Consider the following 57,012-nt stretch of genomic DNA (forward strand, 5'->3'; position numbering starts at 1 on the left):
ACTCGCGGACGAACGGCCCGAACTCCTTGCCCACGATCTCGGTGCTGATAGCCATGGCTCCCTCTCCTTCACATTCGAATACGGTCACTGGTTCTGCGGGTGGGACAGGGGGGGGGGTGAGACAGGGGGACGGTTCTCTTGTCCCACTGAATTCGCGGGACAAGAGAACCGTCCCCCTGTCTCACCCCCCCCCCTGTCCCACCCGCGATCCCCGCCCCACCCGCGTCCCTACTTCAACAGCTTCTTCTCGATCTTCATGCTGCACGTGCGGGGGAAGTCCTCCACGAACTCCACGAGGGAGGGCACCTTGAACGGGGCCAGGTGCTCCTCGCAGTGCGCCCGCACCTCCTCCTCGGTCAGGCGCGCGCCGGCCTCGAGCCGCACGAACGCCTTCACGGCCTGGTCGCGGATGGGGTCGGGCACGCCGATCACCGCCGACTCGGCGATGGCCGGGTGACACTCGAGCACGTTCTCCACCTCGCCGGCCGAGATGTTCTCGCCCGCGCGCTTGATCATGTTGGCCTTGCGGTCCACGAAGAAGAACCAGCCGCTCTCGTCCATGTAGCCCTTGTCGCCCGTGCGCAGCCAGCCGTCCTCGGTGAACGCGGCCGCCGTGGCCTCGGGGTTGCGGAAGTACCCCTTCATCACCGTGCGGCCGGGCACGCCCTTGACCTGGATCTCCCCCACCTCGCCGGGGGCCGCCTCCGCGCCGTCGTCGCCCATGACGCGCACCTCGTAGCCCAGGCCCGCGCGCCCCACGCTCGGCCAGTTGCGCGGGCCGGAGGGCGGGTCGGTGAGCACCCAGCCGACGGTCTCGGTGGAGCCGTAGGTGTTCATGAGGCGCGCGCCGAAGCGGCGCTCGAACGCCTCCTTCTCCCCCGTGGTCACCGGCAGGAAGTAGAGGATCTCGCGCAGCTCGTGGTCGCGGTCCTCCGGCGATGCGGGCTGCAGCATGAGCGTGCGCAGCATCATGGCGACGCACTGCGTGACCGTGGCGCGGAACTCGCGGATCTGCGACCAGAAGCGGCTCGCGCTGTACTTCTCGATCACGATGAGCTCGGCGCCGGCCGTGAGCACGGGCATGAGCGCCGCCAGCTGGAAGTTGGAATGGCAGGCCGGCATGGTGGTGAGCAGGCGGTCATCGCGCGTGAGCGACACCTCCCAGTCGGCGTACAGGCCGCTGAACAGGATGTTCGCATGCGTCAGCACGACGCCCTTGGGGCGCGAGGTGGTACCCGAGGTGAAGATGATCTCGGCCGGGTCGTCAGAGGACAGCTCGCAACGCGCGGAAAGCCCCACGGGCGCCCCCGCCCGCAGGGCCGTGAAGTCGCGCAGCAGCGGGTCGGCCGCGAGCTCCGCGCGGGCCTCGGCCGCGCCCTCCACGTCGTCCTCGTCCATGCGCGCGACCAAGAGCCCTTTGGGAAGCCGCCCGCCTGCATCGCGCAGCTCGGCGTAGAGCCCCAAGAACTTCGGCTCTATGACCGCGCACGTGGCCTCCGTGCCCTCCAGCACGTAGGCGGCCTCCTCGGCGCGGTACTGGTCGTTCATGGGCACCATGACCGCACCGATCTTGGCCAGGCCGAACAGCGCGACCATGAACTCGGGGCACGTGCACAGCTGCACCGCCACGCGCTCGCCGCGCTCCACACCGAGCGACAGGAACACGTTGGCCGCACGGTTGATCTCCTCGTCGAAGGCGCGGTACGTGTAGGAGCGCGTCTCGTCGGCGCGGTTGCGGAACCGCAGAAACGTGCGCTCGCCGCAGGCGGCCACGAGGCCGTCCCACAGGCTGCGCACCGTTTCGTTCCCCACGATGTCCGTCACTCGCCTCACCTCTTCCTTCTCCGATTCCCCGGCTATCCGCTCGATGCCGCCATGCACGGGGCCCCTCCCGACGAGGGCAGCATCGAGCGGATGCGCGGCGTCGATGCGGGCCGCGCATCCGCAGAGCCCGCCGCCCCGGGATGCAGCTCCCGGAACGGCGGACGGCGAACGCCCTAGCCGACCTTCACGACGCCGGCCGCGGCAAGCTCGTCGATCTGCTCGGGCGTGTAGCCCAGCTTCGTCATGACGTCGACGGTGTCGCCGCCCTGCGGAGGCATCGGGCGCCAGATCGCCCCGGGGTTGTTCTTGAATTTCGGGAACACGCCCAAGCCGTGGAACGTCTCGCCGTCGGCCGTCTCCCAGTCCACCCACGTGTCGCGGAGCTTCAGGTGCTCCTCCTCCACGAGGTCCTCCATGTCGTTGACCACCTGGGCCGCTATGCGGTGCGCCGCGAAGTCCTCCTCGATGTCGTACTTGGAGTTCGCCAGGCAGTAGTCTTCGAACGCCTTCTGGATCTCGTCGGCGTGCGGGTTGGACAGCCACAGCCCGCTCGTGTCCTCGGGGATGGCCTCGGTGCCCCAGAGGTGCCCCAGCCCGATGGTCTCGAGGAAGTACTTGTTCTGGTCGACGCCGTAGAGGCACACGCCCAAAAAGCCGTCCTTGCACTTGAACTCGCCGATGCCGCAGAGGTTCTGGTTGCGCGCGCCCGGACGGGGCCACTTGATGCCCTCGTTCAGGTAGTCCACCAGGTAGTACTGGCCGATGGCCAGCAGCGTCTCGTACATGGCCAGGTCGATGGACTCGCCCTTGCCGGACTTCTCGGCCTTGTAGAGGGCCGCGAGCGCGGAGGAGGCGATCATGAGCGTGTTGAAGTAGTCGCCGGCGTAGGGCCCGGGCAGCATGGGCTGCTCCTCGGTGCCGTTCTGCATGATGATGCCGGAGTACGCCATGACCGTGAGGTCGTAGGCGGCGCGCTTGACCATCTTGGGGTCGCCCTCCTGGCCGAAGCCGGAGACGTGCACGATGACCAGCTTCGGGTTGAGCTCCCAGAGCACCTCGTCGGTGATGCCCTTGCGCGCCCAGGTGCCGCCCTTGGAGGCCTCCATGAAGATGTCGGCGTCCTTGACGAGGTCGAAGAAGACCTTCTTGCCCTCCTCGGAAAAGTAGTTCAGGGCCACGGAGCGCTGGTTGCGGCGCTCGGCCTGCTTGATGTAGGGGGTGTCGCGGATGGTGTCGCCCGCGCCCGTGTTCTCGAGCCAGACGACGTCGGCGCCCCAGTCGGCCATGAGGTCGGCGGCCTTCGGGCACGCGAGCTCGACCGCCGCGTAGACGACCTTGACGCCGTCGAGGGGGCCGTAGGACGGCTTTTCGGTGGGAAGTGCCATGGTGTTCCTCCTTGTTCGCATGGGTTTCAAGAAGCGGGGGCGCAGCGGCCCCCGCGGACGGGTCCGAGGAGCTACTTCTGCTTGTACTTGATGGAGGCTCCCTTGGAGGTGGCGAGGACCATCATCTCGTCGGTGCCGCCGGAGACGCGGTCCACGCGCAGGTCGCGCCAGATGCGGTTGATGCGATGCTCGCTTGCCACCGCGATGCCGCCCATGATCTGCATGGCGTCGTCGGTCACCTCGAACGCGGCGTTGGCGCAGTAGTACTTGCACATGGCGGCCGCGGCCGGATCGAAGTTGCCGTCGTTGTTGTCGGCGTTCCAGGCGGCTTCGTACAGCATGTTCTTCATGTTCGTGAGCTTGATGCACATCTCGGCGATCTTGAGCTGGTTGAGCTGGAAGCGGCTAAGCGGCTTGCCGAAGGCGATGCGGCTGTTCGCGTGCGCCATGGCATCCTCGAACGCACTGATGGCGGTGCCGTAGTCGCAGGCGCCCACGAGCCAGCGCTCGAAGTTGAAGTCGGACACGCCGCGCATGAAGCCGTTGCCCTCCTTGCCGAAGATGTCCTTCTCCTCCAGCTCCACGTTGTCCAGGTACACCTCGCAGCAGCTGTCCATGCGCAGGCCCAGCTTGGTCAGCGGGGACAGCTTCACGCCCGGCTTGGACATGTCGAGGAAGAACTCGGTGAACATGGACTCGTCATCGGCATTCTTGGCCATGATGACCAGGTACTTCACGCCGGCCGAGGAGGTGATGAAGGTCTTGGTGCCGTTGAGGTAGATCTTGCCGTTCTCGCGCTTGTACGTGGTGGCCAGCGCGCCCACGTCGGAGCCGGCGCCCGGCTCGGTGCAGGCGGAGTTCCAGATCTGCTCGCCGGTGCCGAGCGTGGCCAGCACGGCGTCGATCTGCTCCTGGGTGCCCTCGCGGATGACGGTCTCGAAGCCGGGCAGCTGGTAGAGCACGTAGGTGGGCGCGCCGTACTTGCCAAGGATCTCGTACACGGCCATCAGCGTCACGCAGGGCTGCTCGAGGCCCAGGCCGCCGTGGCTCTCCGGCAGCATGATCTGGTCGAAGCCGAGCTCGCAGAGGCCGCGCACCCAGCGCAGCGGGTACTCGTGCCTCTCGTCGCATTCGTGGAAGTAGGTCTCCCAGTTCTCGCTCTCCATGTACTCGCGGTAGCTGTCGACGATCAGCTCCTGCTCGTCAGTCAACTTGAAATCCATGACGATCCTCCTTTTTCAGTGTGTCCAGCGGGGCTTCCCCCCGCCGTAAAACCTTGTTTGTCGAGATCCCTCGGCTACGGCCTACAGCCTGCGCCTAGGATGGCAGGGGGCCAAGCCCCAGCTGTTGGCGGTAGAAGGTCGCGGCATGCTCGAGGGCGTCGTTCGCCTCGTCGAGCATGCGCGTGTAGTGCAGAAACGCGTGGATGACGCCCTTGAACACCTCGTAGCGCACGGGCGTGCCGTACTGCTCGCAGATGGCCGCCAGCGTGGCCGAGTCGTCTCGCAGCGGGTCGAACTCCGCGGCGGCGATGTAGCAGGCCGGCATGTCGCGCGTCATGTCGTTCAGGAACAGGTTCGCGTAGGGCTCGCGGGCGAGCGCGGCGGCATCCTCGGCGTAAAGGCCCAGGTACCACTGCCAGTCCTCCTCCGTCAGGCCGTCCCACGGGCCGCCGAGCAGGCGCATGGACGACGAGTCGGCCAGGCCGAACCAGCCGTAGAACAAGAGGCAGCACCTCACGAAACCGCTGCCGCCCAGCTCCTCGCGCAGGTGCAGCGTGGCGGCGAGGCCCAGGTGCGCGCCGCCCGAGTCGCCGGCGAACGCCAGGCGCTCCCCGTCGACGCCGAACGCGGCGCCCTGCCCGTGCAGGTAGGAGGCCACGGCGGCCACCTCCCGCACGGCCGAGGGGTACTTCGCCTCGGGCGACAGCCGGTAGTCCACGGTCACCACCACGGAGCCGGTCTTATCGGCCAGGATACGGCAGATGCGGTCGTGCGTGTCCAGGTTGCCCAGCACGAACCCGCCGCCATGCGCGTATACGATGCCCGGCGTGGCGCCCTCGCCCGCCGCGCGGCCCGCGGCGGCAGCCTCGGTCGGATAGTAGCAGCGCACCGGGATGGCGCCGTGGGGGCCGGGCACCTCGCCGTCGGCCTTCTCGGCCATGGCGGGGCCGCCCTCGGCCCACCATGCGCGCCCGGCCACGTAGTTCTCGCGCATCCTCTCGAAGCCCGCGGACGTGTCGTTCGCGTCGCCCGCCAGCTCGTCTTCGCGGGCCAGCACGGCTCTCATCTGCGGATTGATCTTCGCGAGCACGTCGATCTTGTTCATGGCGGCGTCCTTTCCAGCGTCGGTCGGATGAATGCGGGGCGGTTCGGACCTGCTAGGCGGCGACGGCGTCCTCGCCCGGGGCGGCGTCGGCCTTGGCGGCCTCGAGCGCCTCGTTCTTCTTCATGGCGCGGCGCGTCATGACCAGGCAGAAGCAGCCCACGACGGCGAACGCGATGAGGATGATGAAGATGGAGTTGAAGGCGTCGGCGCCCTGGGCGTCGATCATGCCGCCGAACCAGGTGTGCACGAACACGTCGGGCATGAAGCCGATGACCGACAGGATGCCGGAGGCCGTGCCGAAGATGGCCATGGGCACCTTGGCCTCGGTGAGGGGCGACGAGCCGATGGAGAACGCGCCGTAGGTCACGAAGCCCAGCACCACGATGAGGGCGGCCACGGCCACGACCATGCCCGCATCGCGCGGCAGCACGAGGAAGCAGGCCAGCACGACAGCTGCGGCGGCGAAGAACAGCAGGATGGACTTCGAGGGGCTCTTCAGCAGCTTGTCGGCGAACAGGCCCGCCACCGGACCCGCGATGAGGCCGATGCCGTAGGTGCGGATGAGGCCGACGACCGACACGATGAACACGGGGGCGGCGAAGCACGTCGTCATGAACGGCGTGGTGTAGGTGACGCCCTGGTACACCGTGTACACGCAGAAGTACGCCAGGCACGCCCAGATGACGCCGGGATGCCTGATGGCCTGTACGACCTCGCCCAGGCTGAACAGCTTCGCGTTCGGGTCGATCTCGCCCTTGAAGTTGGGGATGAAGACGAACGACAACACGGCCAGGATGGCAATGAGCACGCCCAGGAACACGAGCAGCACCTGGATGCCCTCGCTCGGCACCGGGATGGCCGACACGATGGCGGCGTTGATGAGGCCGATGACGAGGCCGGCGGCGCCGTAGATGGAGTAGCTCGTGCCGATCTTGGAGGCGTACTCGTCCTCTGCGCAGCACAGGCGCACGATCTTGAAGCGCGTGCCCCACCAGATGAGAATGGACGTGATGCCGAAGCCCACGAACAGCACGTACAGAAGGCCGAGCGAGGGCAGCAGCGCGTAGACGAACGTGAGCACCGCCGTGCCGCCGAAGCCGACCCACGACAGCGTGCGCATGCGGATCTTGTCCGCGAGGATGCCCGAGGGCAGGTAGCAGACCACGGCCGCCACGGCGTAGCACGACAGCAGCGCGCCGAGGTCCGCGTTCGTGCAGCCGAGACCCTGCATGAGGGGCTCGTAGAACACGTTCTTCAGGTAGACGGGCGTGTAGATGATGGAGGAGCCCATCGACACGAGGATGATGAGGAACCATTTGTGGAAGCCCGAGAGCTCCTTGTAGGTCACCTCGCCCTTGCTCTTGGCAAGCAGTGACATTGCGCTTTCCTTTCTCCTTGCGGTTGTCCGGGAACCTGGCGCCCAACGGCTTGGGTGAGGCGGCGAGCGGCAGGTTCCGAGCCGATGGGCGCATTCTGTTCGCGAGCCGTGGTTTTGCCATCGCAAAATGGCCATGAACACCCGAATACTTACTTTTTTGCGAGGCGTTACCGTAGAATTGGTGATAGGTTCTCACCAATGAGTAGCGCATGCGCCCGCCGTCGCGCACCGACGGTTCGGGCAGGTAGGCAGCATCGTCATCCATCGCATGACCGAGAACGAAGGGGTGGGCGCGTCCATGGGAAGCCAATCGGAGGATCGCAGGGAGCAGGGGAAGGTTGCAGAAGGATCGCTGGCGCGGCTCGCGAAGGGGCCGGCGGCGAAGTATGTCGGTTTCGCGCTGCTTCTGGCATGGCACTACGCGCTGTGGTTCGTGCCGCACGCGTTCGTGCAGACCGAGCTGCTCGACGAGCGCGTGACCGTGTCATGGCTCTTGAACCTGGGCGCCACCGTGCTGTTCCTGTTCCTCATCGCGCTGCTGCTGGGACGCAAACGGCACCTTTCGTCATACCGTTGGCTCGCATGGGCGGCGCCTGCGCTCACCACGGCGGCCACCCTCGCGCTGTGCCTGGCACCCTTCTCGTTCACGGCACCCGGCGTGGCCTACGCGCTGTCGTTCTTCCTGGGCGCCACGGAGGCCGTGATGTGGATACTTTGGGGCGAACGCTACGCTTGCGTGAAGGCGAACTTCTCCATCAAGCACATCGGCACGGTGTTCGGCTTCACGCTGCTCGCGTGCGTGGGCACGACCCTGCTCCTGCCGCCTGTGGCGGCCACGGCGTTCGTGGCGCTCTTACCGCTGGCCTCGGGCGGGCTGCTGGTGCTGGCTCGACGCGACGGCACGTGCTCGTTCCCGGCGCTCCTACCGAAGCACGCCGCGGGCGGCGGCTTCAAGAGCATGGCAGTAGTGTGCGCCATCTCGTTCGTGGCGTCGTTCGCCTCGTACTTCCTGGCGGCCGTCATCCCCTGGGAGGTGCTGCCCACCGAGGTGTCCAGCTTCACGTTCGGCATCCTGGGCGGCGCCGTGCTCATGCTGGCCATCGCCGGCATCTGCATCGCGTCCAAGGACAAGGTGAACATCTTCAAGCTCTACCCATGGCTGCTCGTGTTCGAGATCGTAGCCTTCTCGTTGTTCCTGGCCGACAAGGCGCTGTACTTCCCCTCCTTCGTGGCCGCGGTGGGCATCTCGTCCATCTTCGAGATACTCCTCATCATGTACTTCGGCATCCTCATGTCGAAGGGCTACAGCACGCCGGCCATGGCGTTCAGCTTCTCGGGAGGCTGCGTGCGCGCGGGCATCGCCTTCGGCAACACGCTGGCCGTGGCCTACGAGCATGCGCCCGCCATGGCGCTGGCCGTGGCGCCCGAGACGTGCCTCGCACTCATCTGCGTGCTCGCGGCGCTGCTCATCCCCCTCGTGCGCCAGGAGTTCAGCATCGTGGCCCTGACGGCGGCACCGCCCTCGAAGGCCGAGGTGGACGAGATCTGCGCCGAGGTGGCCGAGGAGTTCTCGCTGTCGGCACGCGAGCGCGAGATCCTCGGGCTCATCGCCCGCGGCTACACCACCAGCACCATCTCCACGAAGCTGGTCATATCACCCTACACGGTGAACACCCACATCCGCCATATCTACGAGAAGATGCAGATCCACAAGCGCAGCGAGCTGCTGAACTACATCAACCTGCAGAGGAGCGACTTCTAGGGAACGTGCCCGCCGACACCCCCTCGTCGTTCAGCGGCTCGGGCGCCCCTGCACGCAGCAGAACGCATAATAGGAGCTGCATCGCGCGGCCCCTCTCCCGCGGGGCCCCAACGCAAAAAGCGGGCGGCATCGCTGCCGCCCGCTTGCCTGCCGAGTTATCGGTCAGCCGCTACTTCTCGGGGTAGAAGCCGCTCGGCTCCTCGCCGAGGTTGATCATGATGTTCTTCGTCTGGGTGTAGTGCTCGAGCATGACCTTGTGCGTCTCGCGGCCGATGCCGGACTCCTTGTAGCCGCCGAACGGCGCGCCGGAGGGGATCTGGTTGTAGGTGTTCACCCACATACGGCCCGTACGCACGCCCTGCGCCACGCGGAACGCGCGGTTGATGTCGCGGGTCCACACGGCGCCGCCCAGGCCGTAGACCGAGTCGTTCGCCAGGTCGATGACCTCCTGCTCGTCCTTGAACTTGATGACCACGGCCACGGGGCCGAAGATCTCCTCCTGAGCCACGCGGCACGAGTTGTTCGGCACCTCGATGAGCGTCGGCTTGAGGAACGCGCCACGGGCCAGCTCGCCCTCGGTGGCGCGCTCGCCGCCGCAGAGGACGCGGCCGCCCTCCTGCTTGGCGATCTCCACGTATTCGAGGATCTTGTTCATCTGACCCTGGTCGATCTGGCTGCCCATCTGGGTGTCGTCCTCCCACGGCATGCCGATCTTCACGTTGCCGAACGCGCGGCACGCGTCCTCGACGAACTTGTCGTAGATGTCCTCGTGCACGAAGATGCGGCTGCCGGCGCAGCACACCTGGCCCTGGTTGAACAGGATGCCCAGCTGCACGCCGTCCAGCATCATGTCCCACTTGCAGTCGGGGAAGATGATGTTGGCGGACTTGCCGCCCAGCTCCAGCGTGGCGGGGATCAGGCGCTCGGCGGCCGCGCGGGCCACGTCGCGGCCCACCTCGGTCGATCCGGTGAACGCGAGCTTGCTGATCTTGGGATTGTCGAGGATGTACTGGCCCGACTTGCTACCGCGGCCCGTGACCACGTTGAACACGCCGGCCGGGATGACGTCTTGCGTGAGCTTCGCCAGCTCCAGCACCGTGAGCGACGTGGTGGACGAGGGCTTGAACACCGTGCAGTCGCCGGCGGCCAGCACCGGGGCCAGCTTCCAGGCGGCCATGAGGAACGGGAAGTTCCACGGCACGATCTGCCCCACCACGCCGATGGGCTCGTGCAGCACGAGGGACATCATGTTGCCGGGAAGCATATCGGCCTCGCCCGTGTCGGCCAGAAGGACGCCGGCGAAGTAGCGGAAGTGGTCGACGGAGTACGCCACGTCGATGGCGCGCGTCTCGCGGATGGGCTTGCCGTTGTCGAGCGACTCCAAGAGCGCCAGCTTCTCGGCGTTGGCCTCGATGATGTCGGCGACCTTGTTCAGGATGATGGCGCGCTCTGCCTTGTCGGTCTTGCCCCAGGTCTCGAACGCCTTCCATGCCGCGTCGACCGCGCGGTCGACGTCTTCCTTGGTGGCGTCGGCGATGGTGGACAGCTGCTCGCCGTTGGCCGGGCAGAACACGTCGAGCGTGCCGCCGTCCGAGGCGTCGACCCACTGGCCGTCGATGTAGAGCTGGTAGGATTTCTGTGCGGGGTTCTCCATTGCGCGCATCCTTTCGTCCGGCGGCTTCGCGCCGCTGCTCCCAACCTCGCGGCCAGCTTGGCCGCCGATCCCAGCATAGCGCGCGCCTCGAAGGCGTGTCAGTCGGGGTTTTGTGGAAACCCGTCAACGGTCAAGAAACGCTGCTGATGAAGTAGCATTAGGGTGCGCAAAGGAGAAACCGGGCCGATGCGCGAACGGGGAGCCCGGGCCGTCGTACGGCCCGGGCTCCCCGTCATGAGGCGGTGCGCGCGCATCCCATGAGGGCGCGGCGCCTCCGCAGCGCTTCGGCCAGGTCTAGGCGCGCTTGCCCTGCTTGTCGTTGAGCAGGCGGTTGAGGGCGTTCAGGTACGCCTTCGTGGACGATACCACGATATCGCCGTCGGCGCCGCGGCCCGTGTAGATGTCGCCCGTCGGGTCGGTCACGCGGATGGTCACCTCGCCGAGCGCGTCGATGCCGCGCGTGACGGATTGCACGGCGAACTCGGTGAGATCGTTGTCCACCTGCACGATCTTGTTCACGGCCTTGCACATGGCGTCGATGGGGCCTGTGCCGTATTCGCATGCCGTCACCACCTGGTCGGCGGCGTTCTTCAGCGTGACCGTGGCCGTGGGCGTGAGCGGGAAGCCGCAGCTGATCTGCACGCCTTCCAACGTGTAGAGCGCACTCTCGTTGCGGTCGCGCTCGTTCACGAGGCTCTCCAGATCCTCGTCGTAGACTTCCTTCTTCTTGTCGGCCAGGTTGAGGAAGGCCTCGTACATCTGGTCGAGCGCCTCGCCCTCAAGCTCGTAGCCCAGCTCCTCCAGGCGGTGCTTGAGGGCCGCGTGGCCCGAGCGCGCCGTGAGCACGATCTGGCTCGAGCCCGCGCCCACATCGGCCGGGTCGATGATCTCGTAGGTGTCGCGCTTCTTCAGCACGCCGTCCTGGTGGATTCCCGAGGAGTGCGCGAAGGCGTTCGCGCCTACGATGGCCTTGTTGGCCTGTACGTTCATGCCCGTGATGGACGACACGAGGCGGCTCGCCTTGCAGAACTCGCGCGTGTTGATGTCTGTGTGCGCGTCCAGCTCGTCCTCGTGCATGCGGATGGCCATGACCACTTCCTCCATGGCCGTGTTGCCCGCGCGCTCGCCCAGGCCGTTGATGGTGCACTCCACCTGGCGCGCGCCGTTCTTCACGCCGGCCATGGCGAGTGCTGTGGCCATGCCGAGGTCGTTGTGGCAGTGCACGGCGATCTTCACGTTCTCGATGCCGTTCACGCCCTCCACCAGGTACTTGATGCGCCGGCCGAACTCCTCGGGCAGCGAGTAGCCCGTGGTGTCGGGGATGTTCACCACGGTGGCGCCCGCGTCCACGACGGCCTGGATAACGCGCACGAGGAAGTCGTAGTCGCTTCTGCCCGCGTCCTCGGCGTAGAACTGCACGTCCTCCACGAACTGCTTGGCGTACTTCACGCACTTCACGGCGCGCTCCACGCACTCGTCCTCGGTGATGCGCAGCTTGTCGCGCAGGTGGCTCGGGCTCACGCCGATGCCCGTGTGGATGCGGGGGCGCTTGGCGTACTTGAGCGCGTCGGCCGCCGCGTCGATGTCCTTCTCCACCGCGCGCGTGAGGCCGCAGACCACGGCCGCATCGCCCGCCAGCTCGGCAATGCGGCGCACGCTCTCGAAGTCGCCGGGGCTCGAGATGGGGAAGCCCGCCTCGATGACGTCGACGTTCAGGCGCAGCAGCTGACGCGCGACCACCAGTTTCTCCTCGGTGTTCATGGAAGCGCCCGGCGACTGCTCGCCGTCGCGCAGCGTGGTGTCGAAGATGTCGATCTTGCGCGTCATGTCATGCGTCCTTTCCTTCTAAACGACCGCTGCACCCTCGCAGGGGCGGCGGGTTATTCACGATTGCTTCGACTATCTTAGCAAATATCCCAAGTGCGTCACTTGGGATTGCCTGGCGACGTGGAAAAGAAACGCGTCGCTCAAACCAAAGGCACTAACACGCCCGTAAGCGCTTTCTCGCGCGGAAACGGCGCGCCGTTGTAGTACTGCTCGATACACTGACCTGACGAAACGAGCCCGCGCTGTGCCAGCCATGTCTCCATCTCCTGATAGACTGGCTCCATGTCCTCGTTCGGCCCCAGAAACATGAACGTGACGTAGCGCCCAGCCGGAATACTGCCGGCCACGACGTCACCTGCATCCGGCAGCGGGCGGGCAAGCGGAAAGCCCACTTCCACGAGCAGGTTATCCATGTCGCCCATATCGAGAAAGCGTACGTACGGAATGTCGGCAGGCTCGAGGCCCTCCCCAGCGACATAGGCGCCCAACTTCGGGAACGCGGAACCAATGAGCGCAGGTAGCTGCGCGACTGGCGTACGCTCCTTCACCGCAACGCAAGGCTGCTCGGCGCGATCGATCAGGGCAAATTCTGTAATACGGGGCATAATGCCTCCTTTGCTGGGTGAAGGAGCTCGCTACAGCTTCACGTACCAGAGGTTCTTCAGTTCGGGTATCTCGGCGCGCAGGCGGGACAGCACGGCGTCGTCCACCTCGCCCTCCACGTTCATGTACACGAGCGCGCAGCGGTCGGCCGGCTTCGCGCCGATCTGCATGGTGGTGATGTTGATGCCCGCCTCGCCCAGGATGGTGCCGATGGTGCCCATGCGGCCCGGGGCGTCCACGTATTCGAAGATGAGCGACTGGCGTCCCGGCGCGATGTCTATCTTGTAGCCCAAGAGCGATACGAGGCGCGCGGTCTGCGCGGCATCGCCGCGGGTGCAGGCCACCTCGGTGCCGTCGGCCATGACGGCCACCGTGGAGGCGTAGCCGTCGGCATCGGGTCGCGCCTGCGTCTCCACCTTGATGCCGTGGCGCTGGGCCACCGCATCGGCGTTCACGGGCGTGACCGTGGCGCGGCCCTGGTAGGACAGGAGCCCCTTGACGGTGCCGGCCACCAGGATGGACAGGTCGGCATCGGCGAGCGACCCTGCGGCCGTGAGCTTCAGGTACTGCGGCACCTCGCCGTGGATCTGCGCGAGCATGCTGCCCATCATCTGGCAGGCGGGCACGTACGGCCCCACCGCGTCCATGACCTCGGGCGGCACCGGCGCCATGTTCACGGCGGTGGGCACGATGGAACCCGCCAGGCCCGCGGCCACGTACTCGGCCGTCTGCACGCCGGCACGCAGCTGCGCCTCCTTCGTGGACGCGCCCAGGTGCGGGGTGAGGATGGCGTTGGGGAACTCGTGCAGCGGGCTTCCGGTGCACGGCTCGTTCTCCCACACGTCAAGCCCCACGGCGCCTATCTTGCCGGCGGCCAGGAAGTCGGCGAGCGAGTCCACGTTGTAGATGCCGCCGCGCGCGGCGTTCACCAGGATCACGCCGTCCTTCATGCGCGCATACTGGTCGGGCCCGAACATGCCGATGGTCTGCTTGGTCTTCGGCAGGTGCACGGTGATGAAGTCCGCAAGCGGCACGATGGCGTCCACGTCGTCGTAGAGCGTCACGCCCAGCTGCTCGGCGCGCTCGGGGCTGCAGTACGGGTCGTAGCCCACGAGCCTCATGCCGAAGGCACGGGCGCGCTCGGCCACGAGGCCGCCGATGCGGCCAAGGCCGAAGATGGCGAGCGTCTTCTCGTACAGCTCGACGCCGGTGAACCTCGTCCGCTCCCACAGGCCCTCGTGCATGGAGGCGTTGGCCTGGGCAACGTTGCGGGCGCAGGCCAGCATGAGGGCCATGGTGTGCTCGGCGGCGCTCACGATGTTCGACGTGGGGGCGTTGCACACGATGACGCCGCGCTCGGTGGCGGCCTCCACGTCCACGTTGTCCACGCCCACGCCGGCCCGGCCGATGATGCGCAGGTTCTTCCCCGCCTCGATGACCTCGCGCGTCACCTTCGTGGCCGACCGCACGATGAGGGCATCGTAAGCCGGGATGGCCGCGATCAGCTCCTCGGGGGGCATCTTCAGCTTGACGTCCACCTCGTAGCCCTTGTCGCGGAGCACCGCGAGGCCGGCGTCGGCCAGCCTTTCGGCAACCAGCACTTTCTTCGTCATAGAACTACCACCTCTGCAAGAGTCTTCCTGGTATGTTTCGCTTGCGCCGCGCGGGAACCCGTCGGGACGCGTCCGGGCGGCTGCCCCATGATAAGGCGAAACCGCCCGCCGCGCCGGGTCGGGCGGGAAATTATCGACGAAATGCGAAAAGCCGCCCAAGCAATCGGTCGCCGGCGCCGCTCAACCCGGCAGCTGCGCGGCGCCGCGCGACCTTCCTAGCGCCGGGCGAAGCTGAACATAGAGCGGATGCCCTCGCCCACCTGCTCGATGGGGGCCTCGGCGTGCTCGGCACGCTGTTCGAGCAGCCACTTCTGGCCGTTTTGCGAGTCCTCCATGAACTCGCGGGCGAAGCTGCCATCCTGGATGCGCGCGAGGATGATCTTCATCGCGGCCTTCGCCTCGTCGGTGATCACCTGGGGGCCGGCGTAGTAGTCGCCGTACTCGGCGGTGTTGGAGATGGAGTTGCGCATCTTGGCCATGCCGCCCTCGTACATGAGGTCCACGATGAGCTTCATCTCGTGGAAGCACTCGAAGTAGGCCATCTCGGGCGGGTAGCCCGCCTCCACGAGCGTCTCGAAGCCGGCGTTGATGAGCGCCGTCACGCCGCCGCAGAGCACCGCCTGCTCGCCGAAGAGGTCGGTTTCCGTCTCGTTCTTGAACGTGGTCTCGATGACGCCGGCGCGGGCGCCGCCGATGCCCCAGGCATAGGACAGCGCCACGTCCTTGGCCTGCCCCGACGCGTCCTGGTGCACGCAGATGAGGCAGGGCACGCCCGCCCCTTCGGTGAACACGCGGCGCACCATGTGGCCCGGGCCCTTCGGCGCGATCATGACCACGTCCACGTCCGCGGGCGGGGTGATGCAGCCGTAATGGATGTTGAAGCCGTGCGCGAACGCGAGGGTGTCGCCGGGCTTGAGGTGCGGGGCGATCTCGGCCTCGTAGGTGGCGGCCTGGGTCTCGTCGGGCGTGAGGATCATGATGAGGTCGGCTTCCTCGGCGGCCTCGGCCACGCCCATGACCTTGAGGCCGGCCTCCTCGGCGGCCTCGCGCGACTTCGAGCCCTCGCGCAGGCCCACGCGCACGTCGGCGCCCGAGTCCTTCAAGTTGAGCGCATGGGCGTGGCCCTGGCTCCCGTAGCCGATGACGGCCACCTTCTTGCCCTGGATGAGCTCGGGGTTCGCATCGTTCTCGTGGTAGATCGTGACAGCCATGGTGTTGGTTTCCTTTCTGTTGGCTGGTTTTAAACGTCTTTGCTGTTGCGAGACATCGCTATCTTGCCGGTGCGGGTGATCTCCTTGATGCCGTAGGCGCGGAAGAGGTCCTCCATGCCCTTGAGCTTGCTCTCGTCGCCGGTGGCCTCGATGGTGAGCGAGCTCTTCCCCACGTCGACGATCTTCGCGCGGAAGACGTTGGCGATCTCGATGATCTCGCTTCTGCGCTCGGGCGTGGCGTTCACCTTGAACAGCACGAGCTCGCGCTCGATGGCGCCCTCGTCGGTGAGGTCGTTGATCTTGTGCACGCTGATCAGCTTGTGCAGCTGCTTGGTGATCTGCTCGTAGGCCACCTCGTCGGCCTTCACGATGGCCGTGACGCGCGACATGGTGGGGTCCTCGGTGGGGCCCACCGACAGCGACTCGATGTTGAAGCCGCGCCGCGAGATGAGCCCCGTCACGCGCGACAGCACGCCCGGCTTGTTCTCAACCAGGACGGACAGGATGTGCCTCATCGCATGCCTCCCTTCCCGCCCGCGGCGCCGTCCGCCTCGGGCACGTCCGTGCGCACGGCCCCCACGGCCACGTCGATGGCGCCTATCACGTCGTCGAGCGCGCGCCCGGGCGCCACCATGGGGAACACGTTCTGGTCGCGCGAGATGGCCACGTCCAGCAGGTAGGGGCCCTCGGCGGCCAGCATGGCGGCCAGCGCGGCGTCGAGCTCGTCGGGGCTCTCCACGCGCGCGGCCTGCCAGCCGTACGCGTCGGCCAGCTTCACGAAGTCGGGGTTGGCGTCGAGCAGCGTGGAGGAGTAGCGCTCGCCGTAGAACAGATGCTGCCACTGGTGCACCATCCCGAGGCACCGGTTGTCCATCACGAGCACCTTCACCGGCACGCCGTGGATGCCCGCCGTGGCCATCTCCTGGCTGTTCATCTGGAACGACCCGTCGCCGGCCACGCACACCACCGTCTTGTCGGGGCACCCGATGGCGGCCCCGATGGCGGCTGGGAAGCCGAAGCCCATCGTGCCCAAGCCGCCCGACGAGATGAACGAGCGCGGGCGCTCGCGCGCGATGTGCTGCGCGGCCCACATCTGGTGCTGCCCCACCTCGGTCACGACGATGCTCTTCTCGGGATCGAGCGCGTCGGAGAGCTTCTCCATGACCACCTCGGGCACGATCTCCTCGGGCGCGTCGCCCACGTTCGGATGGTAGAACGGGTGGCGACGGCGCCACTCGGCGATCTGCCCGAGCCACGCCTTCGTCTCGGGGCTCGCGCCCTCCTTGGAAAGCTGGGCCACGATGCCCCCGAGCACGCCCTTCAGGTCGCCCACGATGGGGATCTGCGCCTCGCGCACCTTGCCGATCTCGGCGGGGTCGATGTCGATGTGGATGACCTCGGCGTGCGGCGCGAACTCGTCGAGCCGGCCCGTGACGCGGTCGGAGAAGCGCGCGCCCGCCGCGATGATGAGGTCGCTCTCCGTCATGGCCAGGTTCGCGTACTTCGAGCCGTGCATCCCCACGGGCCCCAGGTTCAGCGGGTGGGACGCGGGGAACGCGCCCTTGCCCATGAGCGTGGTGACCACCGGCACCTGCATGAGCTCGGCCAGCGCGCGCAGCTCCTCGGACGCGCCGGAGGACACCACGCCGCCGCCCACGTAGAGCACGGGCCGCTCGGCGCGGCGGATGCGGGCCACCGCCTGCTTGACCTGCTTGGCGTTGCCGCGGTAGGTGGGCTTGTAGGAGGGCAGGTTCACCTCGTCGGGGTACGCGAACGCCAGCTCCTCGCTGGCGAGGTCGCTCGGCACGTCGATGAGCACGGGGCCGGGGCGGCCGGTCTTGGCGATGTGGAACGCCTCGCGGAACGTAGTCGTCAGCTCGTCGGTGGATTGCAGCAGGTAGCTGTGCTTGACCACCGGCATGGTGATGCCCACGATGTCGGACTCCTGGAACGAGTCGGTGCCGATGACGCCGCGCGGCACCTGGCCTGTGATGACCACGAGCGGCACGCTGTCCATGTAGGCCGTCGCGATGCCGGTGACCGTGTTCGTGGCGCCCGGACCGCTCGTGACGATGGCCACGCCCACGTTGCCCGTGGCGCGCGCGTAGCCGTCGGCCTCGTGCACGGCTCCCTGCTCGTGGCGCGAGAGCACGTGCTTGATCTGCGTGGAGTCGTAGAGCGCGTCGTAGATCTTGATGGCCTGGCCGCCCGGATAGCCGAACACGAGGTCGACGCCCTCGGCCTCGAGCGAGGCGACGACCGCCTGCGCGCCCGTCATGGTGCGGCCTTGCTTCTCCGTGCGGCTGCCGAGACCGCGCGGCGCGCCCTTGACGGCCGCCGTCGCGCCGGGACGCGGCTGCTGCTGGTTCTGGTTCGCCTCGGTCATGAAACATACGCCCCCTTGTCTGCGGAAGAGACGAGCTTCGCGTACTTCGCGAGCACGCCGTGGTCGTGCTTCGGCGCCGGCGGCGTCCAGGCCGCGCGGCGGCGTTCGAGCTCGGCATCGTCCACGCCCAGCGTGAGCGCGCCGCCCTCGATGTCCACCGTCACCTGGTCGCCCTCCTCGATGAGCGCGATGGGGCCGCCAGCTGCGGCCTCGGGGCTCACGTGCCCCACGGCAGGGCCCTTCGTCGCGCCCGAGAAGCGCCCGTCGGTGATGAGCGCCACGCTCGTGGACAGGCCCATCCCCACGATGGACGAGGTGGGCGTCAGCATCTCGCGCATGCCCGGGCCGCCCTTCGGCCCCTCGTAGCGGATGACCACCACATCGCCCGCCACGATCTTCCCGGCGTTGATGGCGGCGCAGGCCTCCTCCTCGCTGTCGAAGCAGCGCGCGGGGCCGGTATGCATCATCATCGAGGGATCGACGGCCGACTTCTTCACGATGGCGCCGTCGGGCGCGATGTTGCCGTGCAGCACCTTGAGCGCGCCCGACGGGCTGAACGGGTTGTCGTGCGTGCGGCATACCTCGCCGTCCGCGCCGGCGCAGGCCGCGTGCATGTAGTCGAGGTAGTCCCCCATCGGGCCCATGCAGGTGAGCGCGCTGCGGTCGATGAGCCCTAAGCGGTCGAGCTCCGTCATGACCACGGGCACGCCTCCCACCTCGTACAGGTCGGTGAGCGGGCGCGGGCCCGAGGGCGCGAGCTTCACGAGGTGCGGCGTGCGCGCGCTCGCCGCGTCCCAGTCGTCCATCGTGATGGGATGGCCCGCCTCGCGGGCGACGGCCGTGAGGTGCAGCACCGTGTTGGTGGAGCCGCCGAAGGCCATGTCGCACTCCATGGCGTTGTGGATGGCGGCCTCGCTCACGATGTCGCGCGCGCAGATCCCCTGCTCCAAGAGCTCCATCACCTTCATGCCCGCGTGCTTCGCCAGGCGGATGCGCTCGGAGTACACCGCGGGGATGGTGCCGTTGCCGGGAAGCGCGATGCCGAGGGCCTCGGTGAGGCAGTTCATGGAGTTCGCCGTGAACATGCCGGAGCAGCTGCCGCAGGTGGGGCACGCCGTGTCCTCGTAGAACTTGAGCTCTTCTTCGGTCATCGTGCCGCTTCTCACGCGCGCCGCGCCGTCGAACAGCGTGTTGAGGTCGGTGGAGGGTCCGCATCCGCCCGGCTGCTTGCCGGCGAGCATCGGGCCGCCCGACACGAACACCGTGGGGATGTTCACGCGCAGCGCGCCCAGCAGCATGCCCGGCACGATCTTGTCGCAGTTCGGGATGCACACGAGCGCGTCGAAGGCGTGGCCCTGCACCGCGCACTCCAGCGAGTCGGCGATGGCCTCGCGCGACACGAGCGAGTAGTGCATGCCGTCGTGGTTCATGGCGATGCCGTCGCACACGCCGATGGTCGAGATCTCGAACGGCACGCCGCCGGCCAGGTAGATGCCGGCCTTCACGGCCTCGGCGATCTTGTCGAGGTTGTTGTGCCCCGGGATGATGTCGTTTCGGGAGTTGAAGACGGCGACGAGCGGCCGCTCCAGCTCCTCGTCGGTGATCCCGTCGGCCTTGAGCAGGCTGCGGTGCGGCGCGCGCGCCACGCCCTCGGTGACGGCCGAGCTTCTTCGTTTCATGCCGTTCCTTCCTCCTTCGTCCGTGCTGGCTGTCGACCTCGCTCGCCGGCAAGGGCAGGGCCCCTGCCCTGCGGTCAACCAGCCATAAAAAAATCCCGCTGCAGGCAAGTCGCTGCACCAGGACCACGGTTAGGAGAAAGAATGCACCGCGGCCTTAAGCCGCACTGCACGCTTCGACGGGTAACGGTTGTCGCCGGTCCAGCCCTACTTGCCCCGCGCGCCGGGCCGGAGATCGTCCGTCCGCGCGCGAAACGTTCATGCCGAACTGCTCGGAGGGGGCTTTCGGACCGTCCACCGCCGGCTCGCAGCTTTCCGCCGGCTCTCTGGAAGATGGATTCGTCCCTACTGGTCCTCGTCATCGCATTTCGATCTATGAGGTTGTTGGACGCCAGTATACTCCCCGATCCGCCCTGCGCAAGAAAAACTTTGAATATCGAAGGTTTCCCGTAGGAAATTCACATGGACGAGGTCGGGAATGAGGGAGAAGCTGGCATTCATCTCCAAAACCGCACGCAGCCCTAGCGAGCGGCGCGCTGATGTACGAGCGCCTCCACCCGCACAAGATCTTGCTCGGTGTAGAGCGTGTACACGAGATCAAAAGGGTTCACTGCCACTTTGCGAACGCCTTCGCCGAACTCTTCCTTGATCGAAGCGGGAACCATCGAAGATCCAAATTCGCCGAAACGTTCGATGTTGTCCAGATTCTCAAGGATACGACTCTCCACTTTCGGGGAGGTTACCAAAGCAAGATCTTCGGCGAAGCGCTCCGCGTACTCCATTCTAGGCATGCGAGGCCCGCTTGTCATGCACCGCAGCCATAAGGTCGTCGCGGGAAGAATAATAGCGTCCGTTCTCGAAATCATCGCGGGATTGCCGGAGGGCCTGCGCCATACGCTGCTCGTAAAGCGCCTGCTCAACAGCATCGTCGATCTTTTTCTGGAATACGTTCTCCGACATGAAGGCATACTTTCCGCGGCCGTTCTCGGTGATGTAGACAACTTCGGTGTCTGCAATTTCTTTGATCTCACGCTGCTGGTTTTTCAGCGCAGTAGAGGGGTAAATAGCCGGCATAGCTTTTCTCCTTAATAAGGTTCTTAATTGCGGTCTTTATTAAGAACCTTATTTTACCCCTTTTCAAGTCCCGAATGCAAGGACGCCGAAATGCTATGCCCTCCGACTAGGTGTTCGCTCTGCGGGCCAAGGGCCGCAGAGCCTTTTTGCCAATTTTTCTAAGGATTTTTATCCTTGAAGCACCTCAAACAGATGCCCTCTTTAGCAAACGCCTCTAGAAAAAGCGGCGCACCGTTTTCCGATGCGCCGCCCGCGACTCTTCTTCAAAGAGGAAAGCGCCTACGCATGATCTCGTTCGAACTTGTCCATGAAGGCCACGAGGGCCTCGACGCCGGCGCGGGGCATGGCGTTGTAGATGCTCGCGCGCATGCCGCCGACGCTGCGGTGGCCCTTCAGGTTCTCCAGGCCGGCGGCCTTGGCCTCGGCCACGAACGCGGCGTCGAGGTCGGCGTCGCCGGTGACGAACGGGACGTTCATAAGCGAGCGGTCGGCCTTCCGCACGGTGCCGCGGAAGAGCTTGCTCGCATCGAGGAAGTCGTAGAGCAGCGCGGCCTTCTCCTGGTTGCGCTTCTGCATGGCCTCGAGGCCGCCTTGGTCTTTCAGCCACTTGAACACCTTGCCGCAGATGTAGATGCCGTAGGCGGGCGGTGTGTTGTAGAGCGAGTTCGCGTCGGCCTGCGTCTTCCACTTCAGCATGGTGGGCGTGCCCTCCAGCACGTCATCCGTGATAAGGTCCTCGCGGATGATGGAGATGACCACGCCGGCCGGGCCGATGTTCTTCTGCGCGCCGCCGTACATGACGCCGTACTTCGTGATGTCCACCGGCTCGGACAGGAAGCACGACGAGACGTCGGCCACGAGGTCCTTGCCCTTGGTGTTGGGCAGCGTGTGGAACTTCGTGCCGTAGATGGTGTTGTTCTCGCAGATGTAGACGTAGTCGGCGTCGGGGGACACGTCCAGGTCGGAGCAGTCGGGGATGTAGGAGAACGTCTCGTCCTCGCTGCTGGCAATGGCACGGGCGTCGCCGTAGATCTTGGCTTCCTTGAAGGCCTTCTTCGCCCAAGCGCCGGTGATGATGTAGTCGGCCACGCGGTTCCTCATGAGGTTCATGGGAACGGCGGCGAACTGCTGCGACGCGCCCCCCTGCAGGAACAGCACGCGGTAGTTCTCGGGGATGCCGACGAGCTCGCGCAGGTCGGCCTCGGCGTTCTCGATGATCTCGCCGAACGGCTTGGAGCGGTGGCTCATCTCCATGACGGACATGCCCGAGCCGCGGTAGTCGAGCATCTCGGATGCGGCTTCGGCAAGCACCTCCTCCGGCAAGACGGCGGGACCTGCTGAAAAGTTGTACACCCTGGCCATGCGCTCCTTCTCTCTCTTCGGTTCCCCGGCCGGCCGCGCTGCAAGTGGCGCGCTGCGGCACGCAGGCCGGTGGCGGTTGGTCATGGGTGCATTGTACTATGCGCGCGACGCGTTTGCGCAGGCGGCGCGGAAAAGATCAGCGGGCGGCGCCGGTGGCGGGGAAGCCGCGTAAGGAGCTGCACACGTGTCGGTTCGCTGACTGATCGGCCATGCGCGGGAAACGAATGCCCCGATCATAGGCGGTAGCACGTACGGACAGCCTAAACTCCCTCTTCGCACCCTTAGAAACCACGGGCGCCGGACGCGGGCGAACCGCGCCGGCCCCGCAAGCTCGAGAACCTTTGGAAAGGAGGCGCGGCATGCCGTACCGTGGACTGCCCTACTTCGTCGCCGAGCAAGCGAGCACCGGCGGCCGCGTCGACCCGTACGCGTCCGAGCGGCACACCTTGCCGGACTGCGCGCAGGGCGTGCGCTACTCGTCGGCGCCGCGCAGCAACGAGCGGCGCGTCGTGTCCTACCGCGCCTGCGAAACCGTATGCCCTCCGCAGGCCCACGGTGCGCGGGTCGATGCCAAGCCCCTGATCACCGACGTCGAGCCCATGCGCATCCTGGCGGCGGTCATGCTCATGGCGGTTATCGCCGTGGGCGCGGCCTTCGTGGGCATCGGCGTCGCGAACGGCTTCACCGGCATCGTCGACAATGCCATCCTGACCGACGAGCCTGCTGCCACGACGAAGGCCACGCTCAGCGCGGCGCCATCGTCGTGGCAGCAGGGAACCGTGCCCCAGCTGTACCAGGTGGATCCCCAATGGGCCGATCGCCCCTACGGCTCGGGCACCATCGGCACGTCCGGCGCTGCGCCGCTCGCCCTGGCCATGGTGCGCATCGACCTCACGGGCGACGCCTCCGTGGGGCCGGTGGAGGTGGCCTCGACCGCGCAGCGCGACGGCTATGCCTACCAAGCCGACGCCACGGCGCTGCTCACCGACGGCGCGGCCGGGCTCGGCCTGACGGCACGTCCCGTAGAGGCAAGCGAGCCAGCCGTCAGGCGACAGATCAACTCGGGCTTCCCGGTCGTCTGCGCCGTGCAGTCCAGCGCATTCGGCAACGGTACCGCCTACATCGTGCTGACGGACATCGACGAGCGCGGCCGCCTTGTCGTGAACGACCCCGCGAGCGTCGACCGCACGGAGCGGCACTGGGACTTCGAAGAGATCCTGCCATCGAGCACCGGCCTCTGGGCCTACAGCGTGGCAGGCTAGCATGACGCAACGAAAGCCGCCCCCGAAATGCGGCGGCGGCTTTCGTTGCCAGGGCGCCCCCGCATTTCGGGGGCGCCTCGCGTTTGAGGGAGTTGATCGCGCCGAGCGCCTACGCTCCCGGAGCCGGCGGGGCGCTCGGCGGCTTCGGGGCCGCAGGCGGCGTGGGCGCGCCGGGAGCTGCCGGCATGGCGGGGACGCCGGGCGCCGGGGCGGCCTTCGCACCGCAGTTCGGGCACTCGTCGAGCTTCGGGTCGACTTCCGCACCGCATTTCGGGCACTTGACGGGGCCCATCCCGCTTACCGCTGGTCTGAAGCACATGGCTCTGTCTCCTTCTTCTGGTCGGTTTCTCTGTCGGTTTCTCTTCTTGCTCACGGCCGTGCGGCCGGGAACCTCATTCGGCCGCCGCAGCGGCATCCTCGCCGCGGGGTGCGGCGCCGGCCGCCGCCGGCGCTCCCTCGGCCCGCTCCCCCGCCACCGCGCCGCGCGCGGACTCGCGGGCGCGCACGCGACCGCGGGCGAGCCAGCTCAAGGCCACGTACAGGGCCGCGGTCATGGGCGCCGTGGTCACGAACGGCACGGCCACCGCGCCAGTGGCGTACAGCACGCCGTTCACCGCGCTCACGACGGCGATAGTGGCCACGCCGCGCCAGTTCACGCTTTCCACCTGGTCGAGCGGCAGGCCGCGCGAGCCTATGCGCATCGGCCCGCGCACGAGGTAGTAGTCGGTGACGAGCAGCACGCACCACGAGATGGTGAGGATGCTGCCGAAGCTCATGAACGCGTTCACCTGGTCCAAGATGCCGCCCAGGATGAACAAAAGCCCAATGGCGTTCGCCACCACGACGGCCGCGGGCCAGGAGAGCTTCACGCCGAACAGCGAGTCGAACAGGTTCGACACCGCGTTCGCGCCGCCGATGGAGTTCGACGTCTCCACCTTCATCTGCGACAGGCAGATGATGGCGAGCCCCACCCCGCCGGCCGCCAACACGAGCGACACGCCCGGGTTCGTGATGGCGGCATGCGCCGCGCCCGCGGCATCGTAGCCCATGGTGGAGAAGTACGCCGCCGACTGCTCGAAGCCGAAGTACGTGATGAGCGCGCCGAACAAATACGTGACCACGGCGAACAGGCTTCCCACCAGCGAGATGGGCACGAGGTCGCGCTCGCGGCGGGCGAAGCGCGTGAAGTCGGCGGCGAAGAGTGCGAGCAGCCCCGACGTCATGATGGCGTAGTTCACCCCGTAGGCGAATCCCTCGCCCACCTCCACGCCGGGGATGAGCACCCCGTGCGTGAGCGCGTCGCCCATCTGGCCGTTCGCGGCCACGAGGTACACCACGTAGCCCATGACGGCGAACAGCGCCACCACGAACACGGCGTTCATGCGCGCGATAGCCTTCGTGCCGAAGAGCGCCATGAGCACCCACACGCACGAGATGCCTGCGAACAGCGCCCAGCGCATCCACTCCTCGCTCCAGCCGAACGCGAACAGGATAGCGTTGCCCAGCTGTACCGTCCCCACTGCCAGAACACCTACCAGCAGGAATATCCACACGAGGGAGCCGGCGGCCGAGCCCTTCGTGCCGAAGATGTACAGGCGGCTGACCACGTTGTTGGGCAGGCCCTCGCGAAACGTGATCTTGCCCACCAGGTACGTGAGCACGAAGCTCAAGGCGAACGTGATGGCCATGGCCACCCCGCCCAGCTGGCAGCCCGCGTAGAACGCCACGATGCCGCCGCCCATGAGCTTGGAGAGGCTGGACACCACGCCCGAGAGGATGGCCGCGATGTCGGGCCACGCGAGCCGCGCCGCGTCGGGCACGCGCTCGAACAGCGACGCCTTCCCCGCCGCATCCGGCGCCCGCCCCCGAGCCGGCGCCTTCACCTCGTTGGGCGCCTTCCCGGCAACCGGTGTTTCCTTCATGATTGCCCCCTTTGTTAGAGGTGTGACGGGCGTGACAGAGGGACGGGGATAATGTCTCATTCCCCCTGCGCTTGCAGCAATCGAGGGACTTCGGAGAATGAGACATTATCCCCGTCCCTCTGTCACGCCCTCGAACCTGCGGCGTGCTCGGACCTAAACGATTCCGATGTTCGCCATCACTATCATCACGATCAGCGCGCAGAGCCCCGCGCCGATGGATATGGCCGCGATGTGCTTGTAGGAGTTCTTGTGGTTGAGCCCCATGGCCGCCAGCATGCCGAACATGGCGCCGGAGTTCGGCAGCGCGCCGCCGATGGTGGCCGACGTGGCGATGATCTTCGCGAGGGCGGCCGGGTTCACGCCCGTGGCCAGGTACGGGTCGAGGAAGTTGCCGGCGATGATGCCCACCGCGCCCGAGCCGGAGCCCATGACGCCGCCGAGCACGGCCGCCATGGTGGCGGCGGACACGTAGGTGCCGCCCGGCATGTTGAAGATGGCCTCGTAGATGACCGTGAAACCCACGGAGGCGGCGGCCACGGTGCCCACGCCCACGGCGGCCGAGGTGAACAGCGCAGGCCCGAGGGCCGCCTTGGCGCCGTTGCCCAGCACGTCGCGCTGGCTGTCGATGTGCTTGTGGAACAGGACCATGCTGGCCACGACGGCCGTCACCATGGCGATGTAGATGATGTTCGCCACGCCCAGCTGCGAGCCGACGATGATGATGGCGATGAGCAGCACGAGCGGCAGCAGCGCCACGGCGACGCCCGGCAGCGGCTTGTCGTCGGCCACCTCGGCCTCGCCTGCGGACGTCTCGTAGGTCTCGCCCTTGGCCTGGGCGCGCTTCAGCGCGAACTTGATGTACACGCACGACACCGCGATGGCGACGATCGAGCCCACGATGCCCATGACGGGCGCAGCGGTCAGCGACACGCCGCAGCCGTTCGCGGCGTTGATCCACGCGATGGCGGGCACGCCGGGAATCATGGCCATGGTGAACGAGCAGGCCGCGAGCGTCCAGGCAGCGCAGAACAGGTGCCACGGGATGTTGCACTCTTTGAACAGCGGTCGCGCCAGCGGAATGAGCGCGAACATGGCCACGAACATGGAGATGCCCGCGTAGGTGAGCACCGCGCCCACCGCGGCGATGCCCAGCAGCACGAGGTACGGGCTCTTGGAGCCCACCTTCCCCATGACGGCGTTCGCGATGGCCTTGGCCGCGCCCGACTTGTCCATGAACTCGCCCATGATGGCGCCGCCCATGAAGATGAGCAGGTTCTTCTGTACGAAGCCCGCGAGCCCCGTGACGTACGACGACTCGCCGCCCACCATGGCCGCGGCGATATCCATGCCGTTGGTGAGCGCGATGATGACGGCCGTGACGAGGGACGTGATGAGCACGTTCCACCCCTTCATGGCCGCGATGACGAAGAACACGAGCCCGACGACGATGCCGGCAACCCCAATCCATTCCATAGCTTTCCCCTTTCGTTGGTTTTTCGTTCCCCCGACTCCGGGAGCGCTCGCCAGAGCGCTCCCGGAGCTCTCCTACGCCATATCGTTCCTGGTCGCACGCATGAACTCCACCACGGTGCCGTGCTTCATGCGCAGCTCGTCGCGGCGGACGGTGCCCTCGTCGAAGGAGACGAGGTCCTCGGCGCCCTCGAAGAGCATGCCCAAGTCGCCGCGCTGGCGGTTGAGCGCGATGGCCTCCTCGGCGTCGTAGGGCACAAGCGGCTGCTTCTCGCGCGGGTTCCAGATCAGGAAGGCGGGACCCGTCGCGTCGGGCGCGGGCATGCCCTCGCAGAAGCGCACGTCGCCGTACTTCTCCACCAGCTCGCCGAGCGGGCCGAAGTCGAAGGCCCGCAGCGGGCAGCTCGCCGTGCACGCGGGCTGCATGCCCTCGGCCAGGCGATCGACGCACATGGTGCACTTGCTCATCTTCGTGCCCGGCTCGTCGGAGGCGAAGCGCGGCGCGCCGTAGGGGCACGCATCGTAGCACTTCCGGCAACCGTCGCACTTGTCCTGGTCGACGAGCACGGCGCCGAACTCGTCCTCCTTGTAGAGGGCGCCGTTCGGGCACGCCTTCGCGCACGCCGGGTCCTCGCAATGGCCGCACGGGAACGCCAGCGCGTGCAGGCGGATGTTCGGGAACGTGCCCTGCTCCCACTCGTAGACGCCCATCCACTTCTCGGCGCCCGGCTCGAGGCCGTTCCAATCCTTGCACGCGATGCTGCACGCCTGGCATGCGTAGCAGCGGTTCATGTCGAACATAAATCCGTACTGCGTCATGGTCCTACTCCCTTCCCTCTCCGAGCGCGGCCCGCAGGCCGAGCGCCGCCTTCGCCCCGCGCATGCCGCCGCGCTCCGCCTCCAGGCCGAAGCCCTCGGCGTCGCCATCGGCCAGCTTCTCCACTTCCACGAGGCCGGCCGTGATGAGCGCGCCCAGGATATGCGGCAGGTGCCCGTCGTCGATGAGGATGTTCGGCGTGCCGCGCAGGTCCTGGCCGTACTCGTTCATCTCGGCCGCGGTGCCGTCGGTCTGGTACCACGCGCCGTGGTGCACGGCGGCGGTGCCCGGCATCATGCGGTTCGTCACGTAGGCCGTGAGCACGGTCTCGCCGCGGTCGCTGCTCACGCGGCACAGGTCGCCGTCCTTGATGCCGCGCGCCTGGGCGTCCACGCCCGAGATCCACACGGCGTGGCGGTAGCAGTCCTCGCGCATGAAGGGGTTGTTGTCGTTGCTCGAATGCTGGCGGTAGATGGACACCGGCGACACGAGCGACAGCGGGTACTCCTTCGCCTTCGGGTTGTAGAAGCCGTCGTTCGAGGCCGAGCCGATGTCGCCCTCCACGTAGCTCGGGCTCCACACCGGCATGGGCTCGATCTGCCCGCGCCAGCGCGTTTCGGTCATGTCGTGGTCCTTCACGAAGTTCGACGAGAACTCGATCTTGCCGGTCGGGGTTCCGAAGGGGCTCTCGCCGCGCTCCATGAGGGTCTTGAACGGGTAGTACGGCACGTCCACCTCGGTGCGCACGACGGGGTTGGCGTTGAACTCCTCCCAAGTGGGACGGTGGTCGTACCCCAGGTACGCCATGACGGTCTCGTTGTCGGCCCACTCCTCGAAGGCCTCGCGGTAGATGGCTTCCTGCGCGTCGACCCAATCCTCCCAGGCCACGTCGGCCAGGCGCGGGTTGTAGCCCTGCACCACCTCGTCGCCCAGGCGCTTGGCGATCTCGGTCCACACCCACTCCTTCGAGCGCACCTCGCCGGGGAAGTCCACGCCGCGAGCGCAGAACGTGAAGTAGTTGCGCATGCCGTTCGGGCCGCTCACGAAGCGCTGGTGCCCGTACATGTACTCGTCCATGCCCTCGAACTGCCACACGGGCGCCGGAAGGATGATATCGCAGAGCTCTGCCGTGGGCTGGTTGAGATGCCACTGGAAGCCCCAGTTGAACTCGGTCGACGCCATGCCGGCGAAGCGCTTGTTAACGTTCGAGTGGTTGTTGGCGTAGTTGTTCTCGAATATGATCATCTGGACGTTCGGCAGCGGGGCGTCGTTCGTAGGCGAGCCGATGCGGTGGCGGAACTCGCTCTCGTCCATGCGGCCCTCCCAGTAGTCCTTCTGGCAGGCCAGCACCTCCGTCAGGCAGTTGTTGTTGAACAGCACCGGCACCCGGTAGTCGCCCGGGTCGCGCCCGAAGTCGGCGCGCGGGGCGGGCACGCGGCCGGGCGTGGGCAGGCAGGCGCCTGTCTGGCAGCCGCCGGCGCAGGCGATGTTGCCGGTCATGGCCTGCAGCAGCATGGACGCCGACGCGCTGTAGTCGCCCATGTGGCGCTTCGCGCACGAGTAGAAGTACTGCAGGTGCACCGGCTTCGTCGTGCCGTAGAGGCGCGCGAACTCGCGGATGGTCTCGGCCGGCACCGCGCAGATGGGAGCCGCCCATTCGGGGGTCTTCTTGATGCCGTCCTCGCCCTCGCCCATGCAATAGGCGCGCCATTCCTCGAAGCCCACCGGGTCGACCCACCGGTCCACGAACTCGTGGTCGACGAGGTCCTCCTCGTAGAGCACCTGGGCCACGGCCAGCATCATGGCCAAGTCGGTGCCGGGGCGGATGGGAATCCACTGGTCGGCCAGCAACTCGGCCGACTGGGTGTAGCGCGGGTCGATGACGATGGTCTTGCACCCGTACTCGTGCGCGAGCTGCATGTAGTACGAGGACGGCCCGAACCAGGCCACCACCGGGTCCATGCCCCACATGACGAAGAGCTTCGAGTTGAAGATGTCGGACGCCTCGAAGCCCGGCAGCGCCTCGGAGAGGCCCTTGGCCGTCTTGGACAGGTCCACGCCCAGGTGCAGCATCTCGCCCGCCGCGTGGCCGGACGTGGAGTGCTCGCCCCAAGCGCCGAAGCCGGCCTCCCACCAGGGCGCGAGCGGGAACCCGTTCTTCTCGAAGCTCGGGTACTGCGAGTGGAAGATGCCGTAGGGGCCGTACTTCCCCTTGATCTCCACCATCTTCTCTGCGATGGTGTCGAGCGCCTCCTCCCAGCTGATGGGGACGAAGTACCCGCGCCCGGCGCCCTTCTCCCCCACGCGCTTCATGGGGTGGAGGAGGCGCGTCTCGGCGTAGAGCTCCTTCTTCCACGAATGGCCCATGGCGCAGGGGCGCATCTGCACGTTGCCCTTCCAGATGTTCTCCCAGCCGCAGTCCTCGCGGCTGTCGTTTCGGTTCACCGAGTCGTCCGGCTCGATCGCCGTTATGCGGCCGTCCTTCGCGTGGCACTTCAGGATGCACGCGCTGTCCCAGCAGCCGTTCGCCGGGCACGACGTGTAGAAGATGCGCTCCCCTTCGCGTCGGGCGCGGCTGGCCTCGATGATGCCTTGCTTGTCCATCGCTCCTCCTTCTCCTATGCCGCCCCTCGTCTCCGGGCGGGGCGATGAAGGCAAGGTTAGACCCCGCGGAGGGCGTCGGCTGGGCACGCAGGCGGATTCGCCGTCACGATAGGAAGCAGGGGGTGTAAGGGGATGCTCCGGGAAGCGCTCGCTTACCGCCGCCGTAAAGCGACGTTGACGGCCGGAAGCGCCAGGCACGTCCGCGGACGCGCGGCTGGCACGGGGCGGTGCCGTCGGGACGGGCGAGCGTTAGGAGGCGAGCGCAGGCACAGCGGGCTCGGCAGCGCGGCGCACGGGCGGACGCCGCGGCACGCCTCCCCTGCTCGCAGGAAGCCCTACCCCCGCCCGTGGAAGTAGCCCGCGGGCACGTTGTCGCGGATGAAGTCCTTGAACTCCAGCGCCAGCGGCGATATGACCCGCCCGGTGTGCCAGGCCAGGTCCACCGGGTAGCGCATGGGGTCGGTATCGATTTTGAACCAGATGAGGCCCGGCTCGTTGCGGTAGCGCTCGGCCACGCACTCGGGAATGCTCGCCCACCCGAGCCCCGCCTTCGCGCCGTTCACCATGGCCTCGTGCGTGTCGAAGCGCGCCACCATGTTATGGTCGGTGAGCGACAGGTTGTAGCGTTCGCGGAAGTGGCGGTTGCCCACCATGTGGCGGCCCGAGTTCCACTCGTAGATGATCATGGGCCATTCGAGCAGCGTCTCGATTTTCACGGGCTGGGGCACGGAGTTGTAGGGCGGCCGGTCGGGCGCGCAGAACAGCAGGCGCTTGTAACCGAGCGTCTCGCGCGAGATGCCGTCGTCGAGCGGCTGGTTCTCCAGCAGGGCGAAGTCAAGCTTGCCGGATTTCAGCTTCTCCATGAGCTCGGGCTCGTAACCCGCGTCCAGGTGCACGAGCGCGTCGGGGTGCAGGTCGTGGAAGCGCTTGACCAGCGCCGGCAGCAGCGCCACGCCGTCGTTCATACTCATGCCCACCTCGATGGTGCTGTCGAAGTGCTCGTCGACCGCCGCGAGCTCGGCCGAGAGCGCGGTCTCCAACGTGGCGATCTTCTTGGCGAACTTCGTGACGATCTGGCCGGCTGCCGTGGGCACCACGCCCGTCGACGTGCGCACGTAGAGCTTCGTGCCGTAGCGCGCCTCTATGTTGGCGATCTTCTGCGAGAGCCCCGGTCGCGACATGTACAGGCGCTCCGCGGCCTGGGAAAGGCTCTTCGTCTCCGATATGACCGTGAAAATCTCTATGTCGTCCAGCAGCATGGGCCACGCCCCCTCGCACGCCTCGTCCTGCCATCCACGTCCTATGCGGCCTTTCAACCGGCCGCATTCGGCTAAAGCCGAATGGAATCCCATCATAACGAACGCGGGTGAATGCAAGCCGAAGGATTTTTTGACAGCCGCAGAAAAAAACATCGTCATCGCCCCCGCACCCGTCCTCCTTTTTATGGAAAGCTTACTTTACATTTCTTCCAGGCAGGCCTATACTGCATGGAAAGCTAGCTTTACATTGGCGACACCGGGAGAAAAAAAAGGGGCGCGCATGGAGAACCGTTTGGAGGAAATCCGCAAGGCGCGCGGCATCAAGCAAGAGGACCTTGCCACGGAGCTGGGTGTGTCGCGCCAGACCATCAGCTCGCTGGAGAAGGGGCGTTACAACCCCTCCATCCTGCTGGCGTTCAAGATCGCCCGCCATTTCGACCTGAGCATCGAAGACGTGTTCATCTACCGAGAGGAAGCGCAATGAACAACAAGCCCGCCGTTATCACCCTGTCGATCGGGGTGCTGTTCCTCGTGGCCACGCTCGCCTTCGCCTTCAACCTGGGCGGTGTGTCGGACGCGCTGCCCTTGGGCGCCCAAGCCGCCTTCGGCCTGGGAGGATGCGCGTTCGCCCTCATCGTGTGCGGCCTGTTCGCACTCGCCCACAAGCCCACGCAAAAAGAGCTCGTCGAACAGAACGACGAGCGCAACGTGGCCATCGGCAACTTGGCCGCGACGCGGGCGTTCACGCTGTTCTCCGTGCTCGTACCGGTGACAGCGCTCGTGCTGTGGGTGCTGGGCCAGGTAACCCTCGTCGGCATGCTCGTGTTCGTCGGCATCGAGGTAGTGGCCTTCATCGCCTACGTCGCGTTCATCGCGAAGGCGCAGAAGACCATGTAGGGCATGTCGAGAGCGGGGCGGGCGAAGCGCTCGCAGGGTGCAGGCGTTCGCACCGTTCCCCTTTTGCCAGCGTCAACGGCCGTATAGCGGCCACCTCGGTCAGCCCACGCTCACGAGCACGGATTGGAGGGCGGCCTGCACCGCAGCGGGATGACCCGCGCGGCGCACGACGGCGGCGAGGGATTCGGCGGGCAGGCGGTAGGTGTTGTTGTTCTGCGAGATATGCATGGCCACCACCTGCTCCAGCTCGTCGCATAGGAGCGCCTCGAGCTCGGCGGCGGCCTGGTCGTTGGACAGGTGGCCCACGTCGGAGCCCACGCGGCGCTTCACGGGATACGGGTAGGGGCCGTCGGCGAGCATCTGCACATCGTGGTTGCTCTCCAGCGCCAACAGCCGCGCGTGCATGAGGCCCTCGTGCGCCTCCCCCGTGACGATGCCGGTATCGGTGACGAAGCCCGCCACGTCGCCGCCGGCGCTCTCGAAGCGGAACCCGCACGACGAGGCAGCGTCATGCGAGGTGCGGAACACGTGGACGGCCAGGCCGGCAAGCGAGAGCGCATCGCCTGCGCGCAGGGACCGCACGTCATGCGCATCCTCGAGCGCGCGCACCTCGCTGCTGGCAGCGCGCACAGCGTCGTCCGCGTACACGGCCGGCTCGACGCCCTTCTTCGCCAGGCCGCGCAGCACCACGCCGAGGCCCTTCGTGTGGTCGGTGTGGTCGTGCGTCACGAGGATGGCCGCGAGCCTCGCCGGATCGAACCCGGCCTCGTCGCAGCGCGCGAAGAAGTCGCGCTTGCAGATGCCGCAGTCCACGAGCACGCCCGCGCCCGTGGCCGCGTCCTCCACCACGGCCGCGTTGCCGCGGCTGCCGCTGGCCAGCACGTGCAGGCGCAGCGTGCGCGCCCCACCGGGCACAGGAGTGCCGAGGCGTGCCTGCATCGCAGCCGGAACCGGCGCATCCGCCGCGCCGTCGGCCACCCGACGCGCCTCTATCTGCCGCCGCGAGAAGACCTCTTCGAAAACCATATCCACGCCTGCGCTCGCCCCTCCTGCCCGATCCCGCCCGGCTCCGTCCGCACCGCCATCCGGCCCCGCAGCCCCATCGCGCGGCCTCGCGGCCCTTCGGCCCTGTCGCTTCGCGTCGATTGTACCCGAAGCGCCCCTCGGCCGCGCGGGGACGCCGCAAACCGCACAGGCTCGCCGGAAATCCGCCGCAGACGGGCGCCGGCCGCGCTCCCGTCCCTCCCGCCTGCGGCTTCGTCTACCATGGTTCCACGAGAAATCCCGGTCAGAACCGCATAGCTCCGCTCGCGCCCGAAGGGGGACGGCATGCCCAAGCACTCCGTTACAGCATTTCTTGCACGCAAGGACATCGAGGTATCGTTCCAGCGCTACGCCATCGACGCGCTGTCGGCCATGGCCCAGGGCCTGTTCGCCTCGCTGCTCATCGGTACTATTCTCACCACGGTGGGCGACCTATCCGGCATCGGTTTCTTCAACGAGATCGGCACGTTCGCCAAGAGCGTGGCAGGGCCGGCCATGGCCGTTGCCATAGGCTACGCGCTGCGCGCGCCCGCGCTCGTTCTGTTCTCGCTCGCAGCCGTCGGCTACGCCGCCAACGCGGCGGGCGGGGCCGGCGGGCCCTTGGCCGTGCTGGTGATAGCCATCGCGGCCTCAGAGCTGGGCAAGGCGGTGTCGAAGGAGACGAAGGTGGACATCATCGTCACGCCCGCCGTCACCGTCCTGGCCGGCTGCGGGCTGGCGCTGGGCGTGGCGCCGTGGATAGGGGCGCTGGCCTCGTCGGTGGGCGGGTTCATCATGTGGGCCACCGAGCTGCAGCCGCTGTTCATGGGCATCATCGTGTCGGTGGTCATCGGCATCGCGCTCACGCTGCCCATCTCGTCCGCCGCCATCTGCGCGGCGCTTGGTCTGACGGGGCTGGCCGGCGGGGCTGCGCTCGCGGGCTGCTGCGCGCAGATGGTGGGCTTCGCCGTCATGAGCTTCCGCGAGAACCGCTGGGGCGGCGTGCTGTCGCAGGGCCTGGGCACCTCCATGCTGCAGATGGGCAACATCATGAGGAAGCCGCTCGTCTGGGTGCCGCCCATCGTGGCGTCAGCCGTCACCGGGCCGCTTGCCACCTGCGTGTTCGCCCTGCAGCAGAACGGCCCTGCCGTGGCCTCGGGCATGGGCACGTGCGGCCTCGTGGGGCCCATCGGCGTGTACACCGGCTGGGTGGCGGGCATGGAGGCACCCGGCGCGTTCGAGTGGGCGGGCCTCGCGCTGGTGTGCCTGGCGCTGCCCGCCGTAATCAGCTGGGCGGTATGCACCCTCATGCGCCGCGCCGGCCTCATCGCCGAAGGCGACCTCAAGTTGGAGGACTGAGGAGAGGGCGCAGGCTCCTCCCGCCGCGCGGGCACTTTCCCTACATGCGCTCCACGATGGCGGTGGCCAGGCGCGCGAAGTCGGCCTCGCGGTCGTGCGCCACGTCGAGCACCTCCTCGTCGGTGGGCGAGGCGCCCTCGATGCCGCAGGCCATGTTGCTCACCAGCGACATGCCCAGCACGCGCATCCCTGTGTGTCGCGCCGCGATGACCTCCTCGCACACGCTCATGGCCACCGTGTCGGCACCCCAGGCGCGGAAGGCGCGTATCTCGGCCGGCGTCTCGAAGCTCGGGCCGAGCAGCCCCAGGTACACGCCCTCCTGCACGCGGATGCCCAGCTCGCCGGCGGTCTCGCGCGCCAGGCGACGCAACGCGGGATCGTAGGCGTCCAGCATGGAGAAGAAGCGGAACGCGATGCCGTCGGGCTCGAGGCCCGCCACGGGGTTGCGCCCGGTGAAGTTGATATGGTCCTCGATGATGCAGAAGTCGCCCACACGGTAGCTCTCGTTGATGGCGCCGGCCGCGTTCGTCGCGAACAGCGTGTCCACGCCCAGCTCGTGCATGAGCCACACGGGGTAGGCCACCTCCTGGGCGGTGTTGCCCTCGTAACCGTGCAAACGGCCCTGCATGGCCAGCACGCGTTTCCCGCCCAGCATGCCGCACACGAAGCGGCCCACATGGCTCGTGGCAGTGCTCGTCCTCATATGGGGAACCTCGCCGTACGGTACGTAGACGGCGTCCTCGATCCGCTCGGCCAACGGGCCCAGCCCCGAGCCAAGGATCATGCCCACCTCGAGCCGGCGGTCGCCGATGCGCTCGCGCACGACGCGCGCGGACTCGGCAAGGTTCTCTTTCAACACGTTGCGCTGGGCCATTGCTGCTCCTTCAAGATAGAGGACGATAGCTACTGTTAGACGTATTCTAGCGCATGTCGGAGCGGAGCGCCGACCAAGGGAAACGCCGATCCATGCGGCGTTCGTCCATGCGCTGTCGGGCAAGGCCCCCGCCCTTGCCTCTCGACGGGTTAGACCGCCTCGGGTCAGTGGCAGGGCCTTTGCCCTACCCGACCGGTCGAACCATGTATCGGCCTTCGCTTCCCTAGCTCGTCGACGTCCCGTCGCGACGCACGTAGCGGATGGCGCAGCAGTCGTCACCGCGTGCGATGGTCTTGGGCAGGTCCAGCTCCACGCCGTGCGCCTCGCCGATGCCGCGGTCGCCGCACATGGCCAAATCGCACAGCCGGGAGATCTCCTCGTCGGTGCAGCCCTGCTTCTGCCACGCTTTCACAAGCGGGCAGTAGTGGAAGTCGATGGACAGCTTGTCGTCGGTGCTCTCCACCACCTTCATCTCGAACACGATCTGCGCACTCTTCGTGAACAGCACCTTCTTCAGGCCCTTCAGGCTCTTCGTGCCGCTCTTTTCAACGATCTCGGCGCCCTGGTACAGCCCGCAGCGCTTCACGGCATCGGCCGCGAACGCGTCGTCGGGCAGCCCGTGCTTGCGCGCCTCGTCCACCAGCAGGTAGAGCCACAGCGCCCGGTGCTCCAGCTGCTCGCGCACCTTCACGAACAGCGGGAACGTGTTCTTCGGCTCGTTGACGATCTTGCTCATGCGATCCCCTTCCCCTCACCAACGTGCAACCGCTCCATTATAGGCCCTCTCACCATACCGCAGCCCCCAACGGCGCCCCGACACGCGAATCGCCGTGCGGCGCAGGGTGGCCGCTCGCGCGAGCCGCATAGCGGTGGGAAGCCGCTCGCGCGAGCCGCGCCGGCCGCGGGCGAACCTTTCAGATGCGTACCGCCCGCAGCTAGGTTCGCGCGGAACGGCCCGCGAGCACGCGGGGGCGGCCGGCGAGGTCGGACACGGTGCGCACGTCCACGAAGCCCGCCTCGGCGGCCAGACGGGCCGCGTCGTCCAGGCAGGTCTCGTGCAGCTCGAAGGCGAAGCCTCCGCCCGGCTTGAGCGCACGGGCGCAGAACGCCAGCAGGCGGCGGAACACGTCGAGCCCGTCGGCGCCGCCGTCGAGCGCGAGCGCAGGCTCGTAGGCGGCCACCTCGCGCGGGAGGCCGGCGAGCACGGCTGTGGGCACGTAGGGCGGGTTCGACGCCACGAGGTCGAGCGCGCCCACGACCTCGGCGGGAAGCCCCTCGCCCAGGTCGCATTCGACCACGCTCACGCGCCCTTCCAGCCCGAGCGACGCGGCGTTCTCGCGCGCGAGAGAGACGGCCTCGGGTGCGATGTCGGTGGCGAAAACGCGCGCGAGCGGATGCTCGTAGGCAATGGAGCAGGCAATGCAGCCAGAGCCCGTGCACAGGTCCGCCACGAGGAGCGGTTCGGGCGCGGACGTCTCGGCGGGCGCCGGGGACGCCTCGGTGCAATCGGAGTCCGCGGCATCGGCCAGCACGGCCTCGCCCTCGGCGGGCGCCTCGGCCTCCTCGTCCTTCGCGCGCGGGCGCGGCGCCGGGGGCAGGAGCGCGAGCGCCTCGCTCACGAGCACCTCGGTCTCCGGCCGCGGGATGAGCACGCCGGGGCGCACGCGCACCGTGATGTGGCGGAACCCCACCTCGCCGGTGATGTACTGCAAGGGCTCGCCTCGGCCGCGGCGCGTAACGTAGCCGCGCAGCGCGTCGCGCTCGTCCATCGACAGCGGGCGCTCGAAGTTGGCGTAGAGCTCGATGCGGGACAGGCCGCACGCCTCGGACAGAAGCCATTGCGCCGAGATGCGCGGGCTCTCGTCGCCCTTGCGCTCAAGGTACCCGACCGTCCAGTCGAGCGCAGCCTTGATGGTCCAGATGTCGTTCTCCACGACCATATCCCCTTCGAACCGAATCTTGCAGGTACCGGAACCGCCCCCGTCAAGCCCCGCTTTGAAGCGAGCCTACGGTTTCTCGCGCTCCGAAGTCACCGTTTTGGCCGTTGTGAAGCCCGTTTTCGACGCGCAGCCCCACTGTGCCACAACCCTTCCGGAGAAGGCCAGGTCAAGCACATGTCGATTCTCGTCGTTCCGAGGCTCCGTCGAAAACAAGGCCCCTATCGCGGCGAAAAGGCTTCACCGCGGCCAAAACGGTGACTTCGGAGCGCGTTCTGCCGCATGCCGGCCGATGTGGGATACGGCCGAGTACGAGCTTACACAGCCGCCTCGAGCTTCTGCGCGCGGTCGGCAGCCTGCAGCGCAGTGATCACGTCGCCCAGGCCGTCTCCCAGAAGCACGCCGTTGTAGGTGCCGTTGTAGCCGATGCGGTGGTCGGTCACGCGGTCCTGCGGGCCGTTGTAGGTGCGGATCTTCTCCGAGCGGTCTCCCGAGCCGATCTGCGCCAGGCGCTCGGCGCCCTCGGCGGCCTGCTGCTCGGCCAGCATCTTCTCGTACAGGCGCGCGCGCAGCACGGCCATGGCCGCGATCTTGTTCTGCAGCTGCGACTTCTGGTCCTGCGACTGCACCACCAAACCGCTCGGCAAGTGCGTGATGCGCACGGCCGAGTCGGTGGTGTTCACGCACTGGCCGCCCGGGCCGCCGGCGCGGTACACGTCGATGCGCAGGTCGTTCTCGTTGATGTCGACCTCCACCTCGTCGGCCTCGGGCAGCACCGCCACGGTGGCCGTGGACGTGTGGATGCGCCCCTGGCTCTCGGTCTTGGGAACGCGCTGCACGCGGTGCACGCCGCTCTCGAACTTCATGACCGAGTACACCTTGTCGCCCTTGACCTTGAACTGGATCTCCTTGAAGCCGCCGGCCTCGGAGGCCGACACGTCCATGGTCTCGGTCTTCCAACCCTGCGCGCCCGCGAAGCGCTCGTACATCTTGTAGAGGTCGCCCGCGAAGATGGCGGCCTCGTCGCCGCCGGCGGCCGCGCGGATCTCCACGATGATGTCCTTGTCGTCGGCGGGGTCCGCCGGGATGAGCATGAACTTGATATCCTCCTCGAGCGCGGGCAGGCGTGCCTCGATGCCGGCGATCTCCTCTTGGGCGAACTCCTTCATATCGGGGTCCGCGAGCATCTCCTTGGCCGCCGCCAGGTCGTCGGAGGCCTGCACGTACTCGCGGGCCTTCTTCGCCAGCGGCCCTTGGCTCGCGTACTCCTTTGCCAGCCGGTTGTACTCCTTCTGGTCTGCGAGCACGGCCGGGTCGCCCATGCGCCCCTGGAGGTCCTCGTAAGCCTGGATGATCTTCTCGAGCTTCTCTCGCATGTCCGTTTCCTGCATGGGATATGTCCTTCTTGAACGTGGTTGCGCGGCGCTCGCCCCGCGCGCGGCGAGCGCCCGGTGCACAAGGCACCGGGCGCCGTTACGGTAACTGGTTCATGATATCAGAGAGCGGCGCAAAGCGCAGCCCCTCCTGCGGCGCCTCCCCTAGATGGCCAGGTACTCCGCAGCCTCCTCGGCGCACAGCGCCCCGTCGGCCACGGCGGTGACCACCTGGCGCAGGAACTTCGTGCGCACGTCGCCGGCCACGTAGACCCCGGGAACCTCCGTCTCGCCCGACTCGCCGGCCACGATGTAGCCCGTCTCGTCCGTCGTCAGCGCACCGGCCAGAAACTCGGTGTTCGGCTCGGTGCCCACGGCCACGAACAGGCCGTCCACGGCGATGTCGCGCTCCTCCCCCGTCTCGAGCATCTCAACGCGCACGCCTGCGAGCGCGCCCTCGTCGGCCACGAGCTTGCGCGGCACGGCGTTCCACACGAACTCCAGGTTCGGCAGGTCCTCCAGGCGCTTGTGGTAGATGGCGGTGGCGCGCAGCTTGTCGCGGCGGTGCACCAGGTACACCTTCTTGCAGATGCGCGAGAGGTAGATGGCATCGCCCGCAGCCGTGTTGCCGCCGCCCACCACCATGACGGTCTTGTCGCGGAAGAAGTTGCCGTCGCACGTGGCGCAGTACGACACGCCGCGGCCCTGCAGCTCCTCCTCCAGCTCCAGCCCCAGCTTGCGCGGGCGGGCGCCGGTGGCGATGATCACGCTGTTGGCGCGGTACTCGTTGAACGCGGTCTTGAGCACCTTCGGATTCTGGGTGAAGTCCACGCCCAGCACCTCCTCGCCCACGTTGCGCACGCCGAAGCGGTCGGCCTGCTGCTTCATGGAGAAGGCCAGCTCGAAGCCGTTCGTGCCGTCGGGGAAGCCCGGGTAGTTCTCCATGTGCTCGGTCTGGGCCAGCTGCCCGCCCGGCGCGATGCGCTCGAACAGCACGGTCTCCAGCCCGGCGCGCGCAGCGTAGAGCCCGGCCGTCAGCCCGGCGGGGCCGGCGCCGATGACGGCGACGTCGATGGCCTTCTCCTGCGCTCCGTCCGCCTTGCACGCGGCGGACGTGTCGTTGTTGGGTTCCTCTGTCATGGGAAGCCTCCTATCGCGGAACCTTTGCTTTGCATCCAGTATAGGGCTCGTCGCCTAATTGTCACAAGATCGGCACCACTTTACGCCGAATAAGCAGGATTCGGTTGGCGAACCGTCATGCCGCGCCGGGCCCCGCGTGCTCAACGCGTGCGTGACGGTTTCGCGAAGGCGGCGCCGCGCGCCCGCAGGGCGCACTACCATGGATGCGACCAAGCGAGGAAAGGAACGTTCCATGGACGCTGAGAACACGAACCACCCGGCCGGATCGTCTCCCGCACGCAGCGCGCACCCGCACGGCGCGTCGGCTGGCGGCCCGCACCCGCACAAAGGCGAGCAGGCGGGTGCGGGCCGCCGCGGCGGGACGGATGGCGAGGACCTGCACACGCTCTACCTGGCCGGCGGCTGCTTCTGGGGGCTCGAGGCGTTCCTGAAGCGCCTGCCCGGCGTGCGGCGCACGGTAGCGGGCTATGCTAACGGCTCCACCGAGAATCCCAGCTACCGCGACGTGTGCAACTGGAACACGGGCCACGCCGAGACGGTGGCCGTGACCTACGACCGGCGCATCCTGCCCACCGACGTGCTGCTCGACGGCTTCTTCGAGGTCGTGAACCCCACGAGCCTTAACCGCCAGGGCAACGACGCGGGCACGCAGTACCGCAGCGGCATCTACTGGCAAGACGAGGCCGACTTGCCCGCCATCGAGGCGGCGCTGCGCCGCCAGCAGGCGCGCTACACCGAGCCCATCGTCACCGAGATCGAGCCTCTCGACGGCTTCTACGCAGCCGAGGACTACCACCAGGACTACCTGGGCAAGAACCCGCACGGCTACTGCCACATCGACCTGGCCGCCGCCGAGGCGTTCGCACGGCGCATGGGGCTTGCGGAAGGGCAGCCGTGCATCCAGTTCGACGGCCTGTGCGAATCGCCCGATGATCCGGCGGTGATGGGCGCCATCCCCGGGGCCGGGGCCGATGCGCCTGGAACGCAGGGCACCTCTGCCGGCGAAGCGCGCAATCCGGGCGACGCCGGCGCGGGCGGCGCGGACGATGGCGCGGACGATGCCCTCGGCGCGCCTTCAGCCGACGGCCCCGGCGCCCCAGGCGCTGCCGGCCCCCTCGACGCGGCCGGCGTGGCCGACGCCATCCGCGCGCAAGGCTACGCGGCGCCGCCCGACGAAGAGCTGCGCCGCGCCCTCTCGCCCGAGCAGTACCGCGTCGTGCGAGAGGGCGCCACGGAGCGCCCGTTCGCCCACCCTTACGACCGCACGTTCGAGCCGGGCATCTACGTGGACGCGACCAGCGGCGAGCCCCTGTTCGCCAGCGCGGACAAGTTCGACTCCGGCTGCGGCTGGCCCGCGTTCTCGCGCCCCCTCTCGAAGGACGTGGTCACCGAGCATCTGGACCGCAGCTTCGGCACCCTGCGCACGGAGGTGCGCAGCCGCGCGGGCGATGCGCACCTGGGCCACGTGTTCACCGACGGCCCCGCCGAGGCGGGCGGGCTGCGCTACTGCATCAACGGCGCCGCCCTGCGCTTCGTGCCGCTCGAGCGCATGGACGCCGAGGGCTACGGCTACCTCAAGCCCCTCGTTGAGCAGCAGGAGGCCAGCCGCATGCCGGCCCTCCGCTGACCGCCCCCTCCGGCCCGCACCGATCGCATGCCGACCAGAGCCGGCCCGGGTCGTACGACAGCACAGCCCGGGTCGGCCAGCGCGCGGCAGCCTAACCAGGTCGTGCGCAGCCGCTGCTAGCAGCCCTCGCCCACCGGCTGCGGGGCCGGGGCGGCCTGCGCGGCGCGCCTCCGGTGCCGGTAGCGCAGCAGCGCCCCGGCCGCGCAGGCCAGCATCATCTGCACGATGGTCACGGAGAACCAGATGCCGTCGACGCCCGCCACCCGCACGATGCCGAACACCACCAGCACCACGAGCACCGCCTCGCCGTATACGATGGCGTTCGAGGCGCGGGCGTCGTCCACCGCGTAGAAGTACGACGTGGACGCGTGCGTGAACCCGTAGAACACATACGCCATGGAGAAGATGGGCAACGCGTACGCCACGATGGCGGCCGTCTCGGCCGACGAGCCGAACACCAGAGGCACAAGGTTCCGCAGCAGGTACATGGCCAGAAGCCCCAGCGCGCCCAGCGAGATGGTTATGAGGTAGTTCGTGTTCCTGAACCGCCGCACGCCGTCGGCATCGCCCGCGCCGTAGTGCTTGGAGATGAGCGGCTGCGAGCCGTCTCCCACGCCCTGGATGAGCATCTGGATGACGCAGGCGGTGTAGGACACCACGGCGTAGGCCGCGAGCGCCGTCTCGCCGCCGTAGGCCGACAGGTTCACGTTGATGGCCACCACCGTGGCCTCGGGCAGCAGCGTCAGGCCGAACGGCGCCATGCCCAGCTTCAGCGCGTGGGCGACGATCTTGCCGTCCGGGCGCAGGTCGGCCCGCGCGATGCGGTTTTTCCTCAGCAGGAAGAACGCGAGCACCGGCACGAACGCCGCAGCCTGCGACACCGCCGTGGCCGCGGCGGCGCCGGCCGTCCCCCAGCCCATCAGCATGACGAACACGTAGTCCAGCACCACGTTCATCAGGCCCGCGAACACCTGCACCGCCATGGCGAAGCCCACGCGCCCCTGGTTGCGGATGAGCGGCGTGCATCCCGTGACGAAGATCTGGAACGGCACGCCCCACGCGATGACGCTCGTGTACGCCACGGCCTGCTCGAGCGTGCCGCCCTGGCCTCCCAGGAGCCGGCAGATGGGCTCGGCCGCGAACAGCAGCAGCGCCATGACAGGCAGTGCGGCCGCCAGCAGCATGACGAACGTCGTGCCTACCGCGCGCCGCGACTTCGCCTCGTCGCCCGCGCCGCGCGCGATGGACGATATCACGCCGCCGCCCATGCCGATGCCCGTGCCCACGGCCATGACGAAGGCCACGAGCGGGAACGCCACGTTGATGCCCGCGACGCCCGCATCGCCCACCGCGTGACCCACGAACATGCCGTCCACGATGCTGTACACGCTGGCGAGCGTGAACGTGAGCATCGTGGGCAGGATGTAGCGCAGGTACTCTTTCAACATATTCTTCTTGATCATGGTTTTCCACTCCGCCGGTGCTCTACCGCGCCCCCAAGGGGCACCCCCTCCGCCAACGCCTCGCTGCGCGGGCGGGGCTTGTCTTGGCCATTGCCGCATGATACTCTAAACCTTAAAGCGACTTTAAGGTAAAGGGGCGCCCTGCCCACCTCCCCCAAATCTCCAAACGGAAAGGGAGCGCGTCATGGAACCCGTGCTGTACGATATCAAGGACGCGGCACGCTACTTGGGCGTGGCACCGTCGACGCTGCGCTACTGGGAGCGCGAGGGGCTCGTGCGCGCCGGCCGCAACCGCGGCAACGACTACCGGCAGTACGCCCTGCACGACCTCATCGACGCGAGCGAGATAGCGTTCTACCGTCGCCTGGGCGTGCCGGTGCGCGAGCTGGCGGGCTACCGTACGCTCTCGGCACGCGACCTGGACGACGCACTCGACCGCACGGCCCGCGACGTGGAGCAGCGCATCGCCGAGCTGGAGGCCATGCGGGCCCGCCTGGCGCGGCAGCGTGTCCTGAACGCACGGGCCGAGGAGCTGGAGGCGGCGGGCATGCGGCCCGGCGCGCCGGGCATCGCCCGCCTCGACGCCATCGACTACGCCGACCCGGCCCTTTGGCCCCTGCTCGTGGACGAGCCCTGGCGCTTCGCCGTGCTCGTGGACGCAGCGGACCCGGGAACCGTGTTCGAGATGGTAGCCGACACGCCCACGCGCGCAGGCGCCGTTTGGGAGCGGGATGCGCCGGGCGCCGGGGAGGGGCGCGAGTGCCTGCTGCTGGTTGACCCGGACGACCCGAACCGCAGCAACGCCCCCGCACTGTTCGCCGAGGCGGCCCGGCAGGGCCTCGAGCCGCGCCTCGCGGTTGGCACCTACCTGCTCACCGCCGTCGAGGAGGGCCCGCACGCGGCGCGCTGGGACTACTACCGCGCCTGGGTGCTGGGCTGACCGCAGGGGCGCACGAGCGGCAGGATGCGTGGGGGAGGGAGACAAGGGGACGGGGATAACGTCACATTCCCAAGCGATTAACGAGATCCGAGGACTTCAAAGAACGTGACGTTATCCCCGTCCCTTTGTCTCCCTTTGCCTCCCCGAGCACAAGGAAGCGCCGGCTGCCCAAGGCGGCCGGCGCTTCCGGGAACCTGCGGCGAGGCGGCGCTAGGCCAGCATCGACAGGATGTTCTGCTTGGGCTGCACGCCCACAGCCTGCTTCTTCACCTGGCCGTTCTCGAACACGACGAGCGTGGGCACGCTCATCACGCCGTACTTCTGGGCGATGTCGGGACTCTGGTCGATGTCAAGCTTGTAGACGGACGCCTTGCCGGCCTGCTCGGCCGCGATCTCGTCGATGGTGGGCGCCAGCATCTTGCACGGGCCGCACCACGTGGCGAAGAAGTCCACCAGCACGGGACCCTGCGCGTCGAGCACCTTGGACTGGAAATCGGAAGAAGAAACGACCTCGCTCATGTAAAGCCTCCTTATAGTCTCGGCCGCTCGCACGGCCCTGCTCGCGGTGCCGCGGGCACCGTCTCTCGCGGCGCCCGGCGGGCGCGCGATCAGTTTGTTCTGCCCGTATTGTAAACGCCTTCGCTCAACTGTGCATCTAATTGTTACGGTTTAGGGCATAAAACTTGGGTTTCCCGACATTTTCGCCCCGCGAACGGCCGATCGCCGGCAGGGCGCTCCATGGTTACTTCACAGATGCGGGAAAAGGGCTGCGGCCGCCGTCCCCTCGGCCGGAGAAGCGGCGTGCCCGCCCTCGTGCAGGGCGCTGCGAGCGCGACCGGTCCCGGCCAGCTGGCAAGGCGAACGGCGCCTCCCGATTAGGCTACAGCGCGTGCCGCCGTTGGGGCCGCTGCGCTATAATAGGACGCGAGCACGCAGAAAGGATCCCGCATGAGCGACACGACCGCACGCCTCCCCCGCACCGACCCCCGCGACCTCCACGAGCCCGCCTGGCGCGGGCATGCCGTGACGCCCGTCGACCTCGTGCTGGAGGGCGGGGCCATGCGCGGCCAGTTCACGGCCGGCGTGTTGGACGCCTTCATGGACCGCGGGCTGTTCTGCGAGCGCACGGTGGGCGTGTCGGCGGGCGCGCTCTGCGGCTACAACTACGTGGCCGGCGACGCGGGCCGCTCCTGCTACCTCAACGTGAAGTACGCGGGCGACTGGCGCTACCTTTCCCTGAAGAGCTTCGTGCGCACGGGCAACGCCTGCGGGCGCGACTTCGCCTTCAACGTGATACCCAACCAGCTGGAGCCCTTCAACTACGCCGCCTTCAACAGCTCGCCGATGCGCCTCGTGGCCGTGTCGAGCGACCTGGACTCGGGAGAGGCCGACTACCATGAGTTCTCCGACGCCCTGGCCGACGTCGACTACCTCATAGCCTCGTCGTCCATGCCGCTTGTGAGCCAGATCGTGGAGGTGGACGGCAAGCACCTGCTGGACGGCGGCACGTGCGACAGCGTGCCCGTGATCTACTCGCTGCTCACCGGCCCCGCCAAGCGCATCGTGGTGCTCACGCAAGCCGAAGACTACCTGAAGGGCCCGAACAAGCTCATGGCGCTCCTGCGCCAGCGCTACGCCGACTTCCCCTTCTACGTCGACCGCCTGCAGCATCGCCACTACGAGTACAACCGCCTGTACCGGGCCCTGCCCTGCCTGCACGACGAGGGCCTCCTCTTCCTCATCCGCCCGCCGGAGCCCGTCACGGTGTCGAGCATGGAGAAGGACCAGGCCAAGCTCATGGCCCTCTACGAGCAGGGCTACGCCGAGGCCCTGCGCGCCTGGCCCGCGCTCGAGCGTTACCTGGCAGGATAGCAGCCGGGCCGCCTCGGCGATCACGGGGATGCGCAGGCGAGATCGGCGTGATGCGCGACCACGCCGCAGACAACGAGGCGGAGCGCGTCGCAAGCCCCGGGGTGCCGCTGCGCCCGGCACGCAGACGGCGGGGTAGCCGTGCCGCAGGTGATGCCCCGTCAAGCGACGGGCTGCGCCTGCGCCCCCGCCGGGCCCCTACAAGTCGTCGGCATCGGCCTCGACGCCGTCGTCGCAGCACCCGTCGACACGCTCCCCATCGCCGTCGCGCGCATCCCCCTCGTCCGCACCGCACCTTGCGCGGGCCCGCGCGTCTTGCGCGCGGAACTCGGCAACGAAGCCGGCCGAGAAGATGCCCGCCGGGATGGCCACCACGCCGATGGACAGCAGCATGGTGAGGAATCCCACGAGGCGCCCCGCCGCCGTCAGGGGCACGAGGTCGCCGTAGCCCGTTGAGGTGATAGTGGTCATGGCCCAGTACATGCCCGTGAGCACGCTGTCGAACTTGTCGGGCTGCACCGGATGCTCCACCTCGAACATGAGCACGCTGGCCGTGACGGTGAGCAGCCCCAGCACCGTGAACGCGGCGACGATCTCCTGGCGGCGCTTCGCGAACACGCGCGCGATGGACCGCAGCCCGCGCATGTAGCGCGACAGCTTGACGAGCCGCAGCAGGCGGATGATGCGCGCGGCGTTGAGCGCCGAGGCGGACACCGGCACCGCCAGCACCAGCAGCCCCGGCAGGAACGCCAGCAGGTCGACGAGCCCCATGGGCGAGAGCGCGTAGCGCAGCCGCGCCTTCACGGGCCCGCAGCAAGGATGCACGAGGTCGGCCACCCATAGGCGCGCGCCATACTCAACCGCGAAGCACGCGCTCGAGGCCAGCCCGAACACGAGCAGCGCATGCGACACGCCCGACGACACGTCCAGCTGCGGCTCGGCGAACACGAGCAGCGCGTTCGCCACGATGAGCGCGAACAGCGCGATACCCACCGCCCGCGCTGCGCCGCGCGCCGCGCGCACGTCCTCCAGGGCGAGGAACGCCTGTCGCTTGAACGGGGATGCCTGTGCCAGCCGGCGCTCCAGCAGCTCCTCCCGTTTAGCCATGGGCCCGCGTCCACCCTGGGACGGAACGGGGACGGCGGTCCTCGGCGGAGACCTCGGCGGTGACGATCATGGGGTTCGCTCCTTTTCCCGCTCGCCCGCGCCGCGGGGGCGGCGGGCGGTACGTGCTCTGCGTGCGCCCTAAGCATACCACGACGCCCTCCCCCTCCGTTGCGCTACAATGGCATCGTTCGTCTGCAAACGTCGTTCTCGCACGCCCGAAAGGCCCTCCATGCCCGTCGACCTCATCTCGCTCGCCATCATCGCGCTCGTCGCGGCGGCGTGTCCCATCCTCGCCAAGCTCATCCCCGGCAAGCTCATCCCCGAGACGGTGTTCCTGCTCATCGCCGGCGCCGTGCTCGGGCCGAACCTCGCGGGCGCCATAGAGCTCACCGACTCGGTAGGGCTGTTGTCCGACCTGGGCCTGGCTTTCCTGTTCCTGCTGGCGGGCTACGAGATAAACCCGAAGAGCCTCACCGGTTCCCAAGGCAAGCGGGGCCTGGCCACCTGGGTCGTGTCCATCGTGCTGGCCTTTTTGTTCGTGCATTTCGCCAGCGGCCTGTTCGCGAACGAGATAGAGTCCGTGGCCGTGGCCATCGCGCTGACCACCACGGCGCTCGGCACGCTCATGCCCATCCTGAAGGAGCGCGAGCTCATGGGCACGCGCGTGGGCGAGTCCGTCCTGGCCTACGGCACGTGGGGCGAGCTGTGCCCGGTGCTCGCCATGGCGCTTCTGCTGTCGACGCGCGCCGAGTGGAAGACCGTGCTCATCCTGATGGCGTTCATGGCCCTGTGCGTGCTGGTGGCGGTGGTGCCCGCCAAGGCGAAGAAGGCCGGCCACCGGCTGTTCCGCTTCCTCACCGCCAACGCCGAGGGCACCTCGCAGACTATGATGCGCGTGACGGTGCTCCTGCTGGTGGGGTTGGTGGCCCTGTCGGCCGCGTTCGACCTCGACATCGTGCTGGGAGCGTTCGCGTCGGGCTTCGTGCTCCGCTACATCATCCCCGAGGGCGACCACGCGCTCGAGCACAAGCTGGACGGCGTGGCGTACGGTTTCCTCATACCTATCTTCTTCGTGGTGTCCGGCGCGAAGATCGACCTGGCGGCGGTGTTCCAGCAGCCCGAGGTGCTGGTGGGCTTCATCGCGCTTTTGCTGCTCATCCGCGCGGTGCCCATCTTCGCCGCACTCTCAACCGGCAAGGACACGCGCGACATATCGACGCACAACCGCCTGACCATCGCGCTGTACTGCACGACGGCGCTGCCCATCATCGTGGCCGTCACGTCGGTAGCCGTGAGCGCGGGCGCCATGCCGCAGGAGACGGCCAGCGTGCTCGTGGCGGCCGGCGCCATCACCGTGTTCCTCATGCCGCTTCTGGGCATGCTCACCTACCGCGTGGCCGACGCGAAGCCCATCGAGGCTGTGCGCGAGATAGCGCACAGCCCGCGCGACATCGGCGACATCCTGCGCGAGCACTGGGAGCTGGAGCGGATGCTCGCCCGCAAGGCGGCGCTCGAGCGGCTGGCGGCACGACACGAGGGGCGCAGCTTCGAGGACCTGGACTGGCAGGACCGTGCGGCGCTGCTTCAGCGAGCCTCGGCGCGCAAGCGCGCCATCGACGAGGCGCTGGACCTCGCCTCTCAGGAGATGGCACGCCGCGCGCTCGTGGACGACGCCGATCCCGACGGCGACGGCCCCCGGCTGGCCGACAGGCAGCAGCGCCGCGAGGAACGGCGGCGTCTTGTTGCCGAGCATGCCGTGAGGGAGTACCGACGCCGCATGAACGAGCTGGGCGGCGCGGCCGAGCGCATGGGCGTCAGCCGCGAGGACGCGCGTCGGCTGTTCGAGGACGCGCGGGAGATGCGGGAGTCTGCCCTGCGCGACCGGTACGGCACACGTGCGGGGCACGACGAGAACGGGGACGACGGGCCCCGTTCCTGAAGGACGGCGCGAAACGGGCCGGCTGGCAGCCGGACGGATCGCGCCAGCTTTTGGACGAACTGCTAGCGGGAGCCGTCCTCGTATTCCTGGCGCGCGGCACGCAGCGCCCAGACCACGAACAGGTCGACAAGCACCAGGAACACGCCGGCCACCGTCAGCATGCCGTCGCTCTCGGGCGTGTAGGACGCCCAAGCCTGCCAGCCGCCGAGGCCCACGACGCCCGCTCCGACGACGATGAGCAGCACACCGCCTACGCGGGTCGCCTGCGCCACGCCGCTCGCTTCGCGCTCGCGCTCCGGTAGCCCTGCGGCGCCGGCGAGCGCATGCCGCCAGCGGCTGCAGGCCATCTGGACGCCCGTCACCACGAACACGAGCCCCATGAGCAGCAGGCCCGCCATGAGCGCCGCAATCCCCAGCCGTATTCCACGCTCCCGCCTAACCGAACAGGACCTCGGCTATGTTGCGGGTGGACTGCTCGGTGGGCGTCCAGGTGCTTCCCTCGAGCGTGTAGTCGATCGTGACGGAGCCGGCATCGACCGGCTCGATGGCCGCGGTGGCCTCCATGACGGTCTCCCCGATCTTCTGGTTCATCTCGGCCTCGGGAAGCTCGAGGAACGACTCGTCCTCGGCCAGCTTCGCCGCAGCATCCTCGAGCGCCTGCTCGTAGGCGGCATAGCTCTTGCACGTGAGCGCCACGTCGACATGGGCCTCCTTGCCGTCGACCGTCACGTCGCCGATACGGTAATCGAAGCCGGCCAGGTAAGCCTTCATGAACTCGTTCGCATCGATGCCGAACTCGGACAGGTCCGCAACGTCCGCACCGGACATGAGGTCGGCGAGCGCTGCCTCGTCCAGGTTCTTCAGCCCGTCCAGTTCCTCGGCCACCCCGTTGCGGATGACCTCCTCGTCGTTCGGCCCGCATCCTGCAAGCGCCCCCAGGCACAGCACCATGAGCGCGGCGGCGCAGACGGCGGCTATCTTGATCCTCTTCATGAAACGTTCCCCTCCCCTACCTTGAATGGACATGAAGCCATCATACCGGCCCCCGCACTGTTCGGCAAGCACGAAAGAAGCCCCCGACCAGGCGGGGGCTTCCGTTCGAAGCGAGGTTGGGACACGGTGCGCCGCCGCTCGGGCATACCGCGCGACCGAGCCCGGCGGCGCGGTATGCCTCCGCCCGGCGCGCCGCTACAGCGCGGCGTCCTTGATGGCCTGCACCAGCTTCTTCACGTCCCACGCGCCGAGGTCGCCTTCGTGGCGCTCGCGCACGCTGACCGTGCCGTTCTCGATCTCCTTGTCGCCGAGCACCACCATGTACGGGATCTTCTGGCTCTGGGCCTTCGCGATCTTCACGCGCATGGGCTCGTTCTGGTCGTACACCTCCACGCGACCGCCCGCATCAGCCAGCTTCAAGGCTAGATCATGGGCCGCCTCGTTGTGACGGTCGGCCAGCGGCAGCACGGCAACCTGCACAGGAGCCAGCCACAGCGGCAACGCGCCCGCGTAGTGCTCGATAAGGATGCCTAAGAAGCGCTCGATGGAGCCGAAAATGGCGCGATGGAGCATCCAGGGGCGCTCCTCGGTGTTGTCCTCGGTGCGGTAGGTGAGCCCGAAGCGCTCGGGCATGTTGAAGTCCACCTGCACGGTGGAGCACTGCCAGGTGCGGCCGATGGCGTCCTTCACCTTGATGTCGATCTTCGGGCCGTAGAACGCGCCGTCGCCCTCGTTGATGTCGTAGGACAGGCTGTGGCGCTCGCATGCTTCCTTGAGCGCGTTTGTGGCATGCTCCCACATGTCGTCGGTGCCGATAGACTTCTCGGGACGCGTGGAGATCTCGGCCTCGTATTCGAACCCGAACGTGGACATGATATGGTCCACGAGCCCGAGGATGGCCACCACCTCGTCCACCACCTGGTCGCGCGTGCAGAACACGTGCGCGTCGTCCTGGGTGAAGCCGCGGGCGCGCAGCAGGCCGTGCACGACGCCGCTCATCTCGTGGCGGTACACCGTGCCGAACTCGAAGTAGCGCAGCGGCAGGTCGCGGTAGGAATGCAGCTCGCTCTTGTACAGCATGACGTGGCCCGGGCAGTTCATGGGCTTCACGGCGTACTCGGTCATGCGGGGGTTCTCGTCGTCGCCCTCGTTGATCTCGAAGAAGTACATGTTCTCCTTGTAGAAGCCGTAATGGCCCGAGGTCTTCCACACGTCGGCGTTGTAGATGTGCGGGGTGATGACCTCCTCGTAGCCGCGCGTGTACAGGTCGCGGCGCAGCCACTCCTGCAGGGTGCGGATGATGCGCGCGCCCTTGGGGAGGTACAGCGGCAGACCGGCGCCCGCCAGCGGGTCCATGACGTAGATGCCCAGCTCGCGTCCCAGCTTGCGGTGGTCGCGCTTCTCGGCCTCCTCCAGGTTGCGCACGTGCTCGTCCAGCTCCTTCTGCTTGAAGAACGCCGTGCCGTAGATGCGGGTGAGCATCTCGCGCTCGGCGTCGCCGCGCCAGTACGCACCGGCGAGCTTCGTGAGCTTGAACGCGCCCAGCTTGCCGGTGGAGGGAAGGTGCGGCCCGCGGCAGAGGTCGGTGAACTTGCCGATGGTATACGTGGTGATGACGGCGTCCTCGGGAAGCTCGGCGATGAGCTCCAGCTTGAACGGCTGGTTCGCGAAGATCTCCTCGGCCTCGGCGCGCGTGACCACGCGGCGCTCGAAGGGCTCGTCGGACTTCACGATCTCGGCCATGCGGGCCTCGATGGCGGCGAAGTCGTCGGGCGAGAGCGCACGGCCCGTCTTCACGTCGTAATAGAAGCCGCCCTCGATGGCCGGTCCCACGCCGAACTGCACGTCGCCGTAGAGGTCGACGAGCGCGGCGGCCATGACGTGCGCCGTGGAATGGCGCAGGAGCTCCAGGCCCTCGTCGCTCTTGGCGGTGACGATGGCTACGGAGTCGCCCTCGGCCACGGGCGCGGAGAGGTCGACCGGCCGGTCGTTCACGATGCCGGCGAGCGCGGCCTTGGCAAGGCCCGCGCCGATGGAGGCGGCCACGTCCGCGACGGTAGCGCCGTCGGCGAGCTCCTTGCGCGAGCCGTCGGGAAGTACGATATTCATGATGGTTCCTTTCCTGTGCCGGGCGCGCACAAAGCGCCTGCACGATCGGTATGGCTGCGTCTTGAGTGCGCAGCCCGGGCTCAGTATGCCACGAACGGCCGGAGGGCCCTCCGAGCACACGGTTTCAACAGACGCCGCAGCAGGCGGCAGGCCGGCAGGCGGCAGGCACCGGCGCAGCATAAAAAGCCGCCCCGGTAAACGAGGCGGCTTCTTCGACAGCGCGGGTTACGGGGCGGGATGCTCGCCTTGCGGGGAGCGGGTCCGGGCCTGCCTTTGCTGGGGAGCCGCTTGCTGCGGCTGCTGCGTTCGGGCGCGCGGAGCGTTGCGGCGCGCGGGGGCGGCACCGCCCACGGGCGTGGCGCAGTAGGGACACACGGTCCACGACGGATCGAGCGCATGGTTGCAGGTGCCGCAAAGGTTCTTCAGCCGCTGATGGCAGTTCGGGCAGAGCACGAAGTCGGCCTCTACCGGATAGCCGCAGTTCGCGCATTCGCCGTACTTCATGAGCTCGCGCTGCTTGAGCGCGATCTCCAGCTCCTGCTCGTCGCGGTCGATCTGCAGCAGCGGCGGGCGCAGCAGGCAGTACGCGATGATGCCCAGCAGCGGGATGAGCGCCACGATGGCCCACACGTACCAGTAGGAGCCGCGCAGGTACGCGTCGCGGACCACCCAGACGATGGAGAGCACGTACAGAATGACGAGCAGTATGACGACCACGGTGAACGCGGCCTGCAACTCGGGCGTCCACAACTGGGACAGCAGTTCGCTCATTTCAACCTCGTTTTCTTCGACTTGCCAGACGCCGCGGGGGCGACCGTTGCACCGTGCCGACCTCAACAAGCGTCGACACGGTCAGTCATTATACCAAAATTGCCCGACCGCACCCCCGTGTTCAGGCAATTTCCGCAAGAGGCGCCCAACAGACCCCGTGCCTCGATGCGCCTTTGCGGCAGGCGGACGTCCCGCGCCCGCCTGCCGCCCGCGCCTACCCCAGCTCCGCCAGCTGGGCCTCCACGCGAGCAAGCTTGTCGGCGAGCTCGGCGTGCTTGGCACGGTCCTTCTCCACGATCTCGGGCGCGGCCTTGGCCAGGAAGCCCGGGTTGGAGAGCTTCTTCTCCAGCTTGCCCGCGTCGGCGGCGAGCTTGGCCTGCTCCTTCGCGAGGCGCTCGCGCTCGGCGCCGAGGTCCACGAGGCCCGACAGCACCAGGTACACCTCAAGCCCCGCGCCCAGCACGGCGCTGGACTCGGCCGGCTTCTCCACCTGCGCGCCGATGGCGAGCGACGCCGTGTTGCCCATGCCCTCTATGAGCCCCCGCTGGGCCTCGAGCAGGGCCGCGTCCGCCCCGTCGGCCTTCACGACCACGGCCAGCTGGGACTTCGGCGAGATGCCGTAGCGGGCGCGCGTCGAGCGGATGGCCGACACCGTCTCGCACACCATCTCGATGGCGCGCTCGGCCTCCGGGTCCGCGTACTTCGCCAGCTCCTGCGCGTCAGGCCAGGCGGCCCCGATGAGGTACGGTGCGCCCTCGCGGTCGATGGGCAACTCCTGGTAGATCTCCTCGGTCACGAACGGCATGATGGGATGCAGCAGCCGCAGCGCCTGGTCGAGCACGAACACGAGGTTGCGCTGGCACGCCAGGCGGTCCGCCGGGTCGGCCCCGGCGCCCAGGCGCGCCTTCGAGAACTCGATGTACCAGTCGCAGAACTCGTTCCAGAAGAACGCGTACAGCTCGCGCGTGGCCTCGCCGAACTCGAAGCCGTCGAACGCCGCGTCCAGGCGCGCCACGAGGCCCGCCAAGCGCGAGAAGATCCAGCGGTCGGCCGGCGTCGAGGGCGCGGGTTCGCCCGGCTCGTAGCCGTCCAGGTTCATCATGACGAAGCGCGCGGCATTGCGGATCTTGTTCGCGAAGTTGCGCGAGCTTTCCAGCTTCTCCTCGTTGAACTTGAGGTCCTGCGCGCCCGTCACCTGCATGAGCAGGCCGAAGCGCATGCCATCGGCCCCGTAGTCCTCCATGAGGCGCAGCGGGTCCACGCCGTTGCCGCGGCTCTTGGACATGGGCTTGCCGTCGGCCGCCATCACCGTCGGGTGGATGATGACGTGCTCGAACGGGATCTGATCCGTGCAGTACATGGACGCCATCACCATGCGCGCCACCCACAGCCCCATGATGTCGCGCGCGGTGGACAGCACCTGCGTGGGGTACGCGGCGCGCATCTCGGGCGCGTCCACCCCCTCCTCGGTCCAGCCCATCGTGGCGAACGGCCACAGCTGCGACGAGAACCACGTGTCGAGCACGTCCTCGTCCTGGCGCACCGGGGCGCCGCACACGGGGCACGTCTCGACGTCCTCCACCGAAGCGTCCTCCCAGCCGCACGCGTCGCAGTAGAACATGGGAATGCGGTGCCCCCACCACAGCTGGCGCGAGATGCACCAGTCTTTCAGGTTCTCGAGCCAGTCGAGGTAGACCTGCTTCCAACGCTCGGGATGGAACTGGATGGAGCCGTCCTCCACCACGCGCGCCGCATCCTTCTTGAGGCCGTCCACGGCCACGAACCACTGCTCGGACTCCCAGGGCTCGAGCTTCGTGTGGCAGCGGTAGCACGTCATGACGGAGTGATCGTGGTCCTCCACGTGGTCGAGCAGCCCGAGCTCGTCGAACGCGGCCACGACGGCCTCGCGGGCCTCGTCGCGGTCCATGCCCGAGAACTTCCCGTAGCCCTCCACCACGTGCGCCGTCTCGTCGAAGATGTTGATGCGCTCGAGGCCGTTGCGCTCGCCCATGGCCCAGTCGTTCGGGTCGTGCGCGGGCGTGGTCTTCACGCAGCCGGTGCCGAACTCCCTGTCGACGTGCCAGTCGGCGAAGATGGGGATCTCGCGGTCGACGAGCGGCAGCGTCACCGTCTTGCCCACGAGGTGCTTGAAGCGCTCGTCCTTCGGGTTCACCGCCACGCCCGTGTCGCCGAGCATCGTCTCGGGGCGCGTCGTGGCCACCACGAGGTACTCCAGTCCGTCCACCGGCTCGGTCAACGGGTAGCGCAGGTACCACAGGTGCCCCGCCTCGTCCACGTACTCGGCCTCGTCGTCGGAGATGGACGTGGTGCAGTGGGGGCACCAGTTCACGATGCGCTTGCCCTTGTAGATGAGGTCGTCGCGGTACCAGTCCACGAAGAGCTTGCGCACGGCACGCACGTAGGCCGGCTCCAGCGTGAAGTGCTCGTCGTCGTAGTCGCACGAGCAGCCCATGCCCTTGATCTGGTTCACGATGGTGGTGCCGTACTCCTTGTACCAGTCGTAGCACGCCTCGATGAACGCCTCGCGGCCTATCTCCAGGCGGCTGATGCCCTGGTCGGCCAGCTTCTTGTCCACCTTGGTCTGCGTGGAGATGCCGGCGTGGTCGGTGCCGAGGATCCAGCGCGTGGGGCGGCCCTGCATGCGGGCGCGGCGGATGCACGTGTCCTGGATGGTGTCGTTGAGGGCGTGGCCCATGTGCAGCACGCCCGTGATGTTCGGCGGCGGGATGACGATGGTGTAGGGCTGCCCCTTCTTGGCGCCGAAGCCCTCGCCGCGCTGGAAGTAGCCGGCATCCTTCCACGCCTCGAAAAGCGGGCGCTCGTGGGCGGCGAAGTCGTAGTCGATCTTCCTCGCCCCGGTTTTCTCGTTCGTGTTATCGGCCATGGTCTGCTCTTTCGTCCTCAAAGTCTCTCAAACCGAAAAGCGGGCGCGCCGCTCGTCTGCGATCCGCCCGCTCGTCTCCCGTATCCCGCGACCGCGCTATGCGCTCTGCAGGCTCACCTCGTCGCCCATCGGCAGGGCCCCTGCCCCGCCCGCGGGCTCGATCTCCGGCTTCGTCTCGCCTTTGATGTCGCTCGCGCGCACGGTGACGGCAGTGGCGCCCTCGTGCTCGGGCAGGTCGTACATCACGTCCATGAGCACCCGCTCGCAGATGGAGCGCAGCCCGCGGGCACCCGTGCCGTGCTCCACGGCCTCGTGCGCGATGGCGCGCAGGGCCTCGGGCTCGAACACGAGCGTGGAATCCTCGAAGTCGAACATCTTCGTGTACTGCTTCACCAGCGCGTTCCTCGGCTCGGTGAGGATGCGCACGAGGTCTTCCTCCGACAGCTCGTTCAGGGACGTCACCACGGGGATGCGGCCCACGAACTCGGGGATCATGCCGTACTTGTTCAGATCCTCAGGCAGCACCTGGGCCAAAAGCTCGGCCTCGGCGTGCTTCTTGGACTCGGGCAGGTCGGCGTTGAAGCCGAGCCCTTTCTTTCCCACGCGGTCGGCGATGATGCCGGCCAAACCCACGAACGCGCCGCCGAGGATGAACAGGATGTTCGTGGTGTCGATGTGGATGAGCTCCTGCTGGGGATGCTTGCGGCCGCCCTGCGGCGGGACGCTCGCCTCCGTGCCCTCCACGATCTTCAGGAGCGCCTGCTGCACGCCCTCGCCGGACACGTCGCGCGTGATGGACAGGTTCTCGGCCTTGCGGGCCACCTTGTCGATCTCGTCGATGTAGATGATGCCTATCTCGGCGCGCGGGATGTCGAAGTCGGCCGCCGTCATGAGCTTGAGCAGGATGTTCTCAACGTCCTCGCCCACGTAGCCGGCCTCGGTGAGCGTGGTGGCATCCGCAATGGCGAACGGCACCTTCAGCGTGCGGGCGAGCGTCTGCGCCAAGAGCGTCTTGCCGGAGCCTGTGGGGCCCAGCAGCATGATGTTGCTCTTGGCCAGCTCCACGTCGCCCTCGGCTGCGTCGGCCCCCAGGCTGATGCGCTTGTAATGGTTGTACACGGCCACGGACAACGCGCGCTTGGCCGCCTCCTGCCCCACCACATGCTCGGAGAGCTCCGCGTACAGCTCGTGGGGAGTGGGCAGGTCGGCCAGGACGTCCTCGGGCGCCGGCTCGGCCTCGGCCGTGTACGGCTCGCCCGCATGCTTGGC

At 67.7% G+C, this 57,012-nt stretch carries 47 protein-coding genes (2 of these 47 cut by a window edge); 9 read left to right on the forward strand and 38 right to left on the reverse strand.

Annotated elements, in window-relative coordinates; all coding sequences use genetic code 11:
• The 6 genes from K9U15_RS08220 to K9U15_RS08245 all read right to left on the reverse strand — a co-directional run.
• On the reverse strand, positions 1-55 hold the 5' end (the start) of the coding sequence (locus K9U15_RS08220; protein WP_096226685.1) for a MaoC/PaaZ C-terminal domain-containing protein. Its footprint begins 818 nt before the window's first position; only the first 55 of its 873 coding nucleotides appear in the window; it begins with the start codon at positions 53-55; its stop codon lies beyond the left edge, outside the window.
• Positions 56-228: 173 nt separating this feature from the next.
• Entirely contained in the window at positions 229-1,833 is a 1,605-nt protein-coding gene (gene caiC / locus K9U15_RS08225) for a crotonobetaine/carnitine-CoA ligase (protein WP_367316878.1), read from the reverse strand.
• Between the two features lie 164 nt (positions 1,834-1,997).
• Complete coding sequence (caiB, locus tag K9U15_RS08230) at positions 1,998-3,209, reverse strand: L-carnitine CoA-transferase (protein WP_096226688.1); 1,212 nt, start codon at positions 3,207-3,209, stop codon at positions 1,998-2,000.
• Positions 3,210-3,280: 71 nt separating this feature from the next.
• A complete protein-coding gene (gene caiA, locus K9U15_RS08235; protein WP_096226689.1) occupies positions 3,281-4,432 on the reverse strand; it encodes a crotonobetainyl-CoA dehydrogenase in 1,152 nt (383 codons plus the stop codon).
• 94 nt (positions 4,433-4,526) lie between these two features.
• Positions 4,527-5,537 (reverse strand): acetyl esterase, encoded by a 1,011-nt coding sequence (gene aes / locus K9U15_RS08240; RefSeq protein WP_154270497.1) that lies wholly within the window; start codon positions 5,535-5,537, stop codon positions 4,527-4,529.
• Positions 5,538-5,589: 52 nt separating this feature from the next.
• The gene (locus K9U15_RS08245; protein ID WP_123674055.1) at positions 5,590-6,915 is read right to left on the reverse strand and encodes an MFS transporter; all 1,326 of its coding nucleotides are present in this window, start codon (positions 6,913-6,915) and stop codon (positions 5,590-5,592) included.
• Positions 6,916-7,213: 298 nt separating this feature from the next.
• Here K9U15_RS08245 and K9U15_RS08250 point away from each other — a divergent pair, with 298 nt between their 5' ends.
• Positions 7,214-8,677, forward strand: coding sequence for a helix-turn-helix transcriptional regulator (locus K9U15_RS08250; protein WP_123674054.1), 1,464 nt, complete (start codon positions 7,214-7,216; stop codon positions 8,675-8,677).
• A 169-nt stretch (positions 8,678-8,846) separates the two neighbouring features.
• On the opposite strand, the gene K9U15_RS08255 is transcribed toward K9U15_RS08250, so the two are convergent.
• From K9U15_RS08255 to serC, 11 genes are all read right to left on the reverse strand, one after another.
• The gene (locus K9U15_RS08255; RefSeq protein WP_096226693.1) at positions 8,847-10,331 is read right to left on the reverse strand and encodes an aldehyde dehydrogenase family protein; all 1,485 of its coding nucleotides are present in this window, start codon (positions 10,329-10,331) and stop codon (positions 8,847-8,849) included.
• Positions 10,332-10,625: 294 nt separating this feature from the next.
• Positions 10,626-12,158: a 2-isopropylmalate synthase gene (locus K9U15_RS08260; RefSeq protein WP_227115316.1), complete on the reverse strand. Its 1,533-nt coding sequence runs from the start codon at positions 12,156-12,158 to the stop codon at positions 10,626-10,628.
• Positions 12,159-12,298: 140 nt separating this feature from the next.
• A complete protein-coding gene (locus tag K9U15_RS08265) occupies positions 12,299-12,763 on the reverse strand; it encodes a GyrI-like domain-containing protein (protein ID WP_301154987.1) in 465 nt (154 codons plus the stop codon).
• A gap of 30 nt (positions 12,764-12,793) precedes the next feature.
• Positions 12,794-14,374, reverse strand: a complete 1,581-nt coding sequence (gene serA / locus K9U15_RS08270; RefSeq protein ID WP_301155890.1) for a phosphoglycerate dehydrogenase — start codon at positions 14,372-14,374, stop codon at positions 12,794-12,796.
• 215 nt (positions 14,375-14,589) lie between these two features.
• Complete coding sequence (ilvC, locus tag K9U15_RS08275) at positions 14,590-15,585, reverse strand: ketol-acid reductoisomerase (protein ID WP_096226698.1); 996 nt, start codon at positions 15,583-15,585, stop codon at positions 14,590-14,592.
• 29 nt (positions 15,586-15,614) lie between these two features.
• The gene (gene ilvN / locus K9U15_RS08280; RefSeq protein WP_015538691.1) at positions 15,615-16,100 is read right to left on the reverse strand and encodes an acetolactate synthase small subunit; all 486 of its coding nucleotides are present in this window, start codon (positions 16,098-16,100) and stop codon (positions 15,615-15,617) included.
• A complete protein-coding gene (ilvB, locus tag K9U15_RS08285) occupies positions 16,097-17,971 on the reverse strand; it encodes a biosynthetic-type acetolactate synthase large subunit (RefSeq protein WP_096226700.1) in 1,875 nt (624 codons plus the stop codon). Before ilvB ends, ilvN begins: the two co-directional genes overlap by 4 nt.
• Complete coding sequence (gene ilvD, locus K9U15_RS08290; RefSeq protein ID WP_096226702.1) at positions 17,968-19,650, reverse strand: dihydroxy-acid dehydratase; 1,683 nt, start codon at positions 19,648-19,650, stop codon at positions 17,968-17,970. The genes ilvB and ilvD overlap by 4 nt, the downstream gene beginning before the upstream one ends.
• Positions 19,651-20,168: 518 nt before the next feature.
• Entirely contained in the window at positions 20,169-20,438 is a 270-nt protein-coding gene (locus K9U15_RS08295; RefSeq protein ID WP_096226703.1) for a sirohydrochlorin cobaltochelatase, read from the reverse strand.
• Positions 20,431-20,721, reverse strand: a complete 291-nt coding sequence (locus K9U15_RS08300) for a sodium:proline symporter (RefSeq protein ID WP_096226705.1) — start codon at positions 20,719-20,721, stop codon at positions 20,431-20,433. The genes K9U15_RS08295 and K9U15_RS08300 overlap by 8 nt, the downstream gene beginning before the upstream one ends.
• Positions 20,722-21,000: 279 nt before the next feature.
• Positions 21,001-22,083: a 3-phosphoserine/phosphohydroxythreonine transaminase gene (serC, locus tag K9U15_RS08305; RefSeq protein ID WP_096226706.1), complete on the reverse strand. Its 1,083-nt coding sequence runs from the start codon at positions 22,081-22,083 to the stop codon at positions 21,001-21,003.
• A 359-nt stretch (positions 22,084-22,442) separates the two neighbouring features.
• On the opposite strand from serC, the gene K9U15_RS08310 reads away from it, so the two are divergent.
• Positions 22,443-23,345, forward strand: coding sequence for a papain-like cysteine protease family protein (locus K9U15_RS08310; RefSeq protein ID WP_227153989.1), 903 nt, complete (start codon positions 22,443-22,445; stop codon positions 23,343-23,345).
• 109 nt (positions 23,346-23,454) lie between these two features.
• Here the strand turns inward: K9U15_RS08310 and K9U15_RS08315 are convergent, their stop codons facing one another.
• From K9U15_RS08315 to K9U15_RS08340, 6 genes are all read right to left on the reverse strand, one after another.
• Positions 23,455-23,664 carry a hypothetical protein gene (locus K9U15_RS08315; protein WP_087190914.1) on the reverse strand — a complete coding sequence of 70 codons (210 nt, stop codon included), beginning with the start codon at positions 23,662-23,664 and terminating at the stop codon, positions 23,455-23,457.
• A 73-nt stretch (positions 23,665-23,737) separates the two neighbouring features.
• Complete coding sequence (locus tag K9U15_RS08320) at positions 23,738-25,267, reverse strand: cytosine/purine permease NCS1 family protein (RefSeq protein ID WP_096226709.1); 1,530 nt, start codon at positions 25,265-25,267, stop codon at positions 23,738-23,740.
• A gap of 153 nt (positions 25,268-25,420) precedes the next feature.
• The gene (locus K9U15_RS08325) at positions 25,421-26,740 is read right to left on the reverse strand and encodes a GntP family permease (protein ID WP_015538693.1); all 1,320 of its coding nucleotides are present in this window, start codon (positions 26,738-26,740) and stop codon (positions 25,421-25,423) included.
• Positions 26,741-26,812: 72 nt separating this feature from the next.
• Positions 26,813-27,556: a 4Fe-4S dicluster domain-containing protein gene (locus tag K9U15_RS08330; protein ID WP_015538694.1), complete on the reverse strand. Its 744-nt coding sequence runs from the start codon at positions 27,554-27,556 to the stop codon at positions 26,813-26,815.
• Between the two features lie 4 nt (positions 27,557-27,560).
• Complete coding sequence (locus K9U15_RS08335) at positions 27,561-30,158, reverse strand: molybdopterin-dependent oxidoreductase (RefSeq protein WP_096226710.1); 2,598 nt, start codon at positions 30,156-30,158, stop codon at positions 27,561-27,563.
• A gap of 335 nt (positions 30,159-30,493) precedes the next feature.
• On the reverse strand, positions 30,494-31,417 hold the full coding sequence (locus tag K9U15_RS08340) for a LysR family transcriptional regulator (RefSeq protein WP_015538695.1): 924 nt from the start codon (positions 31,415-31,417) through the stop codon (positions 30,494-30,496).
• A 280-nt stretch (positions 31,418-31,697) separates the two neighbouring features.
• Here K9U15_RS08340 and K9U15_RS08345 point away from each other — a divergent pair, with 280 nt between their 5' ends.
• A complete protein-coding gene (locus K9U15_RS08345) occupies positions 31,698-31,901 on the forward strand; it encodes a helix-turn-helix transcriptional regulator (protein WP_015538696.1) in 204 nt (67 codons plus the stop codon).
• Positions 31,898-32,314: a hypothetical protein gene (locus K9U15_RS08350; RefSeq protein ID WP_015538697.1), complete on the forward strand. Its 417-nt coding sequence runs from the start codon at positions 31,898-31,900 to the stop codon at positions 32,312-32,314. The genes K9U15_RS08345 and K9U15_RS08350 overlap by 4 nt, the downstream gene beginning before the upstream one ends.
• 99 nt (positions 32,315-32,413) lie before the next feature.
• Here the strand turns inward: K9U15_RS08350 and K9U15_RS08355 are convergent, their stop codons facing one another.
• Positions 32,414-33,253, reverse strand: coding sequence for an MBL fold metallo-hydrolase (locus K9U15_RS08355; RefSeq protein WP_096228547.1), 840 nt, complete (start codon positions 33,251-33,253; stop codon positions 32,414-32,416).
• A 390-nt stretch (positions 33,254-33,643) separates the two neighbouring features.
• On the opposite strand from K9U15_RS08355, the gene K9U15_RS08360 reads away from it, so the two are divergent.
• Positions 33,644-34,696 (forward strand): PTS transporter subunit IIC, encoded by a 1,053-nt coding sequence (locus K9U15_RS08360; RefSeq protein ID WP_227115312.1) that lies wholly within the window; start codon positions 33,644-33,646, stop codon positions 34,694-34,696.
• 40 nt (positions 34,697-34,736) lie between these two features.
• Here the strand turns inward: K9U15_RS08360 and K9U15_RS08365 are convergent, their stop codons facing one another.
• The 5 genes from K9U15_RS08365 to trxB all read right to left on the reverse strand — a co-directional run bounded on the left by K9U15_RS08365 (position 34,737) and on the right by trxB (position 40,020).
• Entirely contained in the window at positions 34,737-35,570 is an 834-nt protein-coding gene (locus K9U15_RS08365; RefSeq protein WP_227115311.1) for a purine-nucleoside phosphorylase, read from the reverse strand.
• Between the two features lie 223 nt (positions 35,571-35,793).
• Positions 35,794-36,306, reverse strand: coding sequence for an L-2-amino-thiazoline-4-carboxylic acid hydrolase (locus tag K9U15_RS08370; protein WP_123674050.1), 513 nt, complete (start codon positions 36,304-36,306; stop codon positions 35,794-35,796).
• 199 nt (positions 36,307-36,505) lie between these two features.
• The gene (locus tag K9U15_RS08375) at positions 36,506-37,504 is read right to left on the reverse strand and encodes a HemK/PrmC family methyltransferase (protein ID WP_227115310.1); all 999 of its coding nucleotides are present in this window, start codon (positions 37,502-37,504) and stop codon (positions 36,506-36,508) included.
• A gap of 320 nt (positions 37,505-37,824) precedes the next feature.
• On the reverse strand, positions 37,825-38,898 hold the full coding sequence (prfA, locus tag K9U15_RS08380) for a peptide chain release factor 1 (RefSeq protein WP_238386225.1): 1,074 nt from the start codon (positions 38,896-38,898) through the stop codon (positions 37,825-37,827).
• 147 nt (positions 38,899-39,045) lie between these two features.
• On the reverse strand, positions 39,046-40,020 hold the full coding sequence (trxB, locus tag K9U15_RS08385) for a thioredoxin-disulfide reductase (protein ID WP_096226718.1): 975 nt from the start codon (positions 40,018-40,020) through the stop codon (positions 39,046-39,048).
• Positions 40,021-40,252: 232 nt separating this feature from the next.
• Between trxB and msrA the strand changes: the two genes are divergently transcribed.
• Positions 40,253-41,647, forward strand: coding sequence for a peptide-methionine (S)-S-oxide reductase MsrA (msrA, locus tag K9U15_RS08390; RefSeq protein ID WP_301155892.1), 1,395 nt, complete (start codon positions 40,253-40,255; stop codon positions 41,645-41,647).
• 116 nt (positions 41,648-41,763) lie between these two features.
• On the opposite strand, the gene K9U15_RS08395 is transcribed toward msrA, so the two are convergent.
• Positions 41,764-43,110, reverse strand: a complete 1,347-nt coding sequence (locus tag K9U15_RS08395; protein WP_123674047.1) for an MATE family efflux transporter — start codon at positions 43,108-43,110, stop codon at positions 41,764-41,766.
• 184 nt (positions 43,111-43,294) lie between these two features.
• Here K9U15_RS08395 and K9U15_RS08400 point away from each other — a divergent pair, with 184 nt between their 5' ends.
• On the forward strand, positions 43,295-44,050 hold the full coding sequence (locus K9U15_RS08400; RefSeq protein ID WP_123674046.1) for a MerR family transcriptional regulator: 756 nt from the start codon (positions 43,295-43,297) through the stop codon (positions 44,048-44,050).
• Positions 44,051-44,260: 210 nt separating this feature from the next.
• Here the strand turns inward: K9U15_RS08400 and trxA are convergent, their stop codons facing one another.
• Complete coding sequence (gene trxA, locus K9U15_RS08405) at positions 44,261-44,569, reverse strand: thioredoxin (protein ID WP_087190929.1); 309 nt, start codon at positions 44,567-44,569, stop codon at positions 44,261-44,263.
• 429 nt (positions 44,570-44,998) lie between these two features.
• Between trxA and K9U15_RS08410 the strand changes: the two genes are divergently transcribed.
• Entirely contained in the window at positions 44,999-45,922 is a 924-nt protein-coding gene (locus K9U15_RS08410; protein ID WP_087190930.1) for a patatin family protein, read from the forward strand.
• Positions 45,923-46,117: 195 nt separating this feature from the next.
• On the opposite strand, the gene K9U15_RS08415 is transcribed toward K9U15_RS08410, so the two are convergent.
• Entirely contained in the window at positions 46,118-47,026 is a 909-nt protein-coding gene (locus K9U15_RS08415) for an ion transporter (RefSeq protein WP_227115308.1), read from the reverse strand.
• Between the two features lie 229 nt (positions 47,027-47,255).
• On the opposite strand from K9U15_RS08415, the gene K9U15_RS08420 reads away from it, so the two are divergent.
• On the forward strand, positions 47,256-48,965 hold the full coding sequence (locus K9U15_RS08420; protein ID WP_123674044.1) for a cation:proton antiporter: 1,710 nt from the start codon (positions 47,256-47,258) through the stop codon (positions 48,963-48,965).
• Between the two features lie 62 nt (positions 48,966-49,027).
• On the opposite strand, the gene K9U15_RS08425 is transcribed toward K9U15_RS08420, so the two are convergent.
• The 6 genes from K9U15_RS08425 to clpX all read right to left on the reverse strand — a co-directional run.
• Positions 49,028-49,363: a hypothetical protein gene (locus K9U15_RS08425; RefSeq protein WP_096226730.1), complete on the reverse strand. Its 336-nt coding sequence runs from the start codon at positions 49,361-49,363 to the stop codon at positions 49,028-49,030.
• A 37-nt stretch (positions 49,364-49,400) separates the two neighbouring features.
• Entirely contained in the window at positions 49,401-49,958 is a 558-nt protein-coding gene (locus K9U15_RS08430) for a hypothetical protein (protein WP_096226732.1), read from the reverse strand.
• A 195-nt stretch (positions 49,959-50,153) separates the two neighbouring features.
• A complete protein-coding gene (thrS, locus tag K9U15_RS08435; RefSeq protein WP_096226733.1) occupies positions 50,154-52,067 on the reverse strand; it encodes a threonine--tRNA ligase in 1,914 nt (637 codons plus the stop codon).
• Positions 52,068-52,292: 225 nt separating this feature from the next.
• On the reverse strand, positions 52,293-52,838 hold the full coding sequence (locus K9U15_RS08440) for a zinc ribbon domain-containing protein (protein ID WP_096226735.1): 546 nt from the start codon (positions 52,836-52,838) through the stop codon (positions 52,293-52,295).
• A gap of 214 nt (positions 52,839-53,052) precedes the next feature.
• Positions 53,053-55,743, reverse strand: a complete 2,691-nt coding sequence (locus K9U15_RS08445) for a valine--tRNA ligase (protein WP_096226736.1) — start codon at positions 55,741-55,743, stop codon at positions 53,053-53,055.
• Between the two features lie 96 nt (positions 55,744-55,839).
• Positions 55,840-57,012 carry the 3' portion of an ATP-dependent Clp protease ATP-binding subunit ClpX gene (gene clpX / locus K9U15_RS08450; protein WP_096226738.1) on the reverse strand. The gene runs 225 nt beyond the window's last position, so the window shows 1,173 of its 1,398 coding nt (coding positions 226-1,398); its start codon lies off the right edge, out of view — the gene reads right to left on this strand; its stop codon occupies positions 55,840-55,842.

Origin of the sequence: Gordonibacter sp. RACS_AR68, from assembly GCF_030418485.1 — a bacterium.
In the GTDB taxonomy this organism is placed as follows: Bacteria; Actinomycetota; Coriobacteriia; order Coriobacteriales; family Eggerthellaceae; genus Gordonibacter; species Gordonibacter urolithinfaciens.

What these genes read in the sequence shown, in the direction of transcription:
- caiB (WP_096226688.1), bottom strand. Translation starts at nt 3,209, where the DNA reads ATGGCACTTCCCACCGAAAAGCCGTCCTACGGCCCCCTCGACGGCGTC.
- caiA (WP_096226689.1), bottom strand. Translation starts at nt 4,432, where the DNA reads ATGGATTTCAAGTTGACTGACGAGCAGGAGCTGATCGTCGACAGCTAC.
- aes (WP_154270497.1), bottom strand. Translation starts at nt 5,537, where the DNA reads ATGAACAAGATCGACGTGCTCGCGAAGATCAATCCGCAGATGAGAGCC.
- K9U15_RS08245 (WP_123674055.1), bottom strand. Translation starts at nt 6,915, where the DNA reads ATGTCACTGCTTGCCAAGAGCAAGGGCGAGGTGACCTACAAGGAGCTC.
- K9U15_RS08250 (WP_123674054.1), top strand. Translation starts at nt 7,214, where the DNA reads ATGGGAAGCCAATCGGAGGATCGCAGGGAGCAGGGGAAGGTTGCAGAA.
- K9U15_RS08255 (WP_096226693.1), bottom strand. Translation starts at nt 10,331, where the DNA reads ATGGAGAACCCCGCACAGAAATCCTACCAGCTCTACATCGACGGCCAG.
- K9U15_RS08260 (WP_227115316.1), bottom strand. Translation starts at nt 12,158, where the DNA reads ATGACGCGCAAGATCGACATCTTCGACACCACGCTGCGCGACGGCGAG.
- K9U15_RS08265 (WP_301154987.1), bottom strand. Translation starts at nt 12,763, where the DNA reads ATGCCCCGTATTACAGAATTTGCCCTGATCGATCGCGCCGAGCAGCCT.
- serA (WP_301155890.1), bottom strand. Translation starts at nt 14,374, where the DNA reads ATGACGAAGAAAGTGCTGGTTGCCGAAAGGCTGGCCGACGCCGGCCTC.
- ilvC (WP_096226698.1), bottom strand. Translation starts at nt 15,585, where the DNA reads ATGGCTGTCACGATCTACCACGAGAACGATGCGAACCCCGAGCTCATC.
- ilvN (WP_015538691.1), bottom strand. Translation starts at nt 16,100, where the DNA reads ATGAGGCACATCCTGTCCGTCCTGGTTGAGAACAAGCCGGGCGTGCTG.
- ilvB (WP_096226700.1), bottom strand. Translation starts at nt 17,971, where the DNA reads ATGACCGAGGCGAACCAGAACCAGCAGCAGCCGCGTCCCGGCGCGACG.
- ilvD (WP_096226702.1), bottom strand. Translation starts at nt 19,650, where the DNA reads ATGAAACGAAGAAGCTCGGCCGTCACCGAGGGCGTGGCGCGCGCGCCG.
- K9U15_RS08295 (WP_096226703.1), bottom strand. Translation starts at nt 20,438, where the DNA reads ATGCCTAGAATGGAGTACGCGGAGCGCTTCGCCGAAGATCTTGCTTTG.
- K9U15_RS08300 (WP_096226705.1), bottom strand. Translation starts at nt 20,721, where the DNA reads ATGCCGGCTATTTACCCCTCTACTGCGCTGAAAAACCAGCAGCGTGAG.
- serC (WP_096226706.1), bottom strand. Translation starts at nt 22,083, where the DNA reads ATGGCCAGGGTGTACAACTTTTCAGCAGGTCCCGCCGTCTTGCCGGAG.
- K9U15_RS08310 (WP_227153989.1), top strand. Translation starts at nt 22,443, where the DNA reads ATGCCGTACCGTGGACTGCCCTACTTCGTCGCCGAGCAAGCGAGCACC.
- K9U15_RS08315 (WP_087190914.1), bottom strand. Translation starts at nt 23,664, where the DNA reads ATGTGCTTCAGACCAGCGGTAAGCGGGATGGGCCCCGTCAAGTGCCCG.
- K9U15_RS08320 (WP_096226709.1), bottom strand. Translation starts at nt 25,267, where the DNA reads ATGAAGGAAACACCGGTTGCCGGGAAGGCGCCCAACGAGGTGAAGGCG.
- K9U15_RS08325 (WP_015538693.1), bottom strand. Translation starts at nt 26,740, where the DNA reads ATGGAATGGATTGGGGTTGCCGGCATCGTCGTCGGGCTCGTGTTCTTC.
- K9U15_RS08330 (WP_015538694.1), bottom strand. Translation starts at nt 27,556, where the DNA reads ATGACGCAGTACGGATTTATGTTCGACATGAACCGCTGCTACGCATGC.
- K9U15_RS08335 (WP_096226710.1), bottom strand. Translation starts at nt 30,158, where the DNA reads ATGGACAAGCAAGGCATCATCGAGGCCAGCCGCGCCCGACGCGAAGGG.
- K9U15_RS08340 (WP_015538695.1), bottom strand. Translation starts at nt 31,417, where the DNA reads ATGCTGCTGGACGACATAGAGATTTTCACGGTCATATCGGAGACGAAG.
- K9U15_RS08345 (WP_015538696.1), top strand. Translation starts at nt 31,698, where the DNA reads ATGGAGAACCGTTTGGAGGAAATCCGCAAGGCGCGCGGCATCAAGCAA.
- K9U15_RS08350 (WP_015538697.1), top strand. Translation starts at nt 31,898, where the DNA reads ATGAACAACAAGCCCGCCGTTATCACCCTGTCGATCGGGGTGCTGTTC.
- K9U15_RS08355 (WP_096228547.1), bottom strand. Translation starts at nt 33,253, where the DNA reads ATGCAGGCACGCCTCGGCACTCCTGTGCCCGGTGGGGCGCGCACGCTG.
- K9U15_RS08360 (WP_227115312.1), top strand. Translation starts at nt 33,644, where the DNA reads ATGCCCAAGCACTCCGTTACAGCATTTCTTGCACGCAAGGACATCGAG.
- K9U15_RS08365 (WP_227115311.1), bottom strand. Translation starts at nt 35,570, where the DNA reads ATGGCCCAGCGCAACGTGTTGAAAGAGAACCTTGCCGAGTCCGCGCGC.
- K9U15_RS08370 (WP_123674050.1), bottom strand. Translation starts at nt 36,306, where the DNA reads ATGAGCAAGATCGTCAACGAGCCGAAGAACACGTTCCCGCTGTTCGTG.
- prfA (WP_238386225.1), bottom strand. Translation starts at nt 38,898, where the DNA reads ATGCAGGAAACGGACATGCGAGAGAAGCTCGAGAAGATCATCCAGGCT.
- trxB (WP_096226718.1), bottom strand. Translation starts at nt 40,020, where the DNA reads ATGACAGAGGAACCCAACAACGACACGTCCGCCGCGTGCAAGGCGGAC.
- msrA (WP_301155892.1), top strand. Translation starts at nt 40,253, where the DNA reads ATGGACGCTGAGAACACGAACCACCCGGCCGGATCGTCTCCCGCACGC.
- K9U15_RS08395 (WP_123674047.1), bottom strand. Translation starts at nt 43,110, where the DNA reads ATGATCAAGAAGAATATGTTGAAAGAGTACCTGCGCTACATCCTGCCC.
- K9U15_RS08400 (WP_123674046.1), top strand. Translation starts at nt 43,295, where the DNA reads ATGGAACCCGTGCTGTACGATATCAAGGACGCGGCACGCTACTTGGGC.
- trxA (WP_087190929.1), bottom strand. Translation starts at nt 44,569, where the DNA reads ATGAGCGAGGTCGTTTCTTCTTCCGATTTCCAGTCCAAGGTGCTCGAC.
- K9U15_RS08410 (WP_087190930.1), top strand. Translation starts at nt 44,999, where the DNA reads ATGAGCGACACGACCGCACGCCTCCCCCGCACCGACCCCCGCGACCTC.
- K9U15_RS08415 (WP_227115308.1), bottom strand. Translation starts at nt 47,026, where the DNA reads ATGGCTAAACGGGAGGAGCTGCTGGAGCGCCGGCTGGCACAGGCATCC.
- K9U15_RS08420 (WP_123674044.1), top strand. Translation starts at nt 47,256, where the DNA reads ATGCCCGTCGACCTCATCTCGCTCGCCATCATCGCGCTCGTCGCGGCG.
- K9U15_RS08425 (WP_096226730.1), bottom strand. Translation starts at nt 49,363, where the DNA reads ATGGCGGGCCTGCTGCTCATGGGGCTCGTGTTCGTGGTGACGGGCGTC.
- K9U15_RS08430 (WP_096226732.1), bottom strand. Translation starts at nt 49,958, where the DNA reads ATGAAGAGGATCAAGATAGCCGCCGTCTGCGCCGCCGCGCTCATGGTG.
- thrS (WP_096226733.1), bottom strand. Translation starts at nt 52,067, where the DNA reads ATGAATATCGTACTTCCCGACGGCTCGCGCAAGGAGCTCGCCGACGGC.
- K9U15_RS08440 (WP_096226735.1), bottom strand. Translation starts at nt 52,838, where the DNA reads ATGAGCGAACTGCTGTCCCAGTTGTGGACGCCCGAGTTGCAGGCCGCG.
- K9U15_RS08445 (WP_096226736.1), bottom strand. Translation starts at nt 55,743, where the DNA reads ATGGCCGATAACACGAACGAGAAAACCGGGGCGAGGAAGATCGACTAC.